This window comes from Methylocella sp., from assembly GCF_041905455.1.
Taxonomy (GTDB): domain Bacteria; phylum Pseudomonadota; class Alphaproteobacteria; order Rhizobiales; family Beijerinckiaceae; genus Methylocapsa.
This window is the reverse complement of sequence record NZ_JAYRLA010000008.1, coordinates 1-56,437: the sequence shown is the minus strand read 5'-3', so window position 1 is coordinate 56,437 and position 56,437 is coordinate 1. Positions and strand designations below refer to the sequence as shown.

Below are 56,437 nucleotides of genomic sequence, written 5' to 3'. Positions count from 1 at the left end.
ATTGCGCCTGCGCGAGGCGCAGAGCCAGGGGCTCGCCATGGCGCGCTGGCTGGAGGCGCGCCCCGAGGTCGCGCGCGTGCTGCATCCGGCCTTCCCCTCCTGTCCCGGCCACGAGCTGTGGAGGCGCGACTTCCATGGCGCCTCCGGGCTGTTCTCCGTGCTGCTTCGCCCCGCCCCGCAAAAAGCCGTGGCGGCCATGCTCGACGGGCTCGAGCTGTTCGGCATGGGCTTTTCCTGGGGCGGCTACGAAAGCCTCGTCATCCCCTTCGACTGCCGCCCCTACCGCACGGCGACGGACTGGCGCCCGGGCGGGCCGGCGCTGCGCTTCAGCATCGGGCTCGAGGACGTCGAGGACCTCAAGGACGACCTCGCCAGGGGATTCGAGCGGCTCGCCGCCGCAAGCTGAGGGCGGCGCCCGCCCTTGCCGGGCGCGGACGCTTGTGCGCTAAACTTTCCGCCGCCGCCTCGGCGGCGCCGGACGACGCGGGAGAGAGGGGCCGGATGAATCTGTTGCGCGTCGCTCTGCTCGGTCTTGCGGCGCTCGTCGCGGTCATTCTGGGCTTCGCCTATTGGGGCGCGCGCCCCGACGGCTCCGCCGTCCCCGGACCGCAGGAGATCGCCGCCAGCCGGCGCGCGGTCGAACGCCTCGCCTCCGCTTCGCCCGACTACGGCGGTTATTTCGACGCTCTCAAGACGGCCTATCCGTCAGACTACGAGGCTTTCCTCTCCCGCGCGTCGGAGCGGCCGGGCGAAAGCGACGACGTGGACGCGCTGGCGATCGAGGCGGCGCGCGACCTGCGCCGGTCGCATGGCGTCCTCGCCGCGCGCGCGGACGGCGCCGCGCTCGACCGCTATTTCGACGCGCGGCGCGCCATCCTCGGCGCCCTCGCGGCGCAGGACCGCCGGCTGTGCGTCGATTTTCTCTACGGCGGCGGACACGCCGATTTCGTCGCCTTCGCGCGCGACCATCGGCCCCTTCTGCTGGCGCTGGCGCAGAGCGGGCTCGCCGCGATCAAGGACGGCGCGGAACGCCCCGAGAGGCGTCCGGCGCCGCAGGAGGAGGACTTCCGCGCGCTGGAGAACGCGCTGCGCGCGCAAGGCCTTTCCAACGCCGCCATAGGCGCTCTGCTCGACGGCCGCAGCTACGATCCGCCGCTCGGCGACGACGAGCTGTGCCAGGCGGGCGTGACCTATCTGAAGACGCTCGCCGCCCTGCCGCAGGAGGCGCGCTGGCGCATCTACGCGTTCGCCGTGGAGCTGATGGCGCGCTCCTGAGCCGCCCCACAATGGCCGCAGAGCCAAGGTCAAGTCGGATGAGGCGGGCGCGAGGCTTTCGCGCGCCGGGCGCGCCGACCCGCGGGGAGCGGCGTTCGCCCGCCGGCTGAAGCGTTCGTGCGGGAACGGCGCGCGGCGGCGGCGCGGCCGGCGTCCGGCGAGGCCGCTCCGACCAGGAGGGGATGCGATGACGGAGGATTTCGGAGCCATGAAGGCGCGGCGCGACGCCGCCGCCGAGCTGGTGCGGCGCTCCGAGCGCGACCTCGGCGAGACGCGCGGATCGGCGGCGCTCGGCGGGCGCAGCCGGACGATCCTGATCGAGCTCGAACGCAAGCTCAGGACGGAGCGGCTGGATCTCGCCGCCCTCGATGCGCGCCTCGCGGCCGCGGCGGCGCGGGCCTGACGGCGGAAGGCGCCTTCCGATCCGCCGGAGCGGAAGGCGCCGCGGCGTCAGAACAGGCCGACCACCTCGCCGTTCTCGTTGAGGTCGATCTTCTCGGACGAAGGGACTTTCGGCAGGCCCGGCATGGTCATCACGTCGCCGCACACGAGCACGATGAACTCGGCGCCGGCGGCGAGCCGCACCTCGCGGATGTTGATGCTGTGCCCGCTCGGCGCCCCGAGCAGCGCTCCGTTGGTGGCGAAGGAATATTGCGTCTTCGCTATGCAGATCGGAAAATGGCCGTAGCCGGCCGCTTCGAGCTTCTTGAGCTGATTGACCACCTTCGGTTCGGCCGTCACCTTGGCCGCGCCGTAAAGCTTGGTCGCCACGGCGGCGACCTTGTCGAGCAGGGGAAGCTCCTCGTCATAGACGAAGTGGAAGTCGCTCGGGACCTTCTCGAGGAGGTCGACGACCACGCGGGCGAGCTCCTCCGCGCCCTTGCCGCCCTCGGCCCAGTGACGGCAGACGACGACCGGCGCGCCAAGATCCGCGACGCTCCTCCTCAGAAGGTCGACCTCGCCGTCCGTGTCGGCGACGAAGTGGTTGATCGCGACGACGACCGGCAGGCCATAATGGTTGCGGATGTTGTTGACATGGCGCTCGAGGTTGGAGAGGCCCTTCCTCAGCGCGTCCAGATTCTCTTTACTGAGCTCCTTGACGTCGACTCCGCCGTGATATTTCAGCGCGCGGATGGTCGCGACGATCACCGCCGCCTGCGGGCGCAGTCCCGACTTGCGGCATTTGATGTCGATGAATTTCTCGGCGCCGAGATCGGCGCCGAAACCGGCTTCGGTCACCACATAGTCGGCGAGCTTCAGCGCGGTCTTGGTGGCGAGCACGGAGTTGCAGCCGTGGGCGATGTTGGCGAACGGGCCGCCATGAATGAAGGCCGGATTGTTCTCGAGCGTCTGCACGAGGTTCGGCTTCAGCGCGTTCTTGAGCAGCACGGCCATGGCGCCGTGAGCCTTGAGGTCGCGCGCATGCACCGGCTTCTGGTCGATCGTGTAGCCGATGACGATCTTGCCGAGCCGTTCCTTGAGATCCTTGATCGAGGTGGCGAGGCAAAAGATCGCCATCACTTCGGAGGCGACGACGATGTCGAAGCCGTCCTGGCGCGGAAAGCCGTTGGCGGTTCCGCCGAGCGCGATGGTGATGTCGCGCAGCGCCCGGTCGTTCATGTCGACGACGCGCTTCCAGGTCACGCGCCGAACGTCGATGTTGAGCGCGTTGCCGTGATGGATGTGGTTGTCGATCATGGCGGAAAGCAGATTGTGCGCCAAGGCGATCGCGCTGAAGTCGCCGGTGAAATGGAGGTTGATGTCCTCCATGGGGACGACCTGCGCGTGGCCGCCGCCGGCGGCGCCGCCCTTCATGCCGAACACCGGTCCGAGCGAGGGCTCGCGAAGGCAGATCGTCGCCTTCTTGCCGATGCGGTTCAGCGCGTCTCCGAGCCCCACCGTGGTGGTCGTTTTGCCCTCGCCGGCGGGCGTCGGGCTGATCGCGGTGACGAGGATCAGCTTGCCGTCCGGCTTGTCCTTCAGGCTGTCGACATAGTCGAGCGAAACCTTCGCCTTGTAGTGCCCGTAGGGCTCAAGGTGCTCGTCGTCGACGCCGAGCTTCTCCGCGGCGATTTTTGTGATGCGCTCCATTTTGGCGCGCTGGGCGATTTCAATGTCCGAGGCCATTCGAGCACCTTGCGTCAGGAGTTTTGGCTTCGCTCAGCTTTCGACGACGTTCTGCGGCTTGCCGGCTGCGAAGGCCTCTACGTTGTCGATCAATTGGTCGGAGAGAATCTGCATCGCCTCGCGGCTCGCCCAGGCGACGTGAGGCGTGACGATCAGGTTGGGAAGCTTGAGGTCGAGCAGGACGTTGCCCTGCTTCGGCGGCTCGACGGTCAGCACGTCGAAGCCCGCGCCGCCGATCTTCCCCTTAGTCAGCGCGTCGGCCAGCGCCTGCTCGTCGACGAGGCCGCCGCGCCCTGTGTTGATGAGCAACGCGGTGGGCTTCATCATCCCGAGCTCCCTCGCGCCGATCATGTTCTTGGTCTCGGGCGTCAGCGGCGCGTGCAGGGTGATGACGTCGCTCTCGCGGATCACCGTCTCGAAATCGACGAGGCCGGGCTGCGGGAACGCGTCGTAGGCGAGCGTCTTCATGCCGAAGGCTTCGGCGATCTTGGCCACGGACTTGCCGAGCGCGCCATAGCCGACGATCCCCAGCGTCGAGCCGCGCATGTCGCGAATCGGATGGTCGAAGAAGCAGAACTGGTCGCATTCCTGCCAGCGGCCGGCGCGCACGTCCTCGACATAGGCGACGATGTTGCGGCGCAAGGCGAAGGCCAGCGCGAACACATGCTCGGGAACGGTGTTGAAGGCGTAGTTGCGGATGTTCGACACGACGATTCCGCGCGACTTGGCGAAGGCCTTGTCGATGACGTCGGTGCCGGTCGCCGCGACGGCGATGAGCTTGAGGTCGGGCAGCGCCGCGAGGGTCGCCTCGCGCAGCGGCACCTTGTTGGTGATGGCGATCGTCGCGCCCTTCAGGCGCTCGACGATCTGCTCAGGCGCGGTGACGTCATATTCCTTGTAGGTGTGCGGAAAGGACGGCGCCCGCACATTCGCTTCAAGGGTGGAGCGGTCGAGAAAGACGATCGAATGTTGCACGGCGCTTCCTGATCCGGGCGCGACGTAAGGTGCGAAGCCTCCGCGCGGGCCTTGGCGGCCTGTGGTTTTTCTGGAGAAGGCCCCGCGCGACGGAAACGCCGCGCGGGGCCTGAGGCTTCGCCGCGCCGGGATGGCGCGGCGGCGGTCGTTGGAGCTCCGGCGGGGAGCTCGGGCGGTCTCTTAGGCGGCCTTGGCCGGCGCGGCCGCGGAGGAGCGCCAGAAGTGCTGCGCCGCGGCGACGCCGCCGCCGAGCTGGACCGGGACGCCGACGTCGGCCATGGCCATCTCGGCGCCGGCGAGCGCGCCGGCGACCATCAGCTCGTTGAGATCGCCAAGGTGGCCGATGCGGAACACCTTGCCGGCGAGCTGGGACAGGCCCGCGCCGAGCGAGAGGTTGTAGCGGCGGTAGGCCGTGCTGATGACCTCGACCGCGTTATGGCCTTGCGGCACGACGATCGCCGTGACCGTGTCGGAGTTCCACTTCGGCTCCTTGGCGCAGGGCGTCAGACCCCAGGCCTTGACCGCGGCGCGCACGCCGCCGGCGAGGCGGGCGTGGCGAGCGAAGATGTTCTCGAGGCCTTCCTCCTCGATCATCGCCAGCGCCTCGCGCAGGCCGTAGAGCAGCGGCAGCGGCGGCGTATAGGGGAAGTAGCCGGTCGCGTTGGCCTTGATCATGTCGTCGAAGTCGAAGTAGCAGCGCTTCGACGTCGCCTTCTTCGAAGCCGCGAGCGCCTTCTGGCTGGCGCTGAGCACGCCCATGCCGGCCGGCAGCATCAGGCCCTTCTGCGAGCCCGACACCGCGAGATCGACGCCCCACTCGTCCTGGCGGAAGTCGATGCTGCCGAGCGACGAGACGGCGTCGACGAACAGCAGCGCCGGATGGCCGGCGGCGTCGATCGCCTTGCGCACGGCGCCGATGTCGGAGGTGACGCCCGTCGCAGTCTCATTGTGCGTCGCGCAGACGGCCTTGATCGCATGCGACTTGTCGGCGCGCAGGACTTCTTCGATCCTCTCGGGCTTCACGCCCGTGCCCCACTCCTCCTCGAGGATCTGAACCTCGAAGCCGAGCCGCTGGGCCATGTCGATCCACAGATGGCTGAACTGGCCGAAACGCGACATCAGCACCTTGTCGCCGGGCGACAGGGTGTTGGTGAAGGCCGACTCCCAAGCGCCCGTGCCCGAGGACGGGAACAGGAAGATCTGCGCGTCCTTGGACTTGTAGACCTTGCGGACGCCTTCGAACAGCGGCAGCGTCAGCTCCGGGAACTTCGGCGAGCGATGGTCCTCCATCGGCACGACCATGGCGCGCTGGACGCGCTCCGGAACGTTCGTCGGCCCGGGGACGAAGAGAAAATGACGGCCCGGCATTCGATATCCTCCATTAACACTACTTTAGTAGTATCCACGAAACGCCCAACAATCTCAAGTCGCGGGCGCGCACGCCTCCGGCGGGCCTCCCGCCGGATCAACTCAGCCAATACTCGCCCTGTGCCGCCGCGCGCCGCGCCCTGCGGCGGCGACGCGCCCCCGTTTCTTGCGGGCGCGCCTAGCGCGTAACGAGGATGACGCGGAAATCATTCACATTGGTGCGCGTCGGCCCGGTGACGACGAGCTGGCCGAGGGACTGGAAGAAGCTGTAGCCGTCGTTGTCGGCGAGACGCGCCTTGCCGCTGACGCCGAGCGCCGCGGCCTTCGCGAGGCTGTCGGGAAAGAGCAGCGCGCCGGCGTTGTCCTCCGTTCCGTCGATCCCGTCGGTGTCGGCGGCGAGCGCGCTGATCCCGGGATGGCCGTCGAGCGCGACGCCGAGCGCCAGCAGGAATTCGGCGTTGCGCCCGCCGCGGCCGGAGCCGCGCACGGTGACCGTCGTCTCGCCGCCCGAGATCAACGCGAGCGGCGTCGGCGCGGGCTGGCCGAAATGATAGGCTTGCCGGGCGATCGCCGCGAGCACCTTGGCGACCTCGCGCGCCTCGCCCTCGATGTCGTTGCCGAGAATCATCGGCGCGACGCCCGCCGCGCGCGCGACCTCGGCCGCCGCGTCGAGCGACATCTGCGGCGTCGCGATCATCACGTTCTCGACGCCGGAAAGGCGCGGATCGCCGGGCTTCAGCGTCTCCGACTGCGGGCTTTCGAGCCAGGCGCGCACATTGTCCGGAACGGCGATGGCGTGCTTCTCGAGAATGGCGAGCGCGTCCGCCGAGGTCGTCGGATCGGCGACCGTCGGCCCCGAGGCGATGACGCTCGGATCGTCGCCGGGCACGTCGGAGATCAGCAGCGCGCAGACCCGCGCCGGCGCGGCGGCCGCGGCGAGCTTGCCGCCCTTGATCGCCGAGAGGTGCTTGCGCACGCAATTCATCTCGGAAATGTTGGCGCCGCTCTTCAACAGCGCCTTGTTGAGGCCCTGCTTGTCGGCGAGGCTCACGCCCGGGGCCGGCAGCGCAAGCAGCGACGAGCCGCCGCCCGAGATCAGGCACAGCACGAGATCGTCGGCGGAAAGACCCTGGACCATGGCCAGGATGCGCTCGGCGGCCTCGCGGCCGGCGGCGTCCGGCACCGGATGGCCGGCCTCGACCACCTCGATGCGCTTGCACGGCGCGCCATGGCCGTAGCGGGTGACGACGAGCCCCTCGATCGGGCCGTCCCAGGCGTCCTCGACGGCCTTGGCCATCGCCCCGGCGCCCTTGCCCGCCCCGACGACGATGGTGCGGCCCTTCGGCCGCGCCGGCAGATGCGGCGGCAGGCGGTTTTCCGGCGCAGCCGCGGCGACGGCGGCCGCGAACATGTCGAGAAGAAGCTTGCCGGGGTCGAGCGTCATGGCGAGTTGAGATCCACGCTTCGTAATCGTCGCGTTCTTATCCGCGCTTTTAGCCGCGCCCGCAAGCTCGCCCCGAGCCTAAATAAACTGAGGAGAAAAAAAAAAAAATAAAGGAGCGAAACGGCGCGGCGGCGCGCTATAAGGTCGTCCGGCGCCGCCCGTCGTCGTCGCCTGGCGATGGCCAAGCACCGAGGCGGCTGATATTCTTCGCCGCCGCTGCGGCATCATGCCCATAGCTGGCGTCGTCAAGGATAACGCGCTGCATATACTGCGCTGCGAAAGAAAATGCGGGACGAGCGGTCTGCCGCGCGGCGGCGACGCGTCCATCAACCGGAGGAGGGGAAGCTGGACATTCACGAGTATCAGGCCAAGGAGATCCTGGCCAACTTCGGCGTCGCGACTCCGCGCGGCGCGGTAGCCTACAGCCCCGACCAGGCGGTGTATTGCGCGACCGAGCTCGGCGGCTGGAACTGGGCCGTGAAGGCGCAGATCCACTCGGGCGGCCGCGGCAAGGCCGGCGGCGTGAAGCTTTGCAAAACCTACAACGAGGTGCGCGCGGCGGCGAGCGACATGCTCGGCAAGACGCTCGTAACCAACCAGACCGGGCCCGAAGGCAAGATCGTCCAGCGCGTCTACGTCGAGGCGGCCGAGCCGTTCGAGCGCGAGATCTACCTCGGCTTCGTGCTCGACCGCAAGGTGGAGCGCGTGCGCATCATCGCCTCGCGCTTCGGCGGCATGGAGATCGAGGAGATCGCCAAGGAGCACCCGGAGGAGATTCTCCAGGTGGTGGTCGAGCCGGCCGTCGGCTTGCAGGCCTTCGAGGCGCGCGAGCTCGCCTTCGGCCTCGGCCTCAACCTGAAGCAGATGAGCCGCGCGGTGAAATGCATCCTCGGCTGCTACCGCGCCTTCCGCGACCTTGACGCCACGATGGTCGAGATCAATCCGCTGGTGGTGACCAAGGACGACCGCGTGCTGGCGCTCGACGCCAAGATGTCGTTCGACGACAACGCGATGTTCCGCCGCCCGACGGTCGCCGACATGCGCGACCACTCCCAGGAGGATCCGCGCGAGGTGCAGGCGGCCGAGCACAATCTCAACTACGTCGGCCTCGACGGCGACATCGGCTGCATCGTCAACGGGGCGGGCCTCGCCATGGCGACGATGGACATGATCAAATACGCCGGCGGCGCCCCGGCGAACTTCCTCGACGTCGGCGGCGGCGCCTCTCCCGAGCGCGTCGCGGCGGCCTTCCGCCTCGTGCTGTCCGACAAGAACGTCAAGGCGATCCTCGTCAACGTGTTCGCCGGCATCAACCGCTGCGACTGGGTGGCCGAGGGCGTGGTGCAGGCCTGCCGCACGCTCGACGTCAACGTGCCGCTGGTGGTGCGCCTGTCCGGCACCAACGCCGACGCGGGACGCGACATCATCGTCAACAGCGGCCTGCCGATCATCTCGGCGACGACGCTCGCCGACGCCGCCGCCGCCGCCGTCAAGGCGAGCTCCGAGGCCGCCGCCCGCACCGTGAACTGAACCCGGAAAAGCCGCCGCGCCACGCCGGAGACGGCGGCGCGGCCGGCTCGAGGAGAAAATCGATGAGCATTCTGATCGACGAAAACAGCCGGGTTCTGATTCAGGGCTTCACCGGCGACAAGGGCACGTTCCACGCCAAGGAGATGATCGAGACCGGCACCAACGTGGTCGGCGGCGTGACCCCGGGCAAGGGCGGCACGGAGCATCTCGGCCGCCCGGTGTTCAACACGGTGAAGGAGGCGGTGCGCGCCACCGGCGCCAACGTCTCCATCACCTTCGTCGCGCCGGCCTTCTGCGCCGACGCGATCATGGAGGCGGCCGACGCGGGCATCGGCCTCGTCTGCTCGATCACCGACGGCATTCCGGCGCAGGACATGATGCGCGTCAAGCGCTACCTGCTGCGCTACCAGCGCGGCCGCCGCACCATGATGGTCGGCCCCAACTGCGCCGGCATCATCAGCCCCGGCAAGGCGATGCTCGGCATCATGCCGAGCCACATCTACATGAAGGGCTCGGTCGGCATCGTCTCGCGCTCGGGCACGCTCGGCTACGAGGCGGCCGCGCAGATGAAGGAGCTCGGCATCGGCGTCTCGACCAGCGTCGGCATCGGCGGCGACCCGATCAACGGCAGCGCCTTCCTCGACCATCTGATGCTGTTCGAGCAGGATCCCGAGACCGAAGCCGTGATGATGATCGGCGAGATCGGCGGGCCGCAGGAGGCCGAGGCCGCGGCCTGGATCAAGGACAACATGACGAAGCCGGTCGTCGGCTACGTCGCCGGCCTCACCGCCCCCAAGGGCCGCCGCATGGGCCACGCCGGCGCGATCATCTCCGCCTCCGGCGACAGCGCCGCCGAGAAGTCGGAGATCATGAAGTCCTACGGCCTCACCGTCGCCCCGAGCCCGAGCGAACTCGGCGCCACGATGGCGAAGGTGCTGGGGCGTCCGACGACCCCCGCGAAGGCGCCCCAAGCGGCTCACGCCGGCTGACGCCGGACGCCCGCGCCGCGCGCGGGCCGTCCCGTTCCGGGATCTTCCCGCGAGCGCCCGCCCGGCCGCGCCGGACGGGCCCAGAACCTGCGCCGGCCCAACGGCGGCCGGCCGGGAAGGCGCCGCGCCGTCGGGCCGCGGCGCGAAACGCCGTCCTGACGCGAAGGAAGCGCCCGCCATGAACGACACCCAAGCCGAGACGCGCGCCGCCCAGACAGCCGGCGACTTCGTCGCCGACGGCGCCCCCAGCGGCGAGAAGATCGCCTCGCTCCTGCGCCAGCTCCTGCTCGAGGTGGTGCAGCGCCATCATCCCGAGATGTCGCCGATCCTGACCGGCGAGGCCTCGACGCGCGGCGCCGCCCCCGACGTCCTCTCGCGCGCCTTCCAGGCGCATGGCATCTGGTTCCAGCTGCTGTCGATCATCGAGCAGGACGCGGCGATGGGCGGGCGCCGCCAGACGGAGCGCGAGCTCGGCGAGCAGGCGGTGCAGGGCGGCTTCGCCAACGTCATCGCCAAGGCGGCGCGGCTCGGCGTGTCGGCCGAGGACGTCGCCGAAAAGCTCGCCGGAACGCGCGTGCGTCCGGTCATCACCGCCCACCCGACCGAGGCCAAGCGCGTCACGGTGCTCGAGAAGCACCGGCGCATCTACCGCCTGCTCGTCGAGCTCGAGCAGCCGCGCTGGACGGCGCGCGAGCGCTCCGCGATCATCGACCAGCTGCGCGACGAGATCGAGCTCCTGTGGATGACCGGCGAGCTGCGGCTCGAGAAGCCCTCCGTCGCGCAGGAGGTCGCCTGGGGGCTGCACTTCTTCCACGAGACGCTGTTCGAGGGCGTCCCGGAACTCCTCAAGAAGCTCGACCGCGCCCTGCGCCGCTTCTATCCCGACAAATCCTTCCCGCTCGTGCAGTTCTTCCAGTTCGGCTCCTGGATCGGCGGCGACCGCGACGGCAACCCGTTCGTCACCAACAAGGTGACCCGCCGGGCGCTGACCGAGAACGCGATGGCGCCGCTGCGCTTCTATGAGCAGAAGCTCGCCGCGCTGATGAAGAACCTGTCGATCTCCGAGCGCGCGCTGCCGACGCCGCAGGGTTTTCGCGAGGCGCTGGCCCGCGCGCTCGCCGAAAGCGGCGACGGGGCCGGAATCGCGCAGCGCAATCCCGGCGAGCCCTACCGCCAGTTCCTCACCTGCGCCCACGCCAAGATCGGCGCGACCCTCGCGCTCTACGAAGGCCGGCCCGTCGCTGGCCCCCATTACCTCACCGCGGACGAGCTGATCGCGGACCTTTCGGTGATGGAGCAGGCGCTGACGCAGAGCGGCTGCTCGGGCGTCGCCCAGGATATCGTGCGGCCGGTGCGCTTTTCGGCGGAGATCTTCCGCTTCCGCGCGCAAAGGCTCGACCTGCGCGAGAACACGACCAAGCTCACCAGCGCCCTGCAGGCGCTGTGGCGGGCGATGAACCCGGACGAGGCGGGAGAGCCGCCGGCGCCCGAATCGGAGGAATGGAAGGCCTGGATCCTCGCCGAGCTGGCGCGTCCGCGCAGCGGCGCGCCGGTCCGCCGCGTCCTGCCGCCGGAGGCCGAGGAGACGCTCGGCATGTTCCGCCTCGCGCGCGACGCGAACGAGGAGTTCGACCGCGAGGCCTTCGGCTCGTTCGTCCTGTCGATGACCCGCTCGGCCGCCGACGTGCTGGGCGCCTACCTGCTCGCCAAGGAGGCCGACCTCTACCACGACGCGACGCGGGTCGAGGCCTGCCTGCTGCCGATCACGCCGCTGTTCGAGACCATCACGGACCTGCGCGCCGCGCCGCAGATCATGCGCGATCTCCTGTCGCAGCCGCTCGTGCGGCGCAGCGCCCGCATGCAGGGCGGCGTGCAGGAAGTGATGATCGGCTACTCCGACTCCAACAAGGACGGCGGCTTCCTGTCGTCGAACTGGGAGCTCGCCAAGGCGCAGGACAAGCTCACCAAGATCGGCGACGAGGCGGGCATCCCGATCTCCTTCTTCCATGGCCGCGGCGGCTCGGTCAGCCGCGGCGGCGCGCCGACGGCGAAGGCCATCGCCGCGCAGCCGCCGGGCTCGATCCGCGGCCGCCTGCGCGTCACCGAGCAGGGCGAGGTGGTGTCGTTCAAATACGCCAACAAGGGCACCGCCGCCTACCAGATGGAGACGCTGGCGGCGAGCGTGCTCGACCACGCGCTGACCTCGCAGCGCGCGAGCTCCGCCAAGCGGGCCGAGTTCGAGGAGGCGATGGAGGCCCTCTCCGGCGCCTCGCACGCGGCCTACGCCAATTTCATTAACCACAAGGACCTGCTGACCTACTTCCAGTCGGCGAGCCCGCTCGACGAGATCTCGATGCTCAACATCGGCTCGCGTCCGGCGCGGCGCTTCGGCGCGCGCACCCTTGCCGACCTGCGCGCCATTCCCTGGGTGTTCGCCTGGTCGCAGAACCGCCATGTGGTGACCGGCTGGTACGGCGTCGGCAGCGGCCTCGCGAGCTTCGTCGAGGTGCGCAAGGAGCGCGGCCTCGCCCTGCTGCGGCAGATGTTCGCCGAATCGCCGTTGTTCCACATGGTCGTCGGCGAGGTCGAGAAGACGCTCGCCCTCGTCGACCTCGACATCGCCCGCGCCTACGCCGAGCTCGTCTATGACGACGACGTGCGCGAGGAGATCTTCGCCATGGTGACGCGCGAATACAGGCTGACGCGCGAGATGGTGCTCACCATCACCGAGGAGGAGGAGATCGGCGAACGCTTCCCGATCTACTCCAACCGCCTCGCGACGCGGCTGCCGACCATCAACAAGATCAACCGCGAGCAGGTCGAGCTGTTGCGGGCCTTCCGCGCCGCGCCGGACGAACTGAGCAAGGAGGCGTTCAAGTCGAACCTCCTGCTCTCCATCAACTGCATTTCGAGCGGCCTCGGCGCGACAGGCTGATCGCGTCCCGCTCCCAACACAGAGGTGTGATCCAATGAGCTTCACCATCGTCCCGCAGGCGACGCCTCGCCTGCATCGCTCCGAGCTCGCCGTGCCGGGCTCCAACACGGGCCTGTTCGAGAAGGCCGCGACCTCGGCCGCCGACATCGTCTTCCTCGACTGCGAGGACGCCGTCGCTCCCGACGACAAGGAGCAGGCGCGCAAGAACATCATCCAGGGCCTCAACGAGATCGACTGGGGCCGCAAGACGATGATGGTGCGCATCAACGGCCTCGACACGCACTACATGTACCGCGACGTCGTCGACATCGTCGAAGCCTGTCCGCGCCTCGACATGATCCTGATCCCCAAGGTCGGCGTTCCCGAGGACGTCTACGCCCTCGACATGCTCGTCACCCAGATCGAGGCGGCGAAGAACCGCACGAAGAAGATCGGCTTCGAGGTGCTGATCGAGACGGCGCTCGGCATGGCCAACGTCGAGGCGATCGCGCAGGCGAGCCCGCGGCTCGAGGCGATGTCCTTCGGCGTCGCCGACTACGCCGCCTCCACCCGCGCCCGCACCACCGTCATCGGCGGCGTCAACCCCGACTACGGCGTGCTCACCGACAAGGACGCGAACGGAAACCGCAGCTACTTCTGGGCCGATCCCTGGCACGCGGCGCAGACACGCATGATGGTCGCGTGCCGCGCCTACGGCCTGCGCCCGATCGACGGCCCGTTCGGCGACTTCAACGATCCCGACGCCTTCATCGCCGCCGCGAACCGCGTCGCCGTGCTGGGCTATGAGGGCAAGTGGGCCATCCACCCCTCGCAGATCGAGCTCGCCAACAAGGTGTTCACGCCGTCCGACGCCGAGGTCACCAAGGCGCGCCGCATCCTGGCGGCGATGGACGAGGCCGCCAAGGCCGGCAAGGGCGCCGTCTCGCTCGACGGGCGCCTCATCGACATCGCCTCGATCCGCATGGCCGAGGCGCTGCTCGCCAAGGCCGATTCGATCGGGCTCGCCGCCTGAGGGTCGCGGGCGGGCCGCGTTGACCCCCGCCCTTCGCGCATGATCTTATCCGGGCGCTCTCGCGCCCGGACCCGCTCATGAAAATCTTCTACGTCACGCTCAACACCGACGACGAGGCGCGGCGCATAGCCCGCGCCCTCCTCGAGCAGCGCGCGGCGGTGTGCTGCAACTGGATGCCGATCACCTGCGCCTACCGTTTCGGCGAGGAGATCAAGGAGGAGCCCGAGACGCTCCTCATCGTCAAGACGCAGGACGACATGCGCGCCGTCGTCGAGCCCATCGTCGCCGCCGTCGCGCCCTATCTCAACTGCGTCGCCGAGATCGCGCCGAGTTCGGTGAACTCCGGCTTCCTCGAATGGCTCGACCGCGACGCTCCTCCCGCCTGGGTCAGGCAGGCGCCATGACGTTCGAGCGCGTACGCCGCCGCGACGCGGCGCGCGCGCCCATCGCCCCGTCCCAGTCAGGCGCGCCCGTGGTGAGGAAGTTGAGGATCGCGTGGGCCGCTTCGACGGGCCGCGCGCGCCAGCCCGGATGCGCCTTGTTCACCGTGAGGTCGGGAAAGAACAGCGACGCCAGCGCCGAATCCGCCTGCGCCGCGTCCTGCACGTAGCGGCGCGCGCCGAGCGCCGACATCCCGTGCGCCAGCGCCATGTGGCCGCCGACGCAGCCGACGGAGCCGCAGTCCGAGGCCGCCCGCGTCATGTCGAGCGCGACGTCTTCGTTGAGCAGGCGAGAAGCCAGCGCGATCAGCTCGTTGCGCTCCCAGTCCTCGACGCCGAGCGCGGCCGCCGACAGATAAGGCTGGCAATGATTCATCGCTTCGCTCCTCTCGCAATGCGGGGACGCCGCGCTTCCTCGCGCGCCGCGCGGCGCGCGTCGGGAAAGCGTCTCATGGGCGCCGGCGCCTGACAAGCGCTATAAGGGCGCTTCGCCGAAGGAGTTCCGAATGCGCCGCGCCGCCTTCGCCCTGCTGCTGTTCGCAGCTTTCGCCTCATGCGCCCTGCGCGCCGCCGACGCGCCGACGCTCGCGCTGCGCGGGCTCGACGGCGAGCGCGCCGAGCTGACGCTCGTAGAACTCGCCGCCATGCCGCGCGAAAAAGTCGAGGTCGAGCAGCACGGCGTCCGCCACGTCTACGAAGGCCCGCTTCTCGGCGACCTGCTCGCGAAAGTCGGCGCGCCCCGCGGAAAGGACATCCGCGGCCCCCATATGGCCGACGTTGTCCTGGCCGAGGCGAAAGACGGCTACAAGGTCGCCCTCGATCTCGCCGGGACGGACGCCGCCACGCGCAGCGAGCGGGTGATCGTCGCGCTCGCCATGGACGGCGCGCCGCTCGGCGAGGAAGCCGGGCCGCTGCGTCTCGTGGTCGAAGGCGACCTGCGGCCCGCCCGCGCCGCGCGATCGCTGACGACGATCACGCTCGTCCGGCTGCGCTGAGGCGCTTTGCCTCCTGTTCCGCCGCCGGAGGCGGCGTGACCGCGCGGAGCGCGTCAGCGGTGGGTGAAATAGATGACGAGGAAAGCGATCACAACGAGAATGAGGCCGTAGCGCAGCACGTAGCGCGTCATCTGGTTGCGCGAGCCCTGCCGCGCTTCGATCGGCGTCAACACCTCCGGCGGTTCGTCCGAAGTCCGTCTCGGATCATCGCTTCTCATGGTCATGACGTGTCCTTTCGCTGGCCGCGACGCGAACGTGCGACTGAGGCCGCGCTACAACCAGCCAGCGCCGACGAGGTTCCCTCGCGATGAAGGCCGCCGCGGCGCGAACCTCGCAGGCCTGAGCCGCGTTGCCCTGCGAGGCTTGGCGCGAGGCGGTTGGTGGCTGGTTCGATTCAGGATGTTCGGCGCGCCTGCGTCGACGCGGCGCGCGGCGTCGCCGCGCAGGCGGCGCGTTGCGGCGCGGCGCTGGACACGGACGATTCGTTTCCCGCGCGCGAGATCGAGGCGCTCTCCCGCTGCGGCCTCTTGCGCGCGCCCCTGCCCGCCCGCCTCGGCGGCTCCGACCTCGCCGAGCCGCTTTGCGCGAACGCCCTCGCCCTCGTTCTTTCGGCGCTCGGGGGCGGCAGCCTGCCGCTCGGCCGTCTGTATGAAGGCCACGTCAACGCCCTGACCCTGATCCTGCGTTACGGGACGCCGGCGCAGGCGGGCGCGGCGGCGATTCGCGCGCAGGAGGGCGAGCTGCTCGCCGTGTGGAACACGGAAGGCGCGCAAGGCGTGCGCCTCGAGCCTCATCGCGACGGCTTCAGGCTCGAAGGCGCGAAAATTCTCGCCTCCGGCGCCGGCTTCGTGCGCTATCCGCTGATCACCGCGCGCGCGCCGTCCGGCGCGCTGTTGATGGTCGTTCCCGACGCCGCGACGGCGAAGGCCGATCTCGCCGGCTGGCGCGCGCAGGGCATGCGCGCCTCCGCCTCCGGCGCCGTCGACTTCTCGGGCCTTTTCGCAAGCGCGGAAGAGATCGTCGGCGGTCCCGACGACTACCACCGCCAGCCGCTGTTCTCGGCCGGCGCCTGGCGCTTCGCCGCCGTCCATTACGGCGGGATCGCCGCGCTGTTCGACCTTGCCCGCGCCCATCTCGTCAAGACGGCGCGAGCGGACGATCCGCATCAGGCCGCGCGGCTCGGACAGGCGGCGATCGCCGTCGAGACGGCGCGGCTGTGGACGTTCGGGGCGGCGCAGGCGGCCCATCTCGAAGACGCGGAGGCGGCCGTCGCCTATGTCGACCTGGCGCGGCTCGCCGTCGAGCGCGCCGGGCTCGACGTGCTGGAGCTCGTCCACCGCTCGGTCGGCCTTTCCGCCTTCATGCGCCCGCATCCGATCGAGCGCCTTTCGCGCGATCTCGCGACCTATCTGCGCCAGCCGGCGCCCGATCGCGCGCTGACCGAAGCCGCGCGCTTCCTCGCCCGTTCGGAGCGTCCGATCGGCGAGCAATGGGAGCGGCCCTGATGCGCGCCGCGACCTTCCTCGCCGCCGCGCGAAAACTTCCCCTTGCGCCGCTCGAACGAATCATCGGCGCCGGCGGCGTGGTGGTGGTCGCCCCGCACCCTGACGATGAATCGCTCGGCTGCGGCGGCCTCGTCGCGCTCGCGCGGGCGCAGGGCCGCCCGGTCAGGATCGTCGTCGTGACCGACGGCTGCGGCTCCCATCCAAATTCGCGCAACCATCCGCCGGCCCGGCTGCGCGCCCTGCGCGAGGCCGAGACGCTCGAGGCGGCCGCGGCGCTCGGCCTCTCCCGCGCCGCGGTCGCGTTCCTGCGCCTGCCGGACACGAAGGCGCCGCGCCGCGGCGCGGCGGCGGAGCAGGCGGCGCGGCGCATCGAGGCCTGCGCGCGCCGGATCGGCGCCACCGCGCTCCTCGTCACCTGGGGGTTCGATCCCCACTGCGACCATCAGGCCGCCTTCGCCATCGCCGCCGCCGCCGCGAAGAGGCTGCGCGGCGTCGCCCTGCTCGCCTATCCGATCTGGGGTTTCTCCCTCGCCGACGACGCCGCGGTCGGCGTGGCCCCGCGCGGCTTCCGGCTCGACGTCACGGCGAGCTTCTGGCGCAAGCGCCGGGCGATCGCCGCCCATCGCTCGCAGACGACCGCCATGGTCGACAACGACCCGCCGGTCGTCATCCTACCGCCGGATACGCTCGCCCGCTTCCACAAGCCCTTCGAGACCTTCTTCACGGTTGCGGCATGAGGCGCGCGTCGATCGAGCCCGGCTATTTCAACGCGCTCTACGCGCGCGACGCCGACCCGTGGCGCTTCGAGACGAGCGCCTACGAGCGCGAAAAATACGCCGCTACGCTCGCCGCCCTGCCGCGCCGGAGCTACGGCGCCGCACTCGAGGTCGGCTGCTCGATCGGCGTGTTCACGCTGGCGCTGTCGACGCGCTGCGGGCGGCTGCTCGCGCTCGATTGCGCCGAGGCCGCGCTCACGCGCGCGAGGGCGCGTTGCGCCGACGCGCGCAACGTCGCATTCAGGCGCGCGCGCGTTCCGCAGGACTGGCCAGACGACGAGACCTTCGATCTCGTCATCCTGTCGGAGCTGGTCTATTTTTTCGACCGCGCGAATGTCGCGCGCCTCGCCGAAAAGGTCGGCGCGTCGCTGAGGCCGGGCGGGCATTGCGCGCTCGTCCACTGGCTCGGCGAGACCGACTATCCCCTTTCCGGCGACGACGCCGTCACGGCGTTCCTGGAGGCGTCCCAAAGCTTTGCGTCGCCTCTGTCGGCGCGGCGAGAAGCGGCGTATCGGCTGGACCTGATCGCGCGGCGCGCAGGCGAATGAGGCGCAGCGCCGCGCCGGCGAACGCGATCTGGCGCGGCAGCGCGCGCGGACGCAACAGACGGCGGCGCAGGACCGGGCTCGCCGCCTCGAGCTTCGTCCAGCAGGCGTGAAAGGACGGCTCGCGCGCAGCCTCGCGCAGCGTGGGCGCGCCGACGCCGAGGCTCAAGGCGAGCAGGCCGGCCTCGTGCGCCGCGCTCGCCGCGTGAAGCGCGCGCAACCGTCCGCGCGCGGCGGCGCGGGCGAGCGCGCGGGCGGCGGGCTCCAGATAGGGATCGCACCAGGCCTGCGGCTGCTCGGTGCGCAGGCGCAGCGCGTCGGCGACGCCGCCTCGCGCGCGCCCGACGAGCCGGCCGGACGTGAACACGAGCGCGTCAAGCTCGTGGCGCAGCCTGAGGCCGTGCGCCTCGACGAGGCCCGCGAGCGCGCGGTCCTCGCCCGCAGGGACGAGCGGCGCGCCGCCGATCTGGCGATAGGCGGAGAGCGTCAGGGCGAGGCTCGCGCCGGGCTCGGCGGCGTGGCGCGGCCAGGGGTCGTGCGGACGTGGATCGAGCCGCGCGAAAATCTCGGTGAGCAGCGCTTCATATTCGCTCTCCAGCGCGCCGCGCGCCTTGAGGGCCGGCGAGAGCTTCTCCTCCTCGTCGGGAAAGAGCGCGATGCGTCCGGCCACGGCGTCGGCGCCGGCGGCGAAAGCGCGCATCGCGGCGGCGAGCCAGCCGGGCGCGGGGGCGCTGTCGGCGTCGGTGGTGAACAGGAAGCCGGCGCCGTCCCCGCCTTCCTCCAGCCAGAGCGCGGCGAGGTCGAGGGCGACGCGCCGCGCGCCGCCGGCATGGTCGAACGCGCGCGAAAGCTCGGCGTCGACGACGCGCAACGCGAAGGGAAGCGCGGGCGCCAGCGCGATCGCCCGCGCGCAGGTCTCGTCGCGCGAATTGTTGACGAAGAGAAGCACGCCGAACTGCGGCAGCTCGCCAGCCTGCGCGCCGAGCGCGCGAAGGCAATGTTCGACGCGCTCCGCTTCGTCGCGCGCCGGCAGCGCGACGACAATTCGCGGCGCGACGTCCTCTCTCGAAACGTGCGCGCCTCGCGCGCGAAACGCTGCGGTCGGCGTCGCGCCGGCGAAGTCGGCGCGCATGGCGCGGCTCCTCAGGCGAGCATGCGCACCTTGGCCTCGCGATCCCAGTAGCGCTTGCCGGCGGCTTTGACGAAATTCCTGTCGAGCGCGACGACGCCCTCGTCCGGTTCGACGCCGGCCTTGTCGAGCAGAGGCTTCGCCTCAGGCGTGAAGCCGATGGCCTTGAGATGGCCGAAGGCGTCCATGACGAACTGCACGGCCGCGGCCTCCTTCGTCAGCGCCGCGCAGGCCTCGGCGGACAGCGCGAGGGCGACCGCGTCGAAGAGGACCGAGGGCGAGCCGGCGAGCTGGCCGTCCGCCTTGCGCACGGAGCCGTCGGCGAGCTTCACGCCGCCGACCCTGGGGCTGACGATGAACGCGCGCCCGCCCGCCTTCTCGACGTCGGCGACGACCCTGTCGAGAATTGCGCCGTCCGAGCCGTCGGCGATCAGCACGCCCACAGTGCGGCCCTTGAGCGTGTCGAGGTCAAGAGCGCCGCGAATGATGCGCAGCGCCGGCGACAGCTCGAGGTCGAGCACCGGCGCCGCCGTCGGCGAGGGCTTCGGGCAAGCGACGTTGAGCCTGTTCGCGACGCGGCCCGCGAGATCGGGGTCGACGTTGCCGAGATTGGCGAGCACGCGCTCGCGCACCGCCTCGATCGCCACCTTGGAGAGTTCGAAGGCGAAGGCGGAGGCGACATGCGCCTGCTCGGCCGGATCGAGCGAACGATAGAACAGGCGCGCCTGGCTGTAGTGGTCGGCGAAGCCTTCGGGGCGCACGCGCAGCATGTCGCCCTGCTCGGGCGCCGGGAAGGTCCTGAAGCCGGTCGCCGGGCATTCGCGCGGCCCGCTGTCCTCTCCGTTTTCGGCGAGGCCGTTCGGCTCATAGTTGGCGCGACCCTTGGGGATGGCCATCTGCATCTGCCCGTCGCGCTGGAAATTCATGACGGGGCATTTCGGCGCGTTGATCGGCAGCTGATGGAAATTGGCTGTGCCCAGGCGGCTCTTCTGAGTGTCGAGATAGCTGAACAGGCGTCCTTGCAGCAGAGGATCGTTGGTGAAGTCGACGCCCGGGGGAACGTTCGCCGGGCAGAAGGCGACCTGCTCGGTCTCGGCGAAGAAATTGTCGGGATAGCGGTCGAGCACCATGCGCCCGATCGGGCGCACAGGCAAAATCTCCTCCGGGATGATCTTCGTCGCATCGAGCACGTCGTAGGGCAGGCTCTCGGCGAATTTCTCGTCGAAGGTCTGAACGCCCAGCTCCCATTCGGGGAAATCGCCATGCTCGATCGCCTCGAACAGGTCGCGGCGCTGGAAGTCCGGGTCGGCGCCGGCGATCTTGACCGCCTCGTCCCAGATCGTCGAGGCGAGCCCCTGCTTCGGCTTCCAGTGGAACTTGACGAAGGTCGACCGGCCCTTGGCGTTGACGAAACGGAAAGTGTGGATGCCGAAGCCCTGTATGGTGCGGAAGTTGCGCGGGATCGTGCGGTCGGACATGATCCACAGCAGCATGTGGGTCGATTCCGGCATCAGGCTCACGAAATCCCAGAAAGTGTCATGCGCGGTCGCCGCTTGCGGAAAGCCGCGGTCGGCCTCCATCTTCACCGAGTGGACGAGGTCGGGGAACTTGATCGCATCCTGGATGAAGAACACCGGAATGTTGTTGCCGACGAGGTCCCAGTTGCCTTCCTTGGTGTAGAACTTCACCGCGAAGCCGCGCACGTCGCGCGGCGTGTCGACGGAGCCCGCGCCGCCGGCGACGGTCGAGAAGCGCGTGAACAGCGGCGTGCGTTCTCCGGTGCGCTGGAACAGGTCGGCCTTGGTGAGGTCGGAGAGCGATTCGTAGTTTTCGAAGAAGCCGTGCGCCGCCGAGCCGCGCGCGTGGACGATGCGCTCGGGGATGCGCTCGTGATCGAAATGGAAAATCTTTTCGCGCAGGACGAAGTCTTCGAGAGCGACGGGACCGCACGGTCCGGTCTTCAATTGGTTCTGGTTGTCCGAGACCCTTATGCCCTGATTGGTCGTCAAGTGGCCTTCGGGCCCGTGCGGCGCCTTGGCCGGATGGCGCTGATGCAGCTCCCCTCCCTCGCCTCGTTCCGTTTCGTAAGTGAGATCGGTCATGGTCGCCTCCGCCGGTCGCGCGCCGCAAACGGCGGAGGCAATGGAAAGTTCCGGAGCCGTCGGCGCTTCCTCGCGTGCCGTCCGGCACAGGCACCGGCGAGCGCAGGCGCGATGCTGACGGACCGCCTCGCGCGACGGAGACAAAAATGCGGTTCGAACAATTCGACAGCGGCGACGCCGGCCCGACCGCCTCGACCAAGGACCATGCCGACAAGTTTCCCAATTGCGGGCAATACTTGAAATACTGGCTGAGCCCGCAGACGCTGAAGACCAAGGTCCCGGAACGCTGGAAGATCTTCGTCAAATGGTGCGGAGACGAGGTGTGGGCGACGCAGGCCTGCGCCTGGGGCAAGGGGCCGCTCGTGCAGATCAACAGCGCGAAGGTCGGCCGCGCCATGGGCCGCACCACTGCCGCCGACGGCGGCGGCGAGGTGACATGCTTCATTCACGGCAAGGTCGCCGACAAATACGAACGCGGCACGGGCTGGATCATCTGGGAGTCCACCGTCCTGCACGAGCTCATCCACTGGGCGCGCTGGAAGCAGAAGCTCGCCGATCCGACCAACCCGGACGGATCGGAGATCGAGGTCGGCAAGGCCTTCGAGACGGAGGCCTATGGCGCCGACGTCACCTTGCAGACGCCCTGGCGCGCCGGACCTTAGGCCGCCGCGGCGCTCCGCCCGCCCGTCGCGAGGCGGGCGCTCAGCATGGCGAGCACCGCCGCTTCCTGCGGAGCGAGGCCGGCGAGCTCCGGGCCGTCCTCCGCCTCGTCCTCGCCGGCGATGCGCGGAACCAGCGCGCCGTCGAGATAGATGTTGAAGACCTCCGGATGGATGTAGCACTTGCGGCAGATCGTCGGCGTGTTGCCGAGCTTCGCCGCCACCCGCTCGATCACCCCGCGCAGGACGCGCTTCGCCTCGGCGGCGCTTGAAAACTCCGGCGCCTGCTTGAGCTCGAGCGCCGCCAGCATGGTGCCGGCGAAGGTGCGGAAATCCTTGGCGGTGACGTCCTCACCCGAAGCTTCGCGCAGATAGGCGTTGACGTCGCCGGAATCGATCTCGCGCTCCGCGCCATTCTCGTCGAGATATTGCAGCAAAGCCTGCCCGGGAAGCTCCTGGCACGCCTTGACGATCTTCGCGACGCGCCGGTCCCTGATCGACAGCGACCAGCGCCGGCCGCTCTTGCCGGCGAAGCGGAAACGCACCTCGGCGCCCTCCACCTCGACATGGCGGGTCTTCAGCGTGGTGAGGCCATAGCTGCGGTTGGCGCGGGCGTAATCCTCGTTGCCGACGCGGATCAGCGTCGTCTCAAGAAGGCGCACGACGGCGGCCAGCACCTTTTCGCGCGGCAGGCCGGGCCGTCCCATGTCCTGCGCGACGCGCGCGCGCACGGCGGGAAGCGCCTTCGCGAAAACCATCATATGATCGAACTTGGCGCTCTCGCGCGCGGCGCGGAAATCGGCGTGATAGCGGTATTGCTTGCGGCCCCTGGCGTCGCGCCCGCTCGCCTGGATGTGGCCATTGGCGAAGGGACAGATCCACACCTCGCTCCACGCCGGCGGTATGGCGAGCGCCCTGATCCGCCTCAGCGTCGCGGCGTCGCGGAGGCGAGCGCCGTTCTGCGCGAGATAGCAGAATCCCTTGCCGGCCCGACGGCGGATCAGGCCGGGCCGCGCGTCGCTGACGTAGCGCAGCCCAGCCTCCCGCGCCGCGTCCTGCGGATCGGAAAGAGCGGAAGACGCGTCATCGAGCACTCGGGCCTCCATATGCGCCGACGCGCCGCAGAACGGGCGGGCGCCGGCGCGCGTTCCCTCAGGCGGCCGTCCTGGCCCGGACGAGACGTGAGATCGCGTCGCGCAGCGGACGCGCGGCGTCCGCGTAGCCGGCCCAGGCGCCGCTTTCCGCAAGCAGCTTCGGCGCGGCGCGCAGCGTGAAGACGCGCGGGTCGAGGGCGTCGTCCACCTCCTCCCAGCGCAGCGGCATGGACACGCAAGCGCCAGGCCTCGCGCGCGGCGAGAGCGGCGCGACGGCCGTGGCGAGCCGGTCGTTGCGCAGGTAGTCGAGGAAGATGCGGCCCTTCCGTCGCGCCTTGGCCATGTTGACGACGTAGAGCGCCGGCGCGTCGCCCGCCATGCGCCGGCACAGCGCCTCGGCGAACGCCTTGGCCTCCTCCCACGTCGGCTTCCTGCGCTTTCCGACGGCGAGCGGGACGACGACATGCAGCCCCTTGCCGCCGGTGGTCTTGCAGAACGCGGAAAGGCCAAGCGCCTCAAGGCGCCGGCGCAGCTCGCGCGCGGCCGCCGCGATCCTCGCGAAGGCGACGCCCTCGCCAGGGTCGAGATCGAACACCAGCCGTCCGGGCGTCTCCGGCTCTCCCGGCGCGCCATTGCCGGGATGCAGCTCGATCGCCGCCATCTGCGCGGCAGCGGCGAGCGCCTCGACCCGGTCGAGCGCGAGAAAGGGCTTGGCTTCGCCTTCGAGGCGCATGCGGTCGAAAAGCGGGGAGGCGCCGGCCAACGGATGGCGCTGGAAAAAGGTCTTGCCGCCGACGCCGGACGGAGCGCGCACCAGCGAGCAGGGGCGCCCGCGCACATGCTCGAGAAGCCAGGGGCCGACCTCCTCGAAATAGCGTGCGAGGTCGAGCTTGGTCACGGGCTCGCCGTCGCCGCCGTCTGGCCAGAGGATCTTGCCGGGGCTCGAGATGGCGACCCCCATGACGGCGGCCGCGCCTTTCGGCGCTCGGGACGTCTTGCGCGGCCTCAGCGGCGGATCGGGGTCGGCGGACTCCATGAGGATTTTGGGGAGGATTTTGGGCTTGCGGCCGCGGCCGCCGGCGATCTCCGCCATGCTGCGCCCCGACGCGACCGAGCGGTCCAGCGCCAGAAGCTCGTCGCCCGCATCCGGCCGCGCAAATTCGTCGCGCTGCTTGATGAGCAGCCAGTTCGCGCGCTTCTCCCTGCCGCCCTTCATGCGGACGAGGACGAAGCCGCCGCGCAGGCGCTCGCCTTGCAGCGTGAACTTCAGCTCGCCGGCGTCGAGCGCCGCCTGCGGCGGCGTCGATCCTTCCGGCGTCCAGAAGCCGCGATCCCAGAGCTGCACCGTTCCGCCGCCATATTCGCCCTGCGGGATCGTCCCCTCGAAGCCGCCGTAGTCGAGCGGATGATCCTCGACCTCGACGGCGAGGCGCTTGTCCTTCGGATCGAGCGAAGGGCCGCGCGTCACCGCCCAGGACTTGAACACGCCGCCGAGCTCGAGGCGCAGGTCGTAATGCAGCCGGCGCGCCGCATGCTTCTGCACCACGAAGCGCAGGCCCGCGCCAGCGGCGACCTTCGCCCGCCCGCTCGGCTCCGCGGTCTTTTCGAAATCGCGCTTCGCACGATAGGCCCTGAGCGCCTCGTCGACAGCCATCGCCCTCTCCCGTCATGCAAGACAACGCGCGAGAGGGGCGAAAGTGGCGGCGCGCGGAAGCCCGTCTGAGACCTGACGTCAAACGAAATATTCTTCGTTCACGAAGAAGAGAGAAAGAGTAAATGGGTTATGTGACGTCGTCAGCCGGATAGTAAGCTTCGCGGCAGGGAGGCCGACGTATCGAGGCCGTTCCCGACACGCTTGTTTAGGAATAAATTCATGAAATATTTCAAAACCTCCTTGATCGCGGCCCTGTCGCTCGGCTGCGCCTGCGTTCAACCTTCCCTCGCCGACGGCGCTGGCCGAATGCTGTTCGTCAACGGCGGAACCGGCCGCGTCATCGTCGCCGGCATTGACAAAAATGGATATTTTCAGACGAGCTACGATGTGACGACCGCCGCCTTCGTCGGCATGGACAGCGTCATTCCAACCTCGGCCGGCGCAATCCTGTATAGCTACTACGGGGGAGGCGCGCGGGCCATCCTGCTCGACGGCGACGGCGCGATAAATCCCGGATCGTCATATAATTTCTCGAAGCAGTGGTATTATTCGATCGGCGACGGAAACCACACGCTGTTCTATGATCTCGCCGGAAACGGCGGCGACGGCGCCGTCGTCGCGTCCTATCCCGACGGAACGCTGCGTCAGACCTTCTCCTCGACGTCCTTCACCCACTGGACCTTGCTTGGCAAGACCGAAAATTTCCTGTTCTGGTACAGAAGCTCGGACGGGCTGTTCGTCACCGGCGATATAAACGTCGCCGGCCAACTCACTCAGGACACCAGGGCGGCGACGACCAAGACAGGCTACACCAATATCGCCGCCGTCGGCGACGACATCCTCTTGTGGAACGTCAACAGCGGCGCCTGGGAAAGCGGCGCGATCAGCTTCTCCGGGACGACCTCCGCCTATGTCGCGACCGCCGGCGGCTCGACCAACTCGCTCGGCCTCGCCGGCGTCGACGTCGCCGCGCAAACCAACGGCCGTCTGTTCCTGTACGCTTCGGCTACAGGCGCGGCGCTGACCGGGCATTTCGTGGAGCCGCTTCAGTCCGCCGGCAAACCTGGCCTGTTCCTCAAGGACCAGAGCTTCACGCTCGGCAAATATTACACGAGCGCCTTGCGCTGCGGTCAGTTCCTGACGCTTTACGGCTACGGAACCGGCCAGATCCAGGTCGGCTACGTCGGATTCGACGGCAAGTTCCAGCCGACGCAGGGCTTCACCCTCGGCGGCGGCCTGTCCGTCGCCGCCACCGGAAGCTAGACGCGAGCTGGACCGGGCGGCGGCGCGGCCCCCCGAACCCGAAGCGCGGGCGAAGCGTTATTCAGACGCCTCGCCTTCGTTTCAAGTCCGGACGCCGCCCATGGCCCTCACCATTATCCAGCATGTCCTGAAGCGGCTCGCGGAGATCGGCGTCGCCGACGTCTTCGGCGTGCCCGGCGATTTCGCCTTTCCGGTCAATGACGCGATCTGCCGCGACCCGAAGCTGCGCTGGGTCGGCTGCTGCAACGAGCTCAACGCCGCCTACGCCGCGGAAGGCTACGCCCGCATCCGCGGCGTCGGCGCGCTGTGCACGACCTACGGCGTCGGCGAGCTCGCCGCGCTCGCGGGCGTCGCCGGCGCCTACGCCGAACGCCTGCCCGTCTTCCACCTCGTCGGCATGCCGCGCATGGCGACGCAGCGCGCGCGCGCCATCGTCCACCACACGCTCGGCGACGGCGAATATGGCCTCTTTCAGCGCATGGCCGAGCCGGTCGTCTGCGCGCGCGCCGTGATGACGCCGCAGACGGCCGCCGCCGAGACCGAGCGGCTGATCGCCGCCGCCCTTTATCATCGCCGGCCGGTCTACATGGCCTTTCCCGCCGACCTCGCCGGAAAGCCCCTGCTCGACGCGGCGGCGCCGGTCGCCGCGCCGCGCAGCGATCCCGGCGCGCTGGCGGCGGCGGCGGAGGCGGTCGCGGCGGCGCTCGAAAGCGCCCGCACGGCCTGCGCGCTGCCGGGCCTGGCCGTCGCGCGCGCCGGGCTCGGCGCCGAGTTGCAGGCGCTGATCGACGCCACGGGCCTGCCCTTCGCCACCATGTTCCACGACAAGACCGTCCTCAACGAGACACAGCCCGCCTACGCCGGCATGTATGACGGCGCGCTGATGAACGAAGAGACGCGCGCCTTCGTGGAGAGCCGGGACGTGATCGTCGCCATCGGCGCGCTGATGACGGATTTCAACACGGGCGCCTTCACCGCGCGGCTCGATCCGGCCCGCGTCGTCTCGATCGACGCGCATGAGACGACCGCCGGCGGCGCCGTGTTCCAGTCGGTCGAGATGGGCGATCTCCTGCGCGCGCTCGGCGCCCGCGTGAAGCGCCGCGACTGGGAGCGGATCGCGCCCGCGGCGAGCCCCGCCGCGACCGGCTCGGGCGGCGATCCGATCACCGCCAGGGCGCTCTATCCGCGCTGGTCCGCCTTCCTGCGGGAGGGCGACGTTCTCGTCGCCGAGACCGGCACGGTCTCGATGGGGCTTGGCTTCGCGACGATGCCAAGGGGAGCCAATTTCTACAATCAGGCGCTGTGGGGCGCGATCGGCTGGGCGACGCCGGCGGCGCTGGGCATGGCGGCGGCCGCGCCCGCGCGCCGCGTCGTGCTCATCACCGGCGAGGGCTCCTTCCAGGTCGGCGGCCAGGAGCTTTCCCAGTTCGCCCGGCTCGGCCTCAAGCCGATCGTCTTCGTGCTCGACAACGGCGGCTATCTGATCGAGCGCCTGCTCTGCGCCGATCCCGAGATCGCCTATAACGACGTCGCGCCATGGCGCTACGCCGAGCTGCCTGCCGCGCTCGGCTGTAAGGGCTGGTTCTGCGCCCGCGTCGAAACCTGCGGCGAGCTCGACGCGGCTATCGACAGAGCCGAACATGCGGACGGCGGCGTCTTCATCGAGGTCGTCACCGGCCGCTATGAAGCCTCCGACCTGTCGTTGACGCTCAGCGCGCGGCTGAAAGCGCTGTCGGCCGAATAGGGCGCCAAAGCGCGCGCTCATCGTCGCCGAGCCGCCGGCGAAAGCGGCGGCGGCGAATTTCGTGACGGCGACGAGAATATTGCCGACGAGCGCCGTCCAGACGGCGAAGGCCGACGAGCGGCGCGGGATCGGTCGGCGCGAGCCGCGGGTCAGGGTGGTCACGGGCGCTCCGGCCGTTCGCTCGTCGCCCATGTGGCGCCGGCGCGGCCGTTGACGCAAGCGCGGCCTAGGCCGCCGGGACGAAAGCGCCGGGCGGGATCAGCGCCGGCGTCACGTAGGCGTGGTGCAGCGCGTCGAGCTGGGCCCAGAGCACGTCGCACTTGAAGCGCACGGCGGCGACGCACGCCTCCTGTTCGGCCCGCGTCGCCGCATGCGACTTGACATATTCGAGCGCGAAATCGGCGTCGCGCGGGGCCTGCGACAGCCGGCGCTTGAAATAGGCCATCACCTCCTCGCTGACGAAGTCGTAATTCTCCAGCATGCCGGCGATGCGCTCGCGATGGATCGAGGGCGCGAACAGCTCGGTGAGCGAGGAGGCGACGGCGACGGTGAGCGGCTGCTGGCGCACGAAATGCACATAGGCTTCGACGGCGTGGCGCGTCGCCGGCAGGGCGCCGCGGCGGGACATGACATACTCGCGGTCGAGGCCGAGCCCGTCGGTCAGCACGAGCCAGCGCTCGATGCCGCCCTTCTCCGCGCCGAGCCCGTCATGGTCGTGGATGCGGCTGATCCATTCGCGCCGCAACGCCCGGTCATGCGTGCGGCTGATCAGCGCCGCGTCCTTGCGCGGCACCGCCTCCTGATAGCAGTAGCGGTTGAGCGCCCAGGCCTGCACCTGCCCCTTGTTCAGCTTGCCGCCGTGCAGGAGCTTATGAAACGCGTGCTTGTCATGGTAGCGCTCGGCGCCGACGGCGCGGATCGCCGCCTCGAACGCCTCGGGCGACCATAGCTCCCCTGAACGCGGCGTCTGATCGTCCATCCCGCCCTCCCTTGCCCTGCGCGCTTCGTTCATTCTTCGCGCAGCTTTAGCGGGCGCGGGCGAGCGCCGTCTTGCGCCGGATCAAGCGCCGGCCGCCGTCGCCGGACGCGCTACCAGGCGACGCGCCGGACCTTGGCGAAAATGGCGTTGAGGTCGCTCTGCAATCCCCAGTTCCAGGCGCGCAAGGCGGCGGATTTCGTCGGGCAGCTCGGCGTGACGCGGATGGTGACGCCCGAGCCGCCGCGGTCGACGACGATGAAGCCGTAGGTTCTGGCCGCGGCGGCGACGGCCTTGCCCTCGGCGGTCGACAGGTTGAGCGAGGCGACGCTGACCGAAGGCGGCAGGGCGAGCCGCGCGCCCATCGGCAAGGCGCCCGAATAGGGCTGCTGATTGGTCAGCGCGTCGCGGTCGAAGGCGTAGGCCGGATAGGCGGCCTGCGGCGACAGCAGCGACGGCGGAACGCTGACCGCCATCGCGTGCTTCAGGCCGGCGGCGAGCTCCGCGTCGCAGAACAGGCCGGCGTAGCTCGGCAGCATCGAGGCGGTCTGGCCGTTCTGCCAGCCGTCGCCGAGGCTCGCGGGGGACGTGACGGCGTAAGACAGCGCGACGATCTCGCCGGTGCTGAGAAGGATCGTCGCATAGGTCTCGAGCACCGTCCCGTCCGGCTGGGCCGCGGCCAGATGGCCGTCGGCGCCGGGCGCAGGCGCCGCGCCCGCGCCGAGGCGGAAACGCGCCGGCGGGGACGAGGGATTGACCGTCTTGTTGTAGGAGGTCGGCAGCGCCCAACCGGCCGTCGAAGTCGTCGAGAAGACATTGCCGGGATAGGGGAAGGACGTCTTGGCGCCGGACCTGATCTCGGCCTCGACGGCCGCGCTGTTGCCCGTGCGCTTCCACTCGCCGGAAAACACCTTGTACCACGCCAGCGGGTGATAGAGCAGCGGACGCAGCGCATCGGTCGAGGCGGCGGCGGTCGAGGCGATCGCCCAGGTTCCCTGCGAATCCCAGGAGTCGACGCCGACGACGAGGCCGCTCGCCGCCGGGGCGGCGGCGAAAGTCGCGGCGGCGGGAACGGCCGTGTTCCATGGCGAGGCGGCGGTGAAAGGAGCGGCCTGCGCGTCGGCGCCGCGCAGCGACGCAAACACGACCAGGGCGAGAAGCAGACGCGGGGCGCGGGGGTGCACGTGGTTCTCCGTCCAGGGGCTCGCGACGACTAACGTGATTCGTATTTTAGAACACGACATTCGTCACAAACATGGCGGACGGCGACGCGAGCTCGCGCGCCATAGCCCGACGCGGAGCCCCATAAAGCGAAGCTGAAGTTTATTAATAATCATCATACTGTAAATTTATTACATAAAATATTAATATAAAGTATAAATTTTATCCACCTCTAGAATTGTTAAATTTTGTAACGCAAATGTGTCCAAATTTGCTTGATCTTAATCATATACATCGGGGAATATGATCGCATCATCCTGACGACGCTTTTATCTAAAAGCGCAACGGATGCTCAAAAAAAGAAAATTACCTTCAAAACGGCCTCCTTGTCGCGGCGCTTGCGCGCCTCTGATTGAATAACATTCATTCTTCGAAAGGGTTTCCTTTGCGCATTGCGATGATCGGCTCCCGCGGCGTCGGGTCCAATTACGGCGGCATCGAGCGCGTGCTCGACGAACTCTGCCCGAGGCTCGGCCGCCTCGGCCATCAGGTCGACGTCTACGGCGATCCCGGCGCCGTCTTCGAAGATCACGGCGGCGTGCGCGCGATCGGCGCCTCCTCGTTCGGCGGCAAGCATTTCGAGACGCTGTCGCGCAGCCTCAACGCCCTCGCCAGGGCGATGGGCCGTTACGACGTCATCCACCTGCACGCCGTAGGGCCCGGCATCCTCTCGGCGGCGACGCATCTCTTCGGCCAGCGCTCTCTCGTCACCATCCACGGCCTCGACCAGAAGCGCGACAAATGGAGCGCGACGGCGCGCGCCTGCCTCACCCTCGCCGAGCGCGCGCTGGTCGCCAACGCCGACCAGATCACCGTCGTGTCCGAGCCGCTGCGGCGCTACTTCATCGAGCGCTACGACGTCGCCGCCTCGCTCATCCCCAACGGCATGCCGCGCAAGACGCCCGCGGCGCCGGGCGCGTTCCTCGCCTCCTTCGGCCTCGAGCCCGGCGGCTACGTCCTGTTCGCGAGCCGCCTCACGCCCGAGAAAGGCTGCCACGACCTCATCGCCGCCTTCGACGCTCTGCCTCAAGGGACGCGCCTCGTCGTCGCCGGCTCGTCGGGCGAGCCCGACTATCTCGCGGCGCTGCGCGCCGCCGCCGACCCGGCGAAGGTCGTCTTCGTCGGCCACCGCAGCGGACATGAGCTCGCCGAGCTGTTCAGCAACGCGAAGCTCTTCGTCCTGCCGTCCTATGTCGAGGGCATGTCGATGGCCCTCCTCGAGGCGCTCGCCTACAAGGTTCCGGCCCTCGTCACCGACATTCCCGAAAACCGCGTCGTCGTGCGCGAGCACGGCTTCTATGTCCAGCCGCGCGATCCCGCCGGGCTCGCCGATGCGCTGGCGCGGCTGCTCGAGTCTCCCGACGCGCTCGGCGCGGCGCGCGCCGCCCTCGACAGCCTCGACCGTCCGGACTGGGACGCGGTGGCGCAGCGCTACGACAGGCTTTACCGGACGCCGCCGCGCCGGCCCTTCGCCGTCGCTCCGCCGCAGCAGGTTGGCGCGCGGTGAACGGCGCCCTCGCTCTGTGGCCGCGCGTCGCGGGCCTCCTGCGCGCGCGCTTCGCCCGCCTCGCCAGGCGTTTCGGCCGCGAGGCGGGGCTCGTGATGGTCGCGCGCGCCCTGCAGAACGCCAACGGGCTGCTTCTCTCCGTGCTGGTGGTGCGGCTCTACGGCCTGCCCGCCGCCGGCACGCTCACGGTCGCCGCCGTGGCCGTGGTCGTCGTCGCCCTCGTCGGGACCTTCGGCCTGCCCTACGTCTTCGCGCGCATGGACGCGCCGATGCGCGCGCGCAACGCGCTCGGCGCCTGCGCCGCCCTCGTCGTCGTCCCGGCGAGCCTTCCCTTGCTCGTCGCGCTCGGCCTCGCCGCCGGCCGCAACGGCGAGGAGGCGGCGATCATCGCCCTGCTCGCGCTCGGCGGGCCGTTCTTCGCGCAGGGCAACCTCCTCAACGCGCTGCAGGTCCTGCAGGGCAAGGCCGGCGACGCGGTGATCACGCCCGCCGCCAACGCGCTCGGCCTCCTCGCCGCCGCGTTCTTCGCTCCAGGCTATCTCGCCTTCGCCGCCATTCTCGCCGCCTTCCGCTTCGCCGGCGTCGCCGTCGCCTTCCTGAGGCTCGACCGGGGGACGCTCGACTTCCGCTCCTTTCTGCAGGAGGCGCGGGAGGGTTGCCGCTTCCTCGTCGGCGACTCCATCAATCTCGGCGTCGACCAGGCGACCGTCCTGATCGCCTCCTATCTCATGAGCCGCGGCGACCTCGGCCTGTTCGGCCTCTGCCGGCAGATGCTGACCGTCGCCGAGACGCCCGGCTGGTCGCAGATGCAGGCGAAATATCCGGCCGTCGTCGCCGATCCGGACGGCGCCCTCCCCGAGCTGCGCCGCCTGATGATCCGGCTCGGAGCGGGCTGCGCCGCCGCCGTCGCGCTCATCGCCGTTCCGCTCGGCTTCCTCGTCTTCCATCTGCCGCGCTTCGCGCTGCTCGCGCCGCTGCTGCTCGCCTCGACTCCCGTGCGCTACCTGCTTTCGACCTATGACCTGCATCTGCGCGCGATCGGCGCGCTGGGCCGGGTCAACCGCGTCTCGGCGATCCGCGCCGTTCTCGCGCTGGCGCTGATTCCCGCCGGCGCCTTCTACGCCGGCGCGCTCGGAGCGATCCTCGCGACGATCCTGCATGTCTGCCTGTCGACGCTGCTCACCGCCAGGGCGAGCGAGGCGTGCGGGCCGCGGGAGGCGCCGCCGCGCGCCGCGCAGGCCGGAGCCGTTCCATGAGCGTCGGCGCCGTCCCCGCCCTTCGCCCGATAGCCGCCGCTCCGCGCGCGCCGGTGGGCCGCGTCCGCGGCTTCCTCGCCTCGCTGCGCGGACGCAGGCTCTACCAGACCTATCTGCGCGCCATCCCGCTGCTGTGGATCCTCGGCGTCCTCGCGCCCGCCGGCGCGCTGGCGCTCGTGAAGCTCGCGCGCGAGCGCTGGCCGCGCGGCGCGATGATCAACGTCATCGTCTGGAGCTGGTTCGCGATCGGCCTCTCGCAGGCCTGCGCGGCGATCCTGAACGGCGTGGCGCTCGGCGAATATGCGCGCGGCTTCGCCAACGCCTTCGGCTTCGGCGTCGTCGGCTGGATCTTCGGCGGCCTCGCCATCGCCGCCGGCGCGGCGCACAGGCTCGACGACGCGCGCTCGATCCGCGCCGTCTGCTGGGTGGGCTTCTACATGCTGATGCTCGCCGGCGTCGCCGCGCTCGGCGTCGCCGCGCACAAGCGCGAGCTCTATGTGTGGCCGACGCCGGCCGGCATGCTGCTGCCCAAGAGCCCGTCGGTCACGTTCTACACCGCGGCGCTGATCTACCAGACCGAAGAGACGCTGGGCGAGCTGTCGACGCGGCTCGTGCTGTTCTTTCCCTGGGCCCCGGCGCTCGGCCTCGGCGCGCTCGCCGTCACCTTCATCAGCCTGCTCGAGCGCAATCTGCCGTGGCGTCTCCTCGGCGCCGGCGGCGGCGCGGTCGGCGTCGTGTTCAGCTGGAGCCGCATCGCCATCGCCGCGCTCGTCGTCGTCGGCGCCTTCTACGCGTTCCTGCGCGCGCCGCGCTTCGTCAAGCTCGCCGTCGTCGGCGCCGGCCTCTGCGGCCTCTTCGCCCTGCCGCTCGCCGGAATCGACCCGCTCGCCGAGGTCGCGCAGATTCAGGACGACGTCAACGGCGCGCGGGCCGGATCGAGCCTCGCGCGCGAGCTCATCTACCAGAAGAGCTTCGAAGGCTTTCTCGCCTCGCCGCTGATCGGCAACGGCTGGATCGGCGAGTCGGTGCACGCCAAGGAGAACCTGCCGATCGGCAGCCATTCGACGATCTACGGCCTGCTCTACACCGGCGGCGCGCCGACCTTCGCCGCTTTCGTCCTGGCCATGGCCGCGACGCTGTGCGCGCTGCTGTGGCGCTGCGCGACGCTGAAGGCCGGCGATCCGCGCCTGGCGCATGCGCAAGCAGGGCTCTGCCTCGCGCTGTGCCTCGCGCTCTACTGCCGCTACGAGGCGCTGTTCAACCTGACGCTGCCCTGCGTCTTCCTGTTCGTCTTCATCGGCGCCGCCCTCGCCCGCTCGCCGGACGCGGCGCCAGCCGCGCGCGCCGACGACGGCCGCCGCGCGCTCGCGCCACGCCCCATCCGCGCGCCTCGCGCGCTCGACCTCAACGCCTTCGCTTCAGGAGACAGCAACCGATGAGCACCTTCGACGGCCGCGCGACGACCGCCAAGGCGCCGCACGCGCAAGCGGCCGACGCCGAGACGCCCGCCCCGGTCCTCAGCATCGTCATCCCGGCGTATAACGTCGAAGCCTACATCGAGGACGCCGTCCGCTCCGCCCTCGGCCAGACCTTCCGCGACCTCGAGGTGATCGTCGTCGACGACGGTTCGACCGACCGCACGCCGGACGTGCTGAGCGCGATCGACGACCCGCGCCTCAGGGTGGTGCGCCAGGAGAACGGCGGGCTGTCGGCCGCGCGCAACACGGGCATCCGCAGCGCGCGCGGGGAATTCATCGGCCTCCTCGACGGCGACGACATCTGGCTGCGGCAGAAGGCGGCGCTGCAGCTCGCCGTGATGATGGCCGATCCCTCCATCGGCCTGACCTTCAGCCACTCCGAATATCTGACGGAGCGAGGCGCGCGCACCGGGCGCGTGCTGCTCGCCGGCAAGGCGCACCCCTCGCTTCACGACATGATCCGCCGCAATCATCTTGGCAACGGCTCGACGGTGATCGCGCGGCGCGCCTGCTTCGACGACGCCGGGCTGTTCATGACCGAGCTGCGCAGCTGCGAGGATTACGAGATGTGGCGGCGCATCCTGTGGCTCACCAGCTATCGCGCCGTGTTGACGCCGGCGCCGCTCACCCTCTACAGGCTGCGCGAAAGCAGCCTTTCCTTCAACTCGCGAAAATTCGTCGAGAACGCCGACCTCGCCATGGCGGTCCTGCGGCGCGACATGCCCAACGTGCCTGAACGGGTCATGCGCGCCGGGCATGCCGAGCACTATCGCATCGCCGCGTGGAAGGCCATCTCGTGCGGACGCCACCGCGAAGCCTTCGGCCTGATGCGGCGCGCGCTCTCGCTGCGGCCGATGTTTCTTTTCGCCGACTGGCGCGCGCTCGGAACGGCGGTGGCGATCGTCTCCCCCGCCATCGTGCGCGAAAAGCTCGCGGCGCTGGCCAAGGCGCTGCAAAAGAGTCATTCCGGCGTCAGCGTCGTCGCCGAAACCTGACGTCGTCAAGACGCCAATTCGTCGGGCCGACGCCCGGCGGTTGGCTAGGGGTCATATAATCGGGCTTCGCCGGCGGCGCGTCGAAGCGTCGGCCGCAGCAATGCGAGCGCTTCCGGCCGGACGCCTCCATGCGTTCGGAAAGCGCCGCGAGGCAGACTTTCGCAAGCGGCGCGCGGCGATCGGCCGGCTCCGCCCCGGGGGAATCGATGCAGATTACGGACAACGCCCGCGCGCTTGAAACGCCGCCCGCGCCGCAGGTCGGAGAACCGGCGAGCGCGGAGCGCATCGCCGCGCTCGACGTCGCGCGTGGAATCGCGATCCTCCTCGTGATCTATGCGCATGGCCTTCAGGCGTTCTTCGCCGTCGGACCCGACGCCGCGTTCTCGGACGCCGCCTTCGCGCAGTGGCGGGTCGTCTACAGCTTCCACATGCCGCTGTTCTTTCTGATTTCCGGCATGACGGCGCGCAACCTGCGGCAGAAATCATGGCGGAGAATCCTTGAGCAGGCGCTCGCCCTCGTCGCGATCGCCTATGTCTCCCATATCGCCGGCGTCGCCCTCTTCGCGGCGCTTGGCCGCGTCCCCACCGAAGCCGGCGCAGCCGTCAAGACGCTGGTCCGGCCGATGCTGATCGGCAAGGACTTCAGCATCGTCACCACCTGGTTTCTCGTCGCGCTCGCCGGCGTGCAAATCCTCGCCGCGGCGATCGTCAAGGGGCCCGGAGCGGCGCGCCTCGCCGCGATCGCGCTCCTCGGCTTCATCGTCGTCGCCAACCCGTTCATTCCAAATCCCTTCCAGATCAAGTCGCTGGCGCCGGGCGTCCTGTTCTATCTGGCCGGCTACGCGCTCATGCGATTCGGCGCGCTTCCTCCCGCCTTCGTCTGGGCGCCGTGCCTTGCGGCCGTCGTCGCGCTCGCGCCGCTGAACGGCGCGTGCCTGGTCGAATGGTCCTGCGCGCCGCTGAAGGGATTCGTCCCCGAATTTCTCGGCGGCCGCTTCGGCGTGCTGATGATCACCGGCGACATCGGTTTTCCGCCGCTTTTCGCCTTGACCGCGCTCCTTGGCGCCCTGGCCGTCCTGAGCCTCAGCCGCCAGCTCGCGACGAGTCGGTTCGGCGCGGCGCTGGCCTGGAACGGCCGCAACGCGCTCGATCTCGTTCTCGTCAACGGATTTTTTCTGGTCTTTCTGCAGCCGGCCTTCGCGCGTCTTCCGCTCGCCGACACGGCGATCTGGCGCGTCGGCCTCGGCCTTTCCATCGTCGCCGCCAATCTCGTTCTGTTCGTCATCCTTGCGCCGTTCATCCGGCGCCTCGTCGGATTTTCACGGCTCTGCGCCGCGCGCGCCGTCAACGCCGGCGCCCGCTCGCCTCGCGCGCGGCGCGCGCCCTCCGGGGTCGGCGAGGCGTGAACGGTCGTTCAGGACAATTCGATGCGCCGGCTTAGCTCCATTTTTTTCTGACGACGGACATTTTGCGACGGCGAGCGCCGTCGCGATCGCGTCCCGCATTTTTCGCACCGACCCATTCCTTTCGTGGACCCCCCCGATGATCATCGACGCCAAACACATCGAGGACGGCTTGCGGCTTGAAGCCGACGTCTGCATCGTCGGCGGCGGCGCGGCCGGAATTGCGCTCGCGCTCGAACTTTCGCGCCGGAGCCTCAAGACGGTTCTGCTCGAGGGCGGCGGATTCAAGCCCGACCCCTCCTCGCAATCGCTTTACGGCGGCGAGAACGTCGGGCTCGTGCATGAGGCGCCGGAGGATTCGCGAAGCCGCTTTCTCGGCGGCAGCACCAACTGCTGGGGCGGCTGGTGCCGGCCGCTCGACGAGCTCGACTTCGAGACGCGCGACTGGGTGCCGAACAGCGGATGGCCGATCCGCAAGCGTGATCTGGCGCCCTATTACGCGCGCGCCGGCGCGTTGCTCGAGACGCCGGAGCCGGACTACAGCCTCGCGCATTGGGCGCCCGAGATCGAGCGGCTCGGCGCCGCGCTGATGCCGCTTGCGGGCGGCGACTTCGTCAACGTCGTCGATCAGCTGAGCCCCCCGACCCGCATGGGGCGGGTCTTCCGCGAAAGGCTGCGCGCCGCTCCGAATCTCAAGACGTTCATCAACGCCAACGTCACCCATGTCGCGACCGACGGATTCGGCTGCGCGGCGCAAGGCGTCGAGGCGATGACACTCGAGGGCAAGCGGCTGTCGGTCGACGCGCAGGTGACCGTCCTCGCCGCCGGCGGCGTCGAAAACGCCCGGCTGCTGCTGCTATCGAATCAAATCCGCCCGACGGGCCTCGGCAACGGGCGCGACCTCGTCGGCCGCTATTACATGGATCATCCGCGCGTCCAGCTGACCCGCGTGCGCGCGCCCGACGCGGCGAGGTTTCGGCCTCTCTATGACGCGCTGCTGCACAGGATTCATCGCGGCCGCGGCGACGCCCGCGCGCGCCTCGAAATTCATCTCGCGCCGAGCGCCGACGCGCAGCGCCGTCTCGCGCTGCCCAATTCGCGCACCTATCTCGTGGGCGAAGACGCCTCCGACCTCACCAAATCCTTCTTCGCGCTGAAGCGGTTGCGGCGCGCGCTCAACGGACGCCGGCGCTTCGGCTATCCGCTTTCGCGCATGGTCAAGGACGTCATGCGCGAGATTCCGGCCCTCGTCGCCCACGCGCCGCGGACCGCCGCGGCGATCGGCGACGCGCTGCTCAGCCCCTATCTCGACAAGACCGAATTTCTGCTCGAATCGGTGATCGAGCCCGTCCCCAACCCGGACAGCCGTGTGACCCTGTCGGAGCGGCGCGACCGACTCGGCCTCAACCAGGTGCGCATCGACTGGCGCGTGACGGAACAGGACCGAGACCATATCCGACGTCTCGACCGTCTCGTCGTCGACGTCCTGCGCGCTTCAGGCGTCGCCGCGCCGGCTGACGAGCATGCGGCGAACGTCGAGTCGCCGGAGCTCGTCGGCTGCTGGCATCACATGGGCACGACGCGCATGCATGACGATCCTAATCGCGGCGTCGTCGACGCCGACTGCAGGGTCCACGACGTCGAGCGGCTCTATATCGCCGGAAGCTCGGTCTTTCCGACGGTCGGCAGCGATTCGCCGACGATCAACCTCGTCGCCCTCGCGCTGCGACTCGCGGACAGGATCACGCGCGATTTCGAGGGGGCTCGCTACGAGCTGCAGGCTCCGGCGCCGTCCGGGCAGGCCGACGTCCAGGCTCCGGCGATGGCTTTCGTCGCGCGTTCCGCCACGGGCTGAGGCGGCGACGCCGAAAAAGGCGAAGACAGGGGACGCGTCGCCGCGCCCCCTTGTTCGTGCGTCTTCTTCTTCGCGTCAGGCGCGCGCGGCGAGCGCCCTCGACATCGCGTCGGCGAGCTCCGAAACGTGGGGCTCGCGCATCAGGCTCGCGTGGTCGCCGCTGAAGCGATGGAATTCGCAGGCGCGCAAATAGGGCGGGAAAACATCGCCGGGGCGGCAGGACAGCGGATCGCCGCCGGCCGAATCGAAGAATATGGCGTCGCCGTCGTAAGGGGCGATCTCATAGCCGTAGAAAGCGGCGAGCCCAGCCTCCCGCGCCTCGGCGAGATCCTTCGGCAGGTTGGCGAGCGAATAGGGCGAGGCGTCGGCCTCGCCCTGCGCGCCGGCGAGGCGGCGCAGGCGCCGCAGCAGGGGGCTCGCCCGTTCGCCGAGATAGGGAAGGAGCTCGCTCGGCGGCAGCGCTTTCAGCGTCGCCAGATGCGTCCTCAGCCGACGAAGCAGGAAGGCGCGCTTGACCGCCGGCGGCCAGAGCCGCTCCGGCAGATTGGGCTCGATGAGGCCGAGGAACGTCACCTCCTCGCCGGCCTCGCGCAGCCGCCGCGCGGTCTCGAGCGCGACGAGGGCGCCGAGGCTGAAGCCCGCAAGACGATAGGGGCCGGCGGGCTGAATTTCCCGCACGACCCTCTTTTGATAGTCCGCCATCTCGGCGAGCGAGCGATGCAGCGGCGCGCGTCCGTCGAAGCCTTGGAACAGATTGGCGTAGACCGGGCCGCCGGCGCGCAGCAGCCGGCCGAGATCGTAGAGCTCGAGAATATGGCCGCCGACGCCGGGAAAGAGGAACAGCGGCGTCCCTCTCTCATGCGGCTGAATCAATACGGAGCGCGGCTGCGGCGGCGCCTCGCCCCGCCGCACGACCTCGGCGAGCGCGGCGACGGTCGGCGCGACGAACATGGTCGTGAGCGGCAGGGCGACGCCGGTCTCCTGCGCGATCGCCTCGAACAGCCGATGGACGCGCCGCACGCCGAGCTTGAGGTCGAGGAGGCTCGCCTCGCGCGCCTGCGGGCCGCGCTCGAGGATGCGGTCCCACAGCCGTCCAACCAGCGCCTCGGCGTCGTCCTGAGCCGGCGCGGCGCCGGAGCTCTTCAGGGGAATGTTCATGTGCGAAGCTCCAAGGAAGCGTCGGCGCGGGAGCGCCGCTCCCTGTCAAAGCCGACGGATGAGCCAGCGCGGCGCGTAGCTGCGCGCCTTGTTGAGCACGCAGCCGAGGACCTGCCCGCCGGCGCGCTCGATGTCGGCGCGGGTCTGCAGGACGCGCGAGCGCGAGGCCTCGCCGGCGCCGACGACCAGCACCGTGCCGTCGCAGCAACGGGCGAGCGCCAGGGACTCCGGCGACTCGGACGGCGGCGGGCAGTCGAGGACGATGATCGGAAAGACCTGCCGCGCGGCGTCGAGCAGGCGTCCGAGATCGCTGAGGTCGAGACGGGAGAAGGCCCCTTCCGCCGCGGTCAGCCGGGCGAGCACGACGCCGCCGCGGCTGGTCGCCGGCTGGACCGCCGATTGCAGGGCGGCCTGCGCGCCGCCCTGCGGCGAGATTTTCCTGGCGAAAGCTTCGGCGAGCGACTGCGGCGCCGGCCGGAACGGGGCGACGGCGGACGGATCCGGCGTCGCGCAGTCGATGAGCAGCACCGAGCCGCCCCATTGCGCCGCCGCGGCCTCGGCGAAGCCGGCGGCGACGGCGCTCGCCCCCTCGCCCCGGGTCGAGGCCACGAACTGCGCCACGAAGGGCGCGTCGTCGCGATTCATGGCTTTGACGGCGTGAAAGAGATGCACGAACGCCTTGTGCGCGCGCGCCGCGGGCCTTCGCGCCAGCGGCGCGAAGGCGTGGTCGGCGACGACGTCTTCGAGGGCGGGGGCGACGCGCGCCATCAGCCGGCCCGTCCGCAAAATGACGCGCAAAAGGACGCGCCGGACCTCGCGCGCGCGCCTGCGCCGCGCTCGCACGGGGGATGAATCTTCAAGATCGCGCGCATGTGAGCTCCCGGAAGCAAAGAAGCCGGCGGCGTCCGGCGGAAAGCGTCGATGAGGAAGCTTACCGCCGAACCCTTACGCCGACATAACCTGCGATTGTGAAATGTTTTGAATTTTGATCATGAGTTTTACTCGTCCGGCAGGATACAATAGGAATTGACGCGTCGCAATAAAACACTTTAAATCGCGACGTCGCCCGCGAAAATTTTACCAAATCAGCTGAATGCTGATGAATGCAAAAATTCTATACGTGCCAAATCGTCGGCCGCGCCGCCTTCGCCCCTCTCTCGGGATCTTCTCCTGCAGGAGCATTTCATGAGCCTTTCCTTCGAGCCCGAGCCTCTTGCGCCCCATCCGTCCGGCCGCGGCGCGGCCGCGCTGCGCGGCGCGCTCGAAAGCCTGTTCAAGGACTGGCGCGTCGTCGTCGCGACGATGGCCGTCGTCCTCGCCGCCGCCGGCGCGACCGCCGTGCTCGTCAAGCCGAGCTTCACCGCGAGCGCCAGCCTGCTCGTGCCGCTTTCGACGGACTACGCGGCGCGCGGGACGGCGGGCGCGGAGACCGGCGCCGCCTCCCCGGCCATGCTCGAGAAAGACGCCATCCTGAAGAGCGAGGTGGAGATCCTGACGAGCCCTTCCCTCGCCCGCGCGGCGGTGGAGGAGGTCGGCCTGACGCGGCTCTTCCCCACGATCGGCCGACCCGGCCTGCGGGCCAGACTGACGGACGCGCTGCATGAGGCCCTCGCCGCCGCCGCCCGGCCGTTCGGCCTCACGCTCGCCCGTCGGGTCCCGCCCGATCCGCTCGATCTCGGCGCGCGCGCCTTCGAGAAGGCGCTGACGGTGACGCCCGACAAGATCGGCGCCCTGATCACCGTGAGCTTCCGCAATCCCGATCCCGCCGCCGCCGCCGCCGCCGTCAACCGCCTCGTCGCGCTCTACCTCCAGAAGCGTGCGACGCTGTTCTCCGACGTCCAGTCGCCGGCCGTCGCGGTCGAGGCGAAGGCGCTCGCCGCGCGCGCCGACGAGGCCGCGCGCGCGCTGGCCGACTTCAAGGCGAAGAACAATGTCGCCGACCACGCCCTGCAACGCGATCTGCTGCTGCGCCAGCGCGCCGACATCCTGCGTGACCGGCAGCTCGCCGAGGCCGACGCGGCGCAGGCCGGCAAGCGCGTCGAGGTGCTCGCCCATGAGCTCAACGAGACGCCCGGCGACCTGGTGACGACGGGCGCCGGCGGGCAGCAGCTCGTGCGGCACGGACGCCCCAACGTCGTCGACGCGCAGGAGATCGACCGTTCGCGCGCGCGCCAGAGCCTCGAGGCGGCGAAGGCGCGCGTCGCCGCCGACGACGTCCAGCTCGCCGAAGCCGACGCGACGATCCGCGACCTCGAGGGCAAGGCCTTCGAGCTGGCGCGGCTCGAGCGCGAGCGCGATCTCGCCGGCGATCATTACGCCGCCGTCGCCAAGACGCTCGACGCGCGCAGGTTCCAGGAGGACGTCAGCGCGCGGCGCGCGGCGAGCGTGCGGGTGATCGATCCGGCGACGCCGCCGCTCGACGCCGGCAATCACCGCCTCGTGATCTTCGCCGCCGGGATTCTGCTCTCGCTGTTCGCTGGCGCGCTGGCCGCCGTCCTCGCGGACGTCTTCCGCCGCGGCTTCATCTCGCCCGACAAGCTCGAGCGCGCGCTCGGCCTGCCCGTGCTCGCCGTGGTGCCGGTGCTCGACCGCGTCCCCGACGCGAGCGGCCTGAAGGCGAGCCGCCTCGAAGCGCTCTGACGCCGGCAGCCGTCAGGCGCCGACCAGCAGCAGCGGATTGGGCGCGTGGCGCGCCCAGCCCGCCTCCGACACCGCGAGATCGAGCGCGAGGCTCGCCAGATCGTCGGCGTAAGGGTCGGCGTCCATGTCCTTCGCCTGATAGATCATCTTGGCGTAGGTTCCGCAGGCCTCGCAGGTCTCCGCCTTGACGAGCTCCTCGCCCTCGAAGGCGCGCATGGTCAGCGTGCGCGAGTCGCCGCAGGCGACGCACAGGGCGCGCACATAGTTCCACGCCGTTCCGCACAGCGAGCAATAGAGGTAGCGCGCTCCGGGCGTCTGGCCGGAGGCGGTGACGAGGCCCGCGACCGGCGTCGAGCCGCAGCAGGGGCAAAGGCCCCGCTCCGGCAGGAGGCGAAGCGCCGAGACGGGCGGCGCGGCGGCCGCGCAGGTGAAATAGACCTGCAGCGCGGCGGCGACGAACAGCGCCTCGCCCGCCCGATCCGGCTCGAGCGCCTCATGGACGAAGGCGTCGGCGAGCGCCTCGAGCTCGCCCTCGTCCGCCGCGCGCAACGCCTCGACGACGCGCCGCGCCGGCGCCGGAGTCTGCGTTGCGTCGAGCGCCCGCAGCATCGCGCGAAAGCCCGCGCGCCAGAGGTCGGGGCGACGATGCCCGTCGACGGCGAGCGGCGGCATGCGCGCCTCCACGGCTCGCGCGAGCGCGCCGGCGTCGAACGGCGGCAGGCCCTCGAGAGCGAGGCGGGCGGCGTCCTGCGCGCGCGAAAGACGCGCCATAAAGCGCAGCCAGTCGCCCGCCGGATGGTTGTGCGCGAGAGAGTCGAGCCGCGCCGCCGTGCGCGAAAAGCGCAGGCGCGGATCGGGAGACAGGATCGGCTCGGGCGCCTTGACGCCGCCCTGCGGATCGCCGACCCACGCGCCTTTCGCCGAGACCTCGCCCTGCCTCACACTGATCTCACTTTCGCCTCACGCGCGGGGCCTTGGTCCGGGCGAGCCGGTGTCGACGAGGCTGCGCAGCCACTTGCGGTGATGGCGCCACGCCCAGCCGGGCGTGACCCACCCTTGAGTCATCGCCCGCATCGAGCCGCTCACCCAGATGGCGGCGTAGACATGCACGATCCACACGAGGATCGCGGCGACCGCGGCGAAGGAATGGACGAGCGCCGCGCCGCGCTGCGTCGGGATCGACGTCGCCGCGCCGAAATAGACCTCCCAGATCAGGAGGCCGCTGACGAGCAGCGTCGGCACCAGCAGCGTCATCGACCAGAACACGCCCTTCTGGCCGGCGTTGAGCTTGCCGACCTCGGGCACATGCTCCTCGTCGTTGGTCAGCACCTGCGGGACCGCCTTGAGCCAGGCGACGTCGTCCCCGTCCGGAATGTTGTCGCGCCAGAACTGGACGATCATGCCGAGATAGCTCGCGGCCAGGACGAGGCCGATCCACGGATGGACGGCGCGCGCCCATTGTCCGCCGCCGAACAGGGCCGCCAGCCAATAGAATATGGGATGGAACATGGAGAGGCCGGACAGCACCAGCAGCACGAAGCAGCCGGCGGTGATCCAGTGATTTATCCGCTCGCTCGTCGAATTGCGGATCAGCGCGCCCTTGGGATAGCTCATGTCTGCGCTCCCCCGGCGCCGGCCTCGCCGCGCGCCGCGACGTTGGCTTCGACGAACAGGCGCTTGGCCTCGGCCTCGTCCGCCGGCTCGACCTCGTTCGATCCGACCGTGATCCAGTGGAAGAATCCGGCGACGGCGGCGAACGCCATGCCGGCGACGGCGAGCGGCTTGGCGAGTCCCTTCCAGAGCGAGACGGCCGGGCTGATCTGTGGCGCGTCGGGCAGGCCGGCGTAAAGATGCGGCCGGTCGGCGTGGTGCAGCACATACATGACATGCGTGCCGCCGACGCCCGGCGGATCGTAGAGGCCGGCGTTCTCGAAGCCGCGGCCCTTGAGCTCGGCGACGCGCTCGCCGGCCCATTCGGTCATGTTCTCTTTCGAGCCGAACAGGATCGCGCCGGTCGGGCAGGCCTTGACGCAGGCGGGCTCGAGGCCGACCCCGACGCGGTCGGAGCACAGCGTGCATTTATAGGACTTGTGGTCCACCTTGCTGATGCGCGGGATGTTGAACGGACAACCCTTCACGCAGTAGCCGCAGCCGATGCAGTTGTCGCTGACGAAATCGACGATCCCGTTGGCGTATTGCACGATCGCGCCGGGCGCGGGGCACGCCTTTAGGCAGCCGGGATCGGCGCAATGCATGCAGCCGTCCTTGCGGATCAGCCATTCGAGATCGCCCTTGTCGTTGTCCCATTCGGTGAAGCGCATCAGCGTCCACACTTCGGGGGCGAGGTCGTGCGGATTGTCGTAGGCGCCCTCGAAGGTTCCGATCGGCGGACGCAGATTGTTCCACTCCATGCACGCCGACTGGCACGCCTTGCAGCCGATGCAGCGCGACACGTCGATGAGCTTCGACACCTCGGCCACATGCGCGCGCGCGACTGGCGGCGTCACGGTCGTCGCCGAGCGCCTTATGATGTCCTGCGACTGCAAATCACCCATCGGGCGGCTCCTTCAGGCCCTTGCGGCGCGGGCCTGGGCGCGCCGCCGCGAGGGCCGGGTGTTCGGGCTGGAGTCAGGCGACCGGCGCGGCGACCGGCTCGACATTGACGAGAAAGGCCTTGAACTCCGGCGTCTGCGTGTTGGCGTCGCCGACCGAGGGCGTGAGCGTGTTGGCGCCGTAGCCCTTGCGGGCGACGCCGGTGAAGCCCCAGTGGATCGGCACGCCGATCACATGCACCGGCTTTCCGTCCACCAGCATGGGCTTGATGCGTTTCGTGACATAGGCCTTGCAGACGACCTCGCCGCGCTTGGAGGCGACCCGCACCCAGCCTCCCTGCGCGACGCCCTTCTCGCTGGCGAGCGCCTCGCCGATCTCGACGAACTCCTCCGGCTGCAGGACGGAGTTGATGATCGCGTGCTTGGTCCAGTAGTGGAAGTGCTCGGTCAGCCTGTAGGTCGTCGCCACATAGGGGAAGTCCTTGGGCGCGCCGAACATCGCCCGGTCGTCCGGGAACACCCGCGCCGCCGGATTGCTGCGCACTTTCGGATGCAGGATGTTCTCCGACGGCGATTCGAACGGCTCGTAATGCTCCGGGAACGGGCCTTCGGCCATCTGGTCGCGCGCGAACAGGCGTCCGAGCCCTTCGTCGTTCAGGATGAAGGGGCTGACGTTGTCCGAGGGCTTCGACGCCGGCGGGAAGTCGGGCACGTCGATCCCCGCCCATTGCGCGCCGTTCCATTCGATGATCGGCTTCTTCGGGTTCCACGCCTTGCCGGACGGGTCGGCGCTGGCGCGGTTGTAGAGGATGCGCCGGTTGGCCGGCCAGGCGAAGGCCCAGTTCGGCGCGATCCCCTGCTCGCGCGGGTCGCTCGCGTCGCGCCGCGCCATGGCGTTGCCCTTCTCGGTGTAGCAGCCCGAGAAGACCCAGCAGCCCGACGTCGTCGAGCCGTCGTCGCGCAGCTGGGCGAAGCCGTCGAGGAGCTTGCCCGCCTTGACCGTGACGTTTCCCGCCTCGTCCTTGAGGTCGACGAGCGCGCGTCCGTTCATCTCCTTGGCGAGCTCTTCGGGATCAGGCTCGTCCGGGTTCGTGTAGGCCCAGGTCAGGGCGTTGATCGCGTCCGCCGGGGCGCCGCCCTCGGCGCGGCACTTCTCCTTCATGCGCCGGAAGATCTGGCTCATGATCCAGAGGTCGGATTTCGCGAGGCCCGGCGCGTTCGCCGCCTTCCAGTGCCATTGTAGCCAGCGCGCCGAATTGACGAGGGAGCCGTCCTCCTCGGCGAAGCAGGTGGTGGGCAGCTGGAACACTTCGGTCTGGATCGCCGCGGGATCGGCCGGATTCTGCGGCCCTTCGTTGCGCCAGAAATTCGCCGTCTCGGTGTTCAGCGGGTCCATCACGACGAGGAATTTCAGCTTCGAGAGGCCGCGCCGGATCTTGCCGCGGTCCGGGAACGCCTGCAGCGGATTGAAGCCCTGGCAGATGTAGCCGTTGAGCTGCCCCGCGTTCATCATTTCGAAGGCGCGCAGAATGTCGTAGGCCTTGCCCGCCTCCGACTTCGGCAGGAGGTCGTAGCCCCAGTTGTTGTCGGCCGTAGCCGCCGCGCCGAAGGTCGATTTCTGGAAGCTGACGAAGAATTTCGAATAGTTCCGCCAATAGCTGACCTGGCCGGGACGCAGCGGCTTGAACTGCCGCGTCTCGATATATTTCTGATAGGTCGGCTCCGCGTCCGTCGGCAGGGTCATGTAGCCGGGGAGGAGGTTCCACAAAAGGCCGAGGTCGGTCAGGCCCTGGATGTTGGAATGGCCGCGCAGCGCGTTCATGCCGCCGCCGGCGACGCCGATGTTGCCGAGCAGAAGCTGCACCATGGCCATGGCGCGGATGTTCTGCGCGCCGATCGAATGCTGCGTCCAGCCGAGCGCGAACAGGCTCGTCAGCGCCCTGTCGGGCGCGGCGGTCGAGGCGATGGTTTCGCAGACCCTGAGGAATTTATCCTGCGGGGTGCCCGCGATGCGCGACACCGTCTCCGGCGTGTAGCGCGCGACATGCGCGCGCAGGAGATTGATCACGCAGCGCGGATCGGTCCAGGTCGGGTCCTCCTTCGCGAAGCCCCGCTCGTCGAGCTCATAGTTCCAGCTCGACTTGTCATAACGGTTCTTCGCTTCGTCGAAGCCCGAGAACAGCCCGTCCTCGAACGCGAAACCTTCCTTGACGATGAGGCCGGCGTTGGTGTAGCCGCGCACATATTCGTGCTGGATCGCGTCCTTCTCGAGAAGATAGCGGATCACGCCGTTGAGGAAGGCGATGTCCGTCCCCGGCCGGATCGGAACGTGATAGTCGGCGACGGAAGCCGTGCGCGTGAAGCGCGGATCGACGACGACGAGCTTCGCGCCGTTCTCGATTTTGGCTTCGATCACCCATTTGAAGCCGCACGGATGGGCTTCCGCGGCGTTGCCGCCCATCACCAGCACGACATCGGCGTTCTTGATGTCCTGCCAGGTGTTGGTCATCGCCCCGCGACCGAATGATGGAGCCAGACTGGCTACCGTCGGTCCGTGTCAGACACGCGCCTGATTGTCGAAGACCAGCATCCCGAACGATCGGGCCACCTTCCATGTCAAAAGGGCGGTTTCGTTGGACGAGGCGGAGGCGGCCAGCATGCCGGTGGTCAGCCAGCGGTTGACGGTGGTCCCGGCTTCGTTCTTCGCGACGAAATTGGCGTCGCGGTCCTGCTTCATCAGGGTCGCGATGCGGTCCATCGCGAAGTCCCAGGTGACGTCCTGGAACTCGGCCGTTCCCGGCGCGCGATAGCGCGGGACCTTGAGCCGCTGCGGCGCGTGCACGATGTCGAGCAGGCCCGCCCCCTTGGGGCAGAGCGTGCCGCGGTTGACCGGATGGTCCGGGTCGCCCTCGATATGGATGATGTCCGAATGGGCGTTCTTGGCGCGGTCGCCCAAGCTGTAGATGAGGATGCCGCAGGCGACCGAGCAATAGGTGCAGGTGTTGCGCGTCTCGGTCGTCGCCGTGAGCTTGTAAGGCCGCGTCGCCGCGGCGAGCGCCTCGCCGTCAGGGCCAAATCCGAGGGCGCCGAAGCTCGACGCGGCGAGACCCGCGGCGCTGAGCTTGATGAATCCGCGTCGACTGAGCTGCATGCCGCGCGCTCCCGCCAAATCCTGCTCCAGCGTCCAGACTGAAACAAGTCTTGTTCTAAATACAGCTTAATCAATCTGCGGCGCAGGCGCAAATCACAATCCGGCCGCCTATACTATGCCCGATACGATATAGCTGTAGAGGATGTTCCTGGTTGCGCCGCGCTTCTCGCGGCCTTAATTCTTGTAAGGCTTCCGCGTTCCCTCGCCGAGGAATTCCCATGTCCGACGCCGCGCCGCCGCGCCTCACCAGCCTCGCCCACGGCGGCGGCTGCGGCTGCAAGCTCGCCCCCGCCATGCTGCAGACGCTGCTCGCCGGCCAGACGATGGGCGCGGCCCGGCCCGAACTGCTCGTCGGCCTCGAGACCGGCGACGACGCCGCCGTCTGGCGCGTCGACGACGCCAACTGCGTCGTCGCCACGACTGATTTCTTCATGCCGATGGTCGACGATCCGCGCGACTTCGGCGCCATCGCGGCGACCAACGCGCTCTCCGACGTCTACGCCATGGGCGGGACGCCGATCATGGCGCTCGCCGTCCTCGGCATGCCGCTCGGCAAGCTGCCCGTCGAGACCGTGCGCGAGATCCTGGCCGGCGGCGCCGCGATCTGCGCGCAGGCCGGCGTTCCCGTCGCCGGCGGCCATTCGATCGATTCGCCGGAGCCCATCTACGGCCTCGTCGCCATCGGACTCTGCCGTCCTGAAAACGTGCGCCGCAACGGCGGCGCGAAACCCGGCGACGCGCTGATCCTGACCAAGGCGCTCGGCGTCGGCGTCTATTCGGCGGCGTTCCGCAAGGAGGCGCTGACGCCTCAAGGCTACGCCGAGATGATCGCCTCGACGACGCAGCTGAACCGCGTCGGCGCGGCGCTCGGGCGCGAGGGCGCCGCGCACGCCGTCACCGACGTCACCGGCTTCGCCCTGCTCGGCCATGGGCTCGAACTGGCCCGCGCCAGCGGCGTGACGCTGCGCTTCGATTTCGACGCAATTCCTTTCTTCGCCGACGCGCCCGAGCTCGCGCGGGCAGGCTTCGTCACCGGCGCCTCGACCCGCAACTGGGCGAGCTACGGCGAGGCCGTCGTCCTGCCGGAAGGTTTCGAGGACTGGCGGCGCGCGCTGCTGACGGACCCGCAGACCTCGGGCGGGCTGCTCGTCGCCTGCGCCCCCGACGCTGCGGCGCGAGTCCTCGACGAGATCAGGGCCGCGGGTTTTTCGCGCGCGGCGGTCGTCGGCGAAGTTCTCGAAGGGCCGCCTCAGGCGCGCGTGGCGTAAGGCGCGAGGATTAACGCGGAAGCTGGCGAAGGAGAGCGGGAGTCGAACCCACCTGAGACGGTCAACCCGCCCCACCCAGTTTTGAAGACTGGACGCCCCACCAGGGACGATTCTCCTCCTCGCGCGTGCGCGCCTCTAGGAGTCTTGCCCCTTTTCGACGGGACGCTCAAGCGGCGCGAACAGGTCGAGGCGGCGGCGGTCGAGGCGGCGCAGGTCGCCGCGCCGCACGGTCAGGCCGTGGCGGTCGAAGAATTCGAGGATCTGGATCGCCACCTTGCGCCCGTTGTCGAGCCGGTCGCGCAGCTGCGCCGCCGTGAAGAGGCCGCCGGCGTCGAGATCGGCGACGACGCGCGCCATCTCATGCGTCGTCTGGCGCAGAAAGAAATGGTCGTGGGCGATCTCGTCGACGAGCCCCATGCGCGCCGCGAGCTTGAGCACGCGCCGCACGTCCTCCTCGGCCGCTCCCGTCGCCGCCCCGAGGTCGCGCACGCGCGGCGGCCGGAAGCGCTCGGCCCCGCCGAGCAGCGCCGCAAAGCGGCTCCAGGCCGCCTCGTCGCGCGGGGCGAGACGCGGCTGATGGCCGGGCAATTGCGCGAAGGCGCCGGCGAGGGCGATCTCGCCGGCGCCGGCGAGCCTGCGCAGCGCGGCGCGAAACGCGGCGGCGGGCAGGCGCGGCTCCAGCGTCAGCCGCAGGCGCTCGGCGCCGAGGCCCTGCATATCGGGGTTTTCCGCGTGAAATTGCGCGAGCCGGGCCTTGAGCGCGCCCGAGAATTCCCGCCAGAACGCCGGCGCCGCGCAAAAGCGCGCGTCCCTGTCCGGCAGCGTCACCAACCCCGCATCGGCGACGATGCGCTCGGCCTCCGCCTCCGACAAGGCGCGGTCGCGCGCGAAAGCCGCAAGGTCGTGCGCGAAGGGCGGCGCGGCGAGCAGCGCGGCGAAGGCGGCGGCGGGATCGGCGAGGGCGAGCGCCGCGCGCTGCGCGGCGCGCTGCGGCGAGCGGCGCTTTCGCGACGCGGGGCGCAGGTCGAGGAATACGCCGCCGCCGATGGTGCGCCGCGCCGAGGCGTCGCGCAGCACGTAGCGGTCGCCCGCCGCCGCGGCGATCGGCGCGTCGAGCACAAGCTGGACGCAGGCGCTCTCGCCCGGTCTTATCGGCCCCTCCTCGAGCGGGGCGATATGGACGCCGGTCTCAGCCGCGCCATGATGCAGCCGCGCCGCATGCCACGCGCCGATCGGCTTCTCCTCGCCCGGAAGCAGCCGCAACGTCGCGTCGACGCGGCTCGTCGGCGCGTGCAGGGCGGGATCGAGCGCGACGTCGCCGCGCGAGATCGCCTCCTTCGCGACGTCCGGCCCGGCGAGGTTGAGGGCGCAGCGCTCGCCGGCGGCGGCGCTCTGCGCCGGGCGGTTCTGCGCGTGCAGCGAGCGCACCCGCGCCTCGATCCCCGCCGGGCTCACGACGACACGGTCGCCGACGCCGACGCGGCCGGAGAGGATGGTTCCGGTGACGACGACGCCGACGCCGGCGAGCGTGAAGGAGCGGTCGACGGCGAGCCGGAACGCGCCGGTCGCGGCGCGCGGCGAGGGCTGGGCCGCAGCTTCGGCGAGCGCGTCGCGCAGCGCGTCGATTCCCTCGCCGGTGAGGCTCGAGACGGGCAGGATCTGCGCGCCGGAGAGCGAGCCGCCGGCGAGCGCCGCCGCGATCTCGCCCTTGAGCGCCTCAAGGCGCGCGGCGTCGACGAGGTCGCATTTGGTGAGGGCGACGAGGCCGTGCGACACGCCGAGCAGGTCGAGGACCGCGAGATGCTCGCGCGTCTGCGGCATGATCCCGTCGTCGGCGGCGACCGTCAGCAGCGCGAAATCGACGCCGCTCGCCCCCGCCAGCATGGTGTGGACGAGCTTCTCGTGGCCCGGCGCGTCGATGAAGCCGATGATATGATCCCCGACCGGCAGATAGGCGAAGCCGAGGTCGATGGTGACGCCGCGCGCCTTCTCCTCCTTGAGACGGTCGCCGGCGACGCCGGTCAGCGCCCGCACCAGCGCCGTCTTGCCGTGGTCGATGTGGCCGGCGACGCCGACGATCATGGCGCGTCCGGCGCGCTTTCGCGCAGGCGCGCGAAATTGGCGAGGAAACCCTCCTCGTCCTCGAGGCAACGAAGGTCGAGGATCAGCGCGCCGTCCTCGATCCGCCCGATCACCGGCCGCGGCAGGCCGCGCAGGGCGGCGGAAAGGCGGTCGAGGGCGCCGCCGCCCTCGCGCGGGCGTATGGCGAGGCCGGCGCTCGCGATGGCGTCGAGCGGCAGCGCGCCGGAGCCGATCTCGCTGCGGCAGGCGACGGCCTCGACGAGGAAAGCCGGCCCGAGCGTAGCCGCGAGCGCGGGCTCGATCCGCCGCGCCAGCGCCGCGATCTCCTGCAGCGGACGCGCGATGAAGCGCAGGGCGGGAAGCCGCAGCGCCAGCCGGTCCGGGTCGGCGTAGAGCCTGAGCGTCGCGGCGAGCGCCGCGAGACGGATCTTGTCGACGCGCATCGCGCGCTTCATCGGGTTGCGCTCGATTTTCTCAATGAGGTCGCGCCGCCCGACGAGGACGCCCGCCTGCGGCCCGCCGAGCAGCTTGTCGCCGGAGAAGGCGATTATATCCGCGCCGGCTTCGACCGCCTCGCGAACGGTCGGCTCCTTTCTTACGCCGTAACGCGACAGGTCGATCAACGCGCCGGAGCCGAGATCGTTCATCAGCGGAACGCCCGCCTCCCGCGCGAGCTCGGCGAGCTCGCGCGCCCCGGCCTCGGCGACGAAGCCCTCGACGCGATAATTCGACGGATGGACCTTCAGGATGACGCCGGTCCGCTCGGACAGGGCGGCTCTGTAGTCGCGCAGATGGGTGCGGTTGGTCGTTCCGACCTCGACGAGCCGCGCGCCTGCGCGCGCCATGATGTCCGGCATGCGGAAAGCGCCGCCGATCTCGATCAGCTCGCCGCGCGAGACGATGGCCTCGCGGCCGTCGGCCAGCGTGTTGAGCGCCAGCAGGACGGCGGCGGCGTTGTTGTTGACGATCGTCGCGCCTTGCGCGCCGGCGAGCTCGCGCAGCAGCGCGCGCGCGTGGTCCTCGCGCTCGCCGCGCCGGCCGGTTTCGAGATCGAATTCAAGGGCGACCGCCTCGCGCATCGCCTCGACCGCGGCCTCGACCGCCGCCTCGGCGAGCTGCGCGCGGCCGAGGTTGGTGTGGAGGATGACGCCGGTCAGATTGTAGACCGCGCGCAGGCCGGGCCGTTCGCGCGCCTCGAGCCTCGCGAGGGCGCGCGCGCCAATCTGCGCCTCGGTCGGCGTTAGCGGCTCACCGGACCGAAGGGCGGCGCGCGCCTCCTCGAGCGCGGCGCGCAGGGCGGCGGCGGCGGCGGGCCGCCCGAAGCGCTCGCCGAGCGCCGCGCCGGCGGGCCGGGTCAGGAGGGCGTCGACCGAGGGCAGCGCCCGCAGGCGCGCGCGCGATGCTTCGTCCATGGAGCGCCTATCGCATCCGGAGCGCGAGACGTCGCGCGCGCGCTGTGTGGCGCGCTACTTGGCGCGCGGCTTGAGCGAGCTCCATTTGCCGTCGACGTTCTTGGCGAGGCCGCGCTTCTTCATCGCCTGTAGCGCGAAGGACACCATGCGGTTGGTGATGTCGCGGCCGGCGCCCTTCAGCTCCTCGGAGAGGTCGGACGCGGACATCGGACCCTTCTCCTCAAGCGCCTCGGAGATCACGTCCGCCATGGTCTGGCGCGGCCCGCCTCCGGCGGACGCCTTCCTGCGCCCCCTGCGCCGCGCCGGCGCCGCAGGTGAGGCGGGAGCCGGGCTCGCCGCCGCAGGAGCGGCGGCGGCCGCGGCGCGCGGCGCGCGGCGCGCGGGCGTCGCGTCGAGCTCGGCCAGCACGCGCTCGGCGGCGCGCAAATCCTCGATCTTGCTTTCGAGTTCGGCGATCTTCGCGCGGATACGTTCGAGTGATGTGTCCATGAGTCTTTCGCAAGTTGAACGACGAGCCCGCCCGAACGTCAAGCCGACCCTGTGCAGCTCTTCCGGTTACGGAAGATTGTCGATGTTGGCGCCGCCGTGGAGATTTTCCAATACGGACGTCGAGCTTCCTTGCACAAGTTGATGTGGAAATCTATCGCCAATCTACATTAGGGCGCAATCCGGAGGCCTCCGGCGCCGCAAAGGCGCCTCTGTTGCCGACGGCGGCGGCGAGGTGATTCGCATGCCGGCGGCGCGCGCCACGGCCGACGGCGGCGATGTGAACGCCGTTCAGGGCGGCGATCCGCGCCGCGCCCACGCGCAGATGAACAGGACGAGGCCGATCATCAGCGCGACCTGAACCCACAGAAACACATAGGCGTCCGCGGCGACGCCCAGCGGCGGCGCGCCGGGCATGGCGTTGCGCAGCATCGGCGCCGCGAACAGCATGCCGGCGAGCGAGCTGGCGAAGGCGGCTTCGATCTTGCGCACGCCGCACGCGGCGAGCACGCCGATGGCGAGGCCGCACACCGCGATCACCGCCATGACCGCGTAGACGATCAGCGCGAAAACGACATGGGCGGGCGGACGGCGCGCTTCGATGGAGATGGGAAGTCCGACCTCGCCAGGACGCGCGGGACGGCTCACGACGCGCGCCTCCCAGGCCGGGAGCCGCTCCCATACCGTAAGCTGAACGGCGAGCGGCGCCTCCTGCGCCCCCTCGCCGGCGAAAGCGGCGATGAGCGCGTCGGTCCTGTAGACGTCGAACGGATAGGCGCTGATCGATCCGTCGAGGCCGAACTCCACGCTTGTCGCGCCGGCGGCGCGGTCGGCGGGAAGATGAAGCTCGCGCACGAAGCCGCCGTCGCTCAACCGCACGCGCGCCCCGCCCGCCTGCGCCGCGTCGGCGCGCCTTTCGGGAAAATTGAGCCGCGCCTCGACCGTCTGGCGGATAGGGTCGAGGCTCATCATCTCGATGTGGATGTCGAGCGGCGGGCGTCCCTCCAGCGTCTGCGCGACCTGCGACTCCGTCGCGTCGGGACGCCGGTAGAGGTCGGCGAAGAACATCAGATAAAGGACGAGAAGGATGGAAAGGCACGCCGAAGCCAGGGCGACCGCCTGCGACGTCCCGCCCAGCCGTGAAGGAGAGAAGATGTCCGCCATTCGATCGCAGCTCGTCCGACCGCCGCCGCGACGCGTCGGCGCGCGAGCATCGCAGCTTGCGCCGACGCGCGCAACATCGGCGCAGCTTGCGCTTGCGCGGCCGCGGCGGGGCGATTGACGCGCGGCGAAGGCGTCGTCCACAGTGCGTCCGCGCCCTTCCGGCCGCGGACGCACGAGCCGTCATGGACCTCTTCGTCGCCACAAAAGTCTTTCGCGCGCACAGGATCTTCGCCTACGCCGCGGCGCTCGTCGGCCCGCTCGCCGCCTATCTTCTACGCGAGGCCTTGTCCGGACCGCTGACGGGCCTGCCGTTTCTGACCTTCTTTCCCCCTATCCTCATCGCCGCCTTTCTCGGCGGCTGGGCGCCCGGCCTGCTCGCGGCGGCGCTCTCGGGGACGCTCGCCCATCTTTTCTTCATGGACGCCCACATGAGCGCGGCCGACGAACCGCCTTCGCATGTCCTCGGGCTCGTCTTCTTCGGCCTCGTCGCCGTCACCATGATCGCCCTCGTGAGCGAGCTGCGCCGCTTCAACGACGACCTCGAGGCGCGCGTCGGCGCCCGCACGCGCGAGCTCGCCGCGGCGAACGTCGCGCTTCTCGAGGAAATCAGGACGCGCGAGGCGAGCGAGGCGCTTGTGCGGCAGACGCAGAAGATCGAGGCGATCGGCCAGCTCACCGGCGGCATCGCGCACGACTTCAACAACATGCTGGCGGTCGTCATCGGCAATCTCGACATCGCCGCCCGCCGCCTGGGGCAGGGCGGCGACGCGCTGCGCTTCGTGCGCAACGCGCGCGACGGCGCCGAGAAGTCGGCCGCGCTGACGCGCCGCCTGCTCGCCTTCTCGCGCCGGCAGCCGCTTTCGCCGACGATCATCGACCTCAACGAGCTGATCGCAGGCATGGGCGAGCTCCTGCGCCTGTCGGTCGGACCGAAGGTCGAGCTCGTCGTCAGGCCCGGCGCGCAGGTCTGGCCCGTGCTCGCGGATCCGGCCGAGCTTGAGAACGCCGTCGTCAATCTCGCCGTGAACGCGCGCGACGCCATGCCCGACGGCGGGCGCCTGACGATCGAAACCTTCAACGGCGAGGCGCCGGAGCCCGCGCCGGCGGGCGAAGACGCGTCGGCGAGCTATGCGGTGATCGCCGTCGCCGACACCGGCGAGGGCATGACGGAGGACGTCGCCGCGCGGGCGTTCGAACCCTTCTTCACCACCAAGGAGATCGGCAAGGGCAGCGGGCTTGGCCTCAGCCAAGTGTATGGCTTCGTCAAGCAGTCGGGCGGCAACGTGCGCATCGCGAGCCGGCCGGGCGAAGGGACGCGCGTCGAGATGCGCCTGCCGCGCGGCGCGACGGCGGCCAAGGCGCCGGGCGGGCGGGACTGCGTCCCGTCCGGCCCCGGCGGCGGCGGCGAGACCATCCTCGTCGTCGAAGACGACGACGGCGTGCGCGGCGCCACCATCGCGTTGCTGCGCGACCTCGGCTATGGCGTGCGCGAGGCGGCGAGCGGGCCCGAGGCGCTCGCCGTCCTCGACGAGGCGGACGACGTCAGCCTCCTGTTCACGGACGTCGTGATGCCGGGCATGAGCGGACGCGAGCTCGCCGAACTGGCGGCGCGCCGCCGTCCGGGCCTCAAGGTCCTTTATACGACCGGCTTCACCCGCGGCGTCCTCGCCGAGGGAGACAACGAGCCGAAGGTCGACCTCATCATGAAGCCCTTCGCCCTGGACCAGCTCGCCCGCAAGGTCCGCGGCGCGCTCGACCGCTAGCCCTGAGGCGCCGGCGCCACACCGGAGGCGCTTTCGCCCGCCCGTGGCGCCGTCGCCGCATATCGGCCAAAAACGTTGCGCGTAAACTTCCTGTCAACGGCCGGGGACGAGGATCGGCTCAGGAGGACGCCATGACCTACGCGCGATTTTACCAGCACGGCGTCAAGGCTTTCGCGGAAGGCCGCGGGCTTTGCGCCAACCCTCACCGCAGGGCGATGCAAGGAACGGCGCACGACGGCTGGAAGGACGGATGGATCGACGCCTGCGAGGCGCTCGAGCGCAGATGCCTGAACCTCGGCGCCATCGACCTGGCGCCGGCCGGCCGCGTCATCCGCATCGACCGCTTCATCTCCGCCAGGGAGCGGACGCAGGACTGAGGCCAGGCTAGGGCGAATCCACATTCAACGCAGCCATAGATCGATTGCGGCGAGGTGGATGAATGCGAGATAGAGGTTGGCGCGTCGATCGTAGCGTGTCGCGAACCTGCGGAAGTGCTTGAGCTTGTTGAA

At 69.8% G+C, this 56,437-nt stretch carries 47 protein-coding genes, 1 tRNA gene and 1 pseudogene (1 of these 49 cut by a window edge); 25 read left to right on the top strand and 24 right to left on the bottom strand.

From position 1 onward, the window contains the following. From metC to ACE3OG_RS08575, 3 genes are all read left to right on the top strand, one after another. Positions 1-406, top strand: partial view of a cystathionine beta-lyase gene (gene metC, locus ACE3OG_RS08585; RefSeq protein ID WP_374307638.1) — the final stretch only. It extends 782 nt beyond the left edge of the window; 406 of the gene's 1,188 nt are visible here — the last part of the coding sequence; its start codon lies beyond the left edge, outside the window; its stop codon occupies positions 404-406. Between the two features lie 95 nt (positions 407-501). Continuing rightward, the gene (locus ACE3OG_RS08580; RefSeq protein ID WP_374307636.1) at positions 502-1,275 is read left to right on the top strand and encodes a hypothetical protein; all 774 of its coding nucleotides are present in this window, start codon (positions 502-504) and stop codon (positions 1,273-1,275) included. A 187-nt stretch (positions 1,276-1,462) separates the two neighbouring features. Then, positions 1,463-1,678 (top strand): hypothetical protein, encoded by a 216-nt coding sequence (locus tag ACE3OG_RS08575; RefSeq protein WP_374307634.1) that lies wholly within the window; start codon positions 1,463-1,465, stop codon positions 1,676-1,678. Positions 1,679-1,725: 47 nt separating this feature from the next. Here the strand turns inward: ACE3OG_RS08575 and ACE3OG_RS08570 are convergent, their stop codons facing one another. The 4 genes from ACE3OG_RS08570 to ACE3OG_RS08555 form a co-directional block, all read right to left on the bottom strand. Then, the gene (locus tag ACE3OG_RS08570; protein WP_374307632.1) at positions 1,726-3,402 is read right to left on the bottom strand and encodes a formate--tetrahydrofolate ligase; all 1,677 of its coding nucleotides are present in this window, start codon (positions 3,400-3,402) and stop codon (positions 1,726-1,728) included. A gap of 33 nt (positions 3,403-3,435) precedes the next feature. After that, positions 3,436-4,377 (bottom strand): D-2-hydroxyacid dehydrogenase, encoded by a 942-nt coding sequence (locus ACE3OG_RS08565; RefSeq protein WP_374307630.1) that lies wholly within the window; start codon positions 4,375-4,377, stop codon positions 3,436-3,438. A gap of 180 nt (positions 4,378-4,557) precedes the next feature. After that, positions 4,558-5,745, bottom strand: a complete 1,188-nt coding sequence (locus ACE3OG_RS08560) for an aminotransferase class V-fold PLP-dependent enzyme (RefSeq protein WP_374307628.1) — start codon at positions 5,743-5,745, stop codon at positions 4,558-4,560. Positions 5,746-5,923: 178 nt separating this feature from the next. Beyond that, complete coding sequence (locus ACE3OG_RS08555; protein ID WP_374307626.1) at positions 5,924-7,189, bottom strand: glycerate kinase; 1,266 nt, start codon at positions 7,187-7,189, stop codon at positions 5,924-5,926. A 345-nt stretch (positions 7,190-7,534) separates the two neighbouring features. Between ACE3OG_RS08555 and ACE3OG_RS08550 the strand changes: the two genes are divergently transcribed. The 5 genes from ACE3OG_RS08550 (at position 7,535) to cutA (ending at position 14,059) form a co-directional block, all read left to right on the top strand. After that, on the top strand, positions 7,535-8,719 hold the full coding sequence (locus ACE3OG_RS08550; protein WP_374307830.1) for a malate--CoA ligase subunit beta: 1,185 nt from the start codon (positions 7,535-7,537) through the stop codon (positions 8,717-8,719). Positions 8,720-8,781: 62 nt separating this feature from the next. Continuing rightward, positions 8,782-9,708 carry a succinate--CoA ligase subunit alpha gene (gene sucD, locus ACE3OG_RS08545; RefSeq protein ID WP_374307625.1) on the top strand — a complete coding sequence of 309 codons (927 nt, stop codon included), beginning with the start codon at positions 8,782-8,784 and terminating at the stop codon, positions 9,706-9,708. A 178-nt stretch (positions 9,709-9,886) separates the two neighbouring features. Then, positions 9,887-12,643, top strand: a complete 2,757-nt coding sequence (locus ACE3OG_RS08540) for a phosphoenolpyruvate carboxylase (protein WP_374307623.1) — start codon at positions 9,887-9,889, stop codon at positions 12,641-12,643. 34 nt (positions 12,644-12,677) lie between these two features. Next, positions 12,678-13,655, top strand: coding sequence for a CoA ester lyase (locus tag ACE3OG_RS08535; protein ID WP_374307621.1), 978 nt, complete (start codon positions 12,678-12,680; stop codon positions 13,653-13,655). A 77-nt stretch (positions 13,656-13,732) separates the two neighbouring features. Continuing rightward, the gene (gene cutA, locus ACE3OG_RS08530; RefSeq protein WP_374307619.1) at positions 13,733-14,059 is read left to right on the top strand and encodes a divalent-cation tolerance protein CutA; all 327 of its coding nucleotides are present in this window, start codon (positions 13,733-13,735) and stop codon (positions 14,057-14,059) included. Here the strand turns inward: cutA and ACE3OG_RS08525 are convergent. Beyond that, positions 14,043-14,471 carry a hypothetical protein gene (locus tag ACE3OG_RS08525; RefSeq protein ID WP_374307617.1) on the bottom strand — a complete coding sequence of 143 codons (429 nt, stop codon included), beginning with the start codon at positions 14,469-14,471 and terminating at the stop codon, positions 14,043-14,045. The genes cutA and ACE3OG_RS08525 overlap by 17 nt on opposite strands. Before the next feature lie 130 nt (positions 14,472-14,601). Between ACE3OG_RS08525 and ACE3OG_RS08520 the strand changes: the two genes are divergently transcribed. Then, positions 14,602-15,090 carry a molybdopterin-dependent oxidoreductase gene (locus ACE3OG_RS08520; RefSeq protein WP_374307615.1) on the top strand — a complete coding sequence of 163 codons (489 nt, stop codon included), beginning with the start codon at positions 14,602-14,604 and terminating at the stop codon, positions 15,088-15,090. Between the two features lie 53 nt (positions 15,091-15,143). Here ACE3OG_RS08520 and ACE3OG_RS08515 read toward each other — a convergent pair whose 3' ends face one another. After that, positions 15,144-15,314 (bottom strand): hypothetical protein, encoded by a 171-nt coding sequence (locus tag ACE3OG_RS08515; protein WP_374307613.1) that lies wholly within the window; start codon positions 15,312-15,314, stop codon positions 15,144-15,146. Positions 15,315-15,470: 156 nt separating this feature from the next. Between ACE3OG_RS08515 and ACE3OG_RS08510 the strand changes: the two genes are divergently transcribed. From ACE3OG_RS08510 to ACE3OG_RS08500, 3 genes are read left to right on the top strand one after another with little or no spacing between them, the layout of a single operon-like run. After that, positions 15,471-16,595 carry an acyl-CoA dehydrogenase family protein gene (locus ACE3OG_RS08510; RefSeq protein WP_374307612.1) on the top strand — a complete coding sequence of 375 codons (1,125 nt, stop codon included), beginning with the start codon at positions 15,471-15,473 and terminating at the stop codon, positions 16,593-16,595. Continuing rightward, complete coding sequence (locus ACE3OG_RS08505) at positions 16,595-17,332, top strand: PIG-L deacetylase family protein (protein WP_374307610.1); 738 nt, start codon at positions 16,595-16,597, stop codon at positions 17,330-17,332. The genes ACE3OG_RS08510 and ACE3OG_RS08505 overlap by 1 nt, the downstream gene beginning before the upstream one ends. Then, the gene (locus ACE3OG_RS08500; protein ID WP_374307608.1) at positions 17,329-17,919 is read left to right on the top strand and encodes an SAM-dependent methyltransferase; all 591 of its coding nucleotides are present in this window, start codon (positions 17,329-17,331) and stop codon (positions 17,917-17,919) included. The genes ACE3OG_RS08505 and ACE3OG_RS08500 overlap by 4 nt, the downstream gene beginning before the upstream one ends. Here the strand turns inward: ACE3OG_RS08500 and ACE3OG_RS08495 are convergent. Continuing rightward, on the bottom strand, positions 17,816-19,048 hold the full coding sequence (locus ACE3OG_RS08495; protein ID WP_374307606.1) for a glycosyltransferase family 2 protein: 1,233 nt from the start codon (positions 19,046-19,048) through the stop codon (positions 17,816-17,818). The genes ACE3OG_RS08500 and ACE3OG_RS08495 overlap by 104 nt on opposite strands. 11 nt (positions 19,049-19,059) lie before the next feature. Next, positions 19,060-21,147: a catalase gene (locus ACE3OG_RS08490; protein WP_374307604.1), complete on the bottom strand. Its 2,088-nt coding sequence runs from the start codon at positions 21,145-21,147 to the stop codon at positions 19,060-19,062. Between the two features lie 146 nt (positions 21,148-21,293). Here ACE3OG_RS08490 and ACE3OG_RS08485 point away from each other — a divergent pair, with 146 nt between their 5' ends. Then, entirely contained in the window at positions 21,294-21,809 is a 516-nt protein-coding gene (locus ACE3OG_RS08485; protein ID WP_374307602.1) for a hypothetical protein, read from the top strand. Here ACE3OG_RS08485 and ACE3OG_RS08480 read toward each other — a convergent pair. Both ACE3OG_RS08480 and ligD read right to left on the bottom strand, forming a co-directional pair. Beyond that, positions 21,806-22,912, bottom strand: coding sequence for a DNA topoisomerase IB (locus ACE3OG_RS08480; RefSeq protein ID WP_374307601.1), 1,107 nt, complete (start codon positions 22,910-22,912; stop codon positions 21,806-21,808). The two genes, ACE3OG_RS08485 and ACE3OG_RS08480, sit on opposite strands and share 4 nt — an antisense overlap. A gap of 46 nt (positions 22,913-22,958) precedes the next feature. Beyond that, entirely contained in the window at positions 22,959-24,554 is a 1,596-nt protein-coding gene (gene ligD / locus ACE3OG_RS08475; RefSeq protein WP_374307599.1) for a non-homologous end-joining DNA ligase, read from the bottom strand. A 219-nt stretch (positions 24,555-24,773) separates the two neighbouring features. Here ligD and ACE3OG_RS08470 point away from each other — a divergent pair, with 219 nt between their 5' ends. Further along, complete coding sequence (locus ACE3OG_RS08470; RefSeq protein ID WP_374307598.1) at positions 24,774-25,817, top strand: hypothetical protein; 1,044 nt, start codon at positions 24,774-24,776, stop codon at positions 25,815-25,817. 100 nt (positions 25,818-25,917) lie between these two features. Next, positions 25,918-27,561: an alpha-keto acid decarboxylase family protein gene (locus tag ACE3OG_RS08465; RefSeq protein WP_374307596.1), complete on the top strand. Its 1,644-nt coding sequence runs from the start codon at positions 25,918-25,920 to the stop codon at positions 27,559-27,561. A gap of 226 nt (positions 27,562-27,787) precedes the next feature. On the opposite strand, the gene pqqC is transcribed toward ACE3OG_RS08465, so the two are convergent. Both pqqC and ACE3OG_RS08455 read right to left on the bottom strand, forming a co-directional pair. Beyond that, positions 27,788-28,540: a pyrroloquinoline-quinone synthase PqqC gene (pqqC, locus tag ACE3OG_RS08460; RefSeq protein ID WP_374307595.1), complete on the bottom strand. Its 753-nt coding sequence runs from the start codon at positions 28,538-28,540 to the stop codon at positions 27,788-27,790. 110 nt (positions 28,541-28,650) lie between these two features. Beyond that, a complete protein-coding gene (locus ACE3OG_RS08455) occupies positions 28,651-29,721 on the bottom strand; it encodes a hypothetical protein (protein WP_374307593.1) in 1,071 nt (356 codons plus the stop codon). 434 nt (positions 29,722-30,155) lie between these two features. On the opposite strand from ACE3OG_RS08455, the gene ACE3OG_RS08450 reads away from it, so the two are divergent. The 6 genes from ACE3OG_RS08450 (at position 30,156) to ACE3OG_RS08425 (ending at position 38,252) form a co-directional block, all read left to right on the top strand. Continuing rightward, a complete protein-coding gene (locus tag ACE3OG_RS08450; RefSeq protein ID WP_374307592.1) occupies positions 30,156-31,265 on the top strand; it encodes a glycosyltransferase family 4 protein in 1,110 nt (369 codons plus the stop codon). Beyond that, complete coding sequence (locus ACE3OG_RS08445; RefSeq protein WP_374307590.1) at positions 31,262-32,521, top strand: hypothetical protein; 1,260 nt, start codon at positions 31,262-31,264, stop codon at positions 32,519-32,521. The genes ACE3OG_RS08450 and ACE3OG_RS08445 overlap by 4 nt, the downstream gene beginning before the upstream one ends. Next, the gene (locus ACE3OG_RS08440) at positions 32,518-33,960 is read left to right on the top strand and encodes an O-antigen ligase family protein (RefSeq protein WP_374307588.1); all 1,443 of its coding nucleotides are present in this window, start codon (positions 32,518-32,520) and stop codon (positions 33,958-33,960) included. Before ACE3OG_RS08445 ends, ACE3OG_RS08440 begins: the two co-directional genes overlap by 4 nt. After that, the gene (locus ACE3OG_RS08435; protein ID WP_374307586.1) at positions 33,957-34,994 is read left to right on the top strand and encodes a glycosyltransferase family 2 protein; all 1,038 of its coding nucleotides are present in this window, start codon (positions 33,957-33,959) and stop codon (positions 34,992-34,994) included. Before ACE3OG_RS08440 ends, ACE3OG_RS08435 begins: the two co-directional genes overlap by 4 nt. A 206-nt stretch (positions 34,995-35,200) precedes the next feature. Continuing rightward, positions 35,201-36,400: an acyltransferase family protein gene (locus ACE3OG_RS08430; protein ID WP_374307584.1), complete on the top strand. Its 1,200-nt coding sequence runs from the start codon at positions 35,201-35,203 to the stop codon at positions 36,398-36,400. A 136-nt stretch (positions 36,401-36,536) separates the two neighbouring features. Next, entirely contained in the window at positions 36,537-38,252 is a 1,716-nt protein-coding gene (locus ACE3OG_RS08425; RefSeq protein WP_374307582.1) for an FAD-dependent oxidoreductase, read from the top strand. Between the two features lie 75 nt (positions 38,253-38,327). Here the strand turns inward: ACE3OG_RS08425 and ACE3OG_RS08420 are convergent, their stop codons facing one another. Further along, positions 38,328-39,410, bottom strand: a complete 1,083-nt coding sequence (locus tag ACE3OG_RS08420; RefSeq protein WP_374307580.1) for a thioesterase domain-containing protein — start codon at positions 39,408-39,410, stop codon at positions 38,328-38,330. 45 nt (positions 39,411-39,455) lie between these two features. Then, the gene (locus ACE3OG_RS08415) at positions 39,456-40,178 is read right to left on the bottom strand and encodes a hypothetical protein (protein ID WP_374307579.1); all 723 of its coding nucleotides are present in this window, start codon (positions 40,176-40,178) and stop codon (positions 39,456-39,458) included. 417 nt (positions 40,179-40,595) lie between these two features. Here ACE3OG_RS08415 and ACE3OG_RS08410 point away from each other — a divergent pair, with 417 nt between their 5' ends. Beyond that, a complete protein-coding gene (locus tag ACE3OG_RS08410; RefSeq protein ID WP_374307577.1) occupies positions 40,596-42,050 on the top strand; it encodes a Wzz/FepE/Etk N-terminal domain-containing protein in 1,455 nt (484 codons plus the stop codon). A 12-nt stretch (positions 42,051-42,062) separates the two neighbouring features. On the opposite strand, the gene fdhE is transcribed toward ACE3OG_RS08410, so the two are convergent. The 4 genes from fdhE to fdnG all read right to left on the bottom strand — a co-directional run bounded on the left by fdhE (position 42,063) and on the right by fdnG (position 47,753). Next, on the bottom strand, positions 42,063-42,992 hold the full coding sequence (gene fdhE, locus ACE3OG_RS08405) for a formate dehydrogenase accessory protein FdhE (protein WP_374307575.1): 930 nt from the start codon (positions 42,990-42,992) through the stop codon (positions 42,063-42,065). 18 nt (positions 42,993-43,010) lie between these two features. Next, a complete protein-coding gene (locus ACE3OG_RS08400) occupies positions 43,011-43,664 on the bottom strand; it encodes a formate dehydrogenase subunit gamma (protein WP_374307573.1) in 654 nt (217 codons plus the stop codon). Next, positions 43,661-44,605 carry a formate dehydrogenase subunit beta gene (fdxH, locus tag ACE3OG_RS08395; RefSeq protein ID WP_374307570.1) on the bottom strand — a complete coding sequence of 315 codons (945 nt, stop codon included), beginning with the start codon at positions 44,603-44,605 and terminating at the stop codon, positions 43,661-43,663. Before fdxH ends, ACE3OG_RS08400 begins: the two co-directional genes overlap by 4 nt. Positions 44,606-44,678: 73 nt before the next feature. Next, entirely contained in the window at positions 44,679-47,753 is a 3,075-nt protein-coding gene (gene fdnG / locus ACE3OG_RS08390; RefSeq protein WP_374307568.1) for a formate dehydrogenase-N subunit alpha, read from the bottom strand. Positions 47,754-47,971: 218 nt separating this feature from the next. Here fdnG and selD point away from each other — a divergent pair, with 218 nt between their 5' ends. Further along, a complete protein-coding gene (selD, locus tag ACE3OG_RS08385; protein WP_374307565.1) occupies positions 47,972-49,021 on the top strand; it encodes a selenide, water dikinase SelD in 1,050 nt (349 codons plus the stop codon). A gap of 23 nt (positions 49,022-49,044) precedes the next feature. Here selD and ACE3OG_RS08380 read toward each other — a convergent pair. From ACE3OG_RS08380 to ACE3OG_RS08360, 5 genes are all read right to left on the bottom strand, one after another. Further along, positions 49,045-49,140, bottom strand: a tRNA-Sec gene (locus ACE3OG_RS08380). A 16-nt stretch (positions 49,141-49,156) separates the two neighbouring features. Continuing rightward, positions 49,157-51,103: a selenocysteine-specific translation elongation factor gene (selB, locus tag ACE3OG_RS08375; protein ID WP_374307563.1), complete on the bottom strand. Its 1,947-nt coding sequence runs from the start codon at positions 51,101-51,103 to the stop codon at positions 49,157-49,159. Then, positions 51,100-52,515, bottom strand: a complete 1,416-nt coding sequence (gene selA, locus ACE3OG_RS08370) for an L-seryl-tRNA(Sec) selenium transferase (RefSeq protein WP_374307561.1) — start codon at positions 52,513-52,515, stop codon at positions 51,100-51,102. The genes selB and selA overlap by 4 nt, the downstream gene beginning before the upstream one ends. 54 nt (positions 52,516-52,569) lie before the next feature. After that, positions 52,570-53,004: a winged-helix domain-containing protein gene (locus ACE3OG_RS08365; RefSeq protein WP_374307559.1), complete on the bottom strand. Its 435-nt coding sequence runs from the start codon at positions 53,002-53,004 to the stop codon at positions 52,570-52,572. 288 nt (positions 53,005-53,292) lie between these two features. Beyond that, positions 53,293-54,165, bottom strand: coding sequence for a DUF4436 family protein (locus ACE3OG_RS08360; RefSeq protein WP_374307557.1), 873 nt, complete (start codon positions 54,163-54,165; stop codon positions 53,293-53,295). A 182-nt stretch (positions 54,166-54,347) separates the two neighbouring features. Between ACE3OG_RS08360 and ACE3OG_RS08355 the strand changes: the two genes are divergently transcribed. Beyond that, a complete protein-coding gene (locus tag ACE3OG_RS08355; RefSeq protein WP_374307556.1) occupies positions 54,348-55,928 on the top strand; it encodes an ATP-binding protein in 1,581 nt (526 codons plus the stop codon). Between the two features lie 131 nt (positions 55,929-56,059). Next, on the top strand, positions 56,060-56,305 hold the full coding sequence (locus ACE3OG_RS08350; protein WP_374307554.1) for a hypothetical protein: 246 nt from the start codon (positions 56,060-56,062) through the stop codon (positions 56,303-56,305). Positions 56,306-56,329: 24 nt separating this feature from the next. Here ACE3OG_RS08350 and ACE3OG_RS08345 read toward each other — a convergent pair. Continuing rightward, positions 56,330-56,437 (bottom strand): annotated as a pseudogene (locus ACE3OG_RS08345) (IS5/IS1182 family transposase); the annotation flags it as partial.

Bases quoted from the DNA above. Each gene is read 5' to 3' on its own strand.
- ACE3OG_RS08410 (WP_374307577.1), top strand. From the start codon at position 40,596: ATGAGCCTTTCCTTCGAGCCCGAGCCTCTTGCGCCCCATCCGTCCGGC.
- ACE3OG_RS08505 (WP_374307610.1), top strand. From the start codon at position 16,595: ATGCGCGCCGCGACCTTCCTCGCCGCCGCGCGAAAACTTCCCCTTGCG.
- ACE3OG_RS08415 (WP_374307579.1), bottom strand. From the start codon at position 40,178: ATGGCGCGCGTCGCCCCCGCCCTCGAAGACGTCGTCGCCGACCACGCC.
- ACE3OG_RS08580 (WP_374307636.1), top strand. From the start codon at position 502: ATGAATCTGTTGCGCGTCGCTCTGCTCGGTCTTGCGGCGCTCGTCGCG.
- ACE3OG_RS08560 (WP_374307628.1), bottom strand. From the start codon at position 5,745: ATGCCGGGCCGTCATTTTCTCTTCGTCCCCGGGCCGACGAACGTTCCG.
- sucD (WP_374307625.1), top strand. From the start codon at position 8,782: ATGAGCATTCTGATCGACGAAAACAGCCGGGTTCTGATTCAGGGCTTC.
- cutA (WP_374307619.1), top strand. From the start codon at position 13,733: ATGAAAATCTTCTACGTCACGCTCAACACCGACGACGAGGCGCGGCGC.
- selB (WP_374307563.1), bottom strand. From the start codon at position 51,103: ATGATCGTCGGCGTCGCCGGCCACATCGACCACGGCAAGACGGCGCTG.
- ACE3OG_RS08400 (WP_374307573.1), bottom strand. From the start codon at position 43,664: ATGAGCTATCCCAAGGGCGCGCTGATCCGCAATTCGACGAGCGAGCGG.
- ACE3OG_RS08480 (WP_374307601.1), bottom strand. From the start codon at position 22,912: ATGGAGGCCCGAGTGCTCGATGACGCGTCTTCCGCTCTTTCCGATCCG.
- selD (WP_374307565.1), top strand. From the start codon at position 47,972: ATGTCCGACGCCGCGCCGCCGCGCCTCACCAGCCTCGCCCACGGCGGC.
- ACE3OG_RS08495 (WP_374307606.1), bottom strand. From the start codon at position 19,048: ATGCGCGCCGACTTCGCCGGCGCGACGCCGACCGCAGCGTTTCGCGCG.
- fdxH (WP_374307570.1), bottom strand. From the start codon at position 44,605: ATGGGTGATTTGCAGTCGCAGGACATCATAAGGCGCTCGGCGACGACC.
- ACE3OG_RS08430 (WP_374307584.1), top strand. From the start codon at position 35,201: ATGCAGATTACGGACAACGCCCGCGCGCTTGAAACGCCGCCCGCGCCG.
- pqqC (WP_374307595.1), bottom strand. From the start codon at position 28,540: ATGGACGATCAGACGCCGCGTTCAGGGGAGCTATGGTCGCCCGAGGCG.
- ACE3OG_RS08440 (WP_374307588.1), top strand. From the start codon at position 32,518: ATGAGCGTCGGCGCCGTCCCCGCCCTTCGCCCGATAGCCGCCGCTCCG.
- ACE3OG_RS08515 (WP_374307613.1), bottom strand. From the start codon at position 15,314: ATGACCATGAGAAGCGATGATCCGAGACGGACTTCGGACGAACCGCCG.
- ACE3OG_RS08450 (WP_374307592.1), top strand. From the start codon at position 30,156: ATGATCGGCTCCCGCGGCGTCGGGTCCAATTACGGCGGCATCGAGCGC.
- ACE3OG_RS08540 (WP_374307623.1), top strand. From the start codon at position 9,887: ATGAACGACACCCAAGCCGAGACGCGCGCCGCCCAGACAGCCGGCGAC.
- ACE3OG_RS08470 (WP_374307598.1), top strand. From the start codon at position 24,774: ATGAAATATTTCAAAACCTCCTTGATCGCGGCCCTGTCGCTCGGCTGC.
- ACE3OG_RS08520 (WP_374307615.1), top strand. From the start codon at position 14,602: ATGCGCCGCGCCGCCTTCGCCCTGCTGCTGTTCGCAGCTTTCGCCTCA.
- ACE3OG_RS08435 (WP_374307586.1), top strand. From the start codon at position 33,957: ATGAGCACCTTCGACGGCCGCGCGACGACCGCCAAGGCGCCGCACGCG.
- ACE3OG_RS08485 (WP_374307602.1), top strand. From the start codon at position 21,294: ATGCGGTTCGAACAATTCGACAGCGGCGACGCCGGCCCGACCGCCTCG.
- selA (WP_374307561.1), bottom strand. From the start codon at position 52,515: ATGGACGAAGCATCGCGCGCGCGCCTGCGGGCGCTGCCCTCGGTCGAC.
- ligD (WP_374307599.1), bottom strand. From the start codon at position 24,554: ATGGCTGTCGACGAGGCGCTCAGGGCCTATCGTGCGAAGCGCGATTTC.
- ACE3OG_RS08350 (WP_374307554.1), top strand. From the start codon at position 56,060: ATGACCTACGCGCGATTTTACCAGCACGGCGTCAAGGCTTTCGCGGAA.
- ACE3OG_RS08575 (WP_374307634.1), top strand. From the start codon at position 1,463: ATGACGGAGGATTTCGGAGCCATGAAGGCGCGGCGCGACGCCGCCGCC.
- ACE3OG_RS08360 (WP_374307557.1), bottom strand. From the start codon at position 54,165: ATGGCGGACATCTTCTCTCCTTCACGGCTGGGCGGGACGTCGCAGGCG.
- ACE3OG_RS08465 (WP_374307596.1), top strand. From the start codon at position 25,918: ATGGCCCTCACCATTATCCAGCATGTCCTGAAGCGGCTCGCGGAGATC.
- ACE3OG_RS08525 (WP_374307617.1), bottom strand. From the start codon at position 14,471: ATGAATCATTGCCAGCCTTATCTGTCGGCGGCCGCGCTCGGCGTCGAG.
- ACE3OG_RS08365 (WP_374307559.1), bottom strand. From the start codon at position 53,004: ATGGACACATCACTCGAACGTATCCGCGCGAAGATCGCCGAACTCGAA.
- ACE3OG_RS08425 (WP_374307582.1), top strand. From the start codon at position 36,537: ATGATCATCGACGCCAAACACATCGAGGACGGCTTGCGGCTTGAAGCC.
- ACE3OG_RS08500 (WP_374307608.1), top strand. From the start codon at position 17,329: ATGAGGCGCGCGTCGATCGAGCCCGGCTATTTCAACGCGCTCTACGCG.
- ACE3OG_RS08570 (WP_374307632.1), bottom strand. From the start codon at position 3,402: ATGGCCTCGGACATTGAAATCGCCCAGCGCGCCAAAATGGAGCGCATC.
- ACE3OG_RS08490 (WP_374307604.1), bottom strand. From the start codon at position 21,147: ATGACCGATCTCACTTACGAAACGGAACGAGGCGAGGGAGGGGAGCTG.
- ACE3OG_RS08535 (WP_374307621.1), top strand. From the start codon at position 12,678: ATGAGCTTCACCATCGTCCCGCAGGCGACGCCTCGCCTGCATCGCTCC.
- ACE3OG_RS08420 (WP_374307580.1), bottom strand. From the start codon at position 39,410: ATGAACATTCCCCTGAAGAGCTCCGGCGCCGCGCCGGCTCAGGACGAC.
- ACE3OG_RS08555 (WP_374307626.1), bottom strand. From the start codon at position 7,189: ATGACGCTCGACCCCGGCAAGCTTCTTCTCGACATGTTCGCGGCCGCC.
- ACE3OG_RS08355 (WP_374307556.1), top strand. From the start codon at position 54,348: ATGGACCTCTTCGTCGCCACAAAAGTCTTTCGCGCGCACAGGATCTTC.